42 protein-coding genes and 1 pseudogene are annotated in these 41484 nt (G+C 35.1%); 42 read left to right on the forward strand and 1 reads right to left on the reverse strand.

Going from position 1 to position 41484, the window contains the following annotated elements; all coding sequences use genetic code 11:
- Positions 1–180: 180 nt before the first annotated feature.
- From Q0X02_RS04190 to Q0X02_RS04255, 14 genes are all read left to right on the forward strand, one after another.
- Positions 181–1176 (forward strand): ABC transporter ATP-binding protein, encoded by a 996-nt coding sequence (locus tag Q0X02_RS04190; protein ID WP_297812017.1) that lies wholly within the window; start codon positions 181–183, stop codon positions 1174–1176.
- Between the two features lie 9 nt (positions 1177–1185).
- A complete protein-coding gene (locus tag Q0X02_RS04195; RefSeq protein ID WP_297812020.1) occupies positions 1186–2124 on the forward strand; it encodes an ATP-binding cassette domain-containing protein in 939 nt (312 codons plus the stop codon).
- Positions 2125–3093: an ABC transporter permease gene (locus Q0X02_RS04200; RefSeq protein ID WP_297812024.1), complete on the forward strand. Its 969-nt coding sequence runs from the start codon at positions 2125–2127 to the stop codon at positions 3091–3093.
- Positions 3094–3102: 9 nt separating this feature from the next.
- Positions 3103–4023 carry an ABC transporter permease gene (locus Q0X02_RS04205; RefSeq protein WP_297812027.1) on the forward strand — a complete coding sequence of 307 codons (921 nt, stop codon included), beginning with the start codon at positions 3103–3105 and terminating at the stop codon, positions 4021–4023.
- A gap of 13 nt (positions 4024–4036) precedes the next feature.
- Positions 4037–5878, forward strand: coding sequence for an oligopeptide ABC transporter substrate-binding protein (locus Q0X02_RS04210; RefSeq protein WP_297812030.1), 1842 nt, complete (start codon positions 4037–4039; stop codon positions 5876–5878).
- Between the two features lie 153 nt (positions 5879–6031).
- A complete protein-coding gene (locus Q0X02_RS04215; RefSeq protein WP_297812033.1) occupies positions 6032–6982 on the forward strand; it encodes an SH3 domain-containing protein in 951 nt (316 codons plus the stop codon).
- Between the two features lie 41 nt (positions 6983–7023).
- Entirely contained in the window at positions 7024–8067 is a 1044-nt protein-coding gene (locus Q0X02_RS04220) for a DNA polymerase IV (protein ID WP_297812036.1), read from the forward strand.
- Positions 8068–8135: 68 nt separating this feature from the next.
- Positions 8136–8450 (forward strand): PadR family transcriptional regulator, encoded by a 315-nt coding sequence (locus tag Q0X02_RS04225; RefSeq protein WP_297812038.1) that lies wholly within the window; start codon positions 8136–8138, stop codon positions 8448–8450.
- Positions 8450–9484: a DUF4097 family beta strand repeat-containing protein gene (locus Q0X02_RS04230; RefSeq protein WP_297812041.1), complete on the forward strand. Its 1035-nt coding sequence runs from the start codon at positions 8450–8452 to the stop codon at positions 9482–9484. The genes Q0X02_RS04225 and Q0X02_RS04230 overlap by 1 nt, the downstream gene beginning before the upstream one ends.
- A 124-nt stretch (positions 9485–9608) precedes the next feature.
- Positions 9609–10730, forward strand: a complete 1122-nt coding sequence (locus tag Q0X02_RS04235) for a class I SAM-dependent RNA methyltransferase (protein WP_297812044.1) — start codon at positions 9609–9611, stop codon at positions 10728–10730.
- A gap of 11 nt (positions 10731–10741) precedes the next feature.
- A complete protein-coding gene (locus tag Q0X02_RS04240; RefSeq protein ID WP_297812046.1) occupies positions 10742–11848 on the forward strand; it encodes a SpoIIE family protein phosphatase in 1107 nt (368 codons plus the stop codon).
- Positions 11849–11857: 9 nt separating this feature from the next.
- Positions 11858–13135 (forward strand): glucose-6-phosphate isomerase, encoded by a 1278-nt coding sequence (locus Q0X02_RS04245; RefSeq protein ID WP_297812049.1) that lies wholly within the window; start codon positions 11858–11860, stop codon positions 13133–13135.
- A 2-nt stretch (positions 13136–13137) separates the two neighbouring features.
- Positions 13138–13647: a hypothetical protein gene (locus Q0X02_RS04250; RefSeq protein WP_297812052.1), complete on the forward strand. Its 510-nt coding sequence runs from the start codon at positions 13138–13140 to the stop codon at positions 13645–13647.
- Positions 13648–13663: 16 nt separating this feature from the next.
- On the forward strand, positions 13664–15109 hold the full coding sequence (locus Q0X02_RS04255) for a helicase HerA-like domain-containing protein (RefSeq protein ID WP_297812056.1): 1446 nt from the start codon (positions 13664–13666) through the stop codon (positions 15107–15109).
- A 29-nt stretch (positions 15110–15138) separates the two neighbouring features.
- On the opposite strand, the gene Q0X02_RS04260 is transcribed toward Q0X02_RS04255, so the two are convergent.
- Complete coding sequence (locus Q0X02_RS04260; RefSeq protein ID WP_297812059.1) at positions 15139–15840, reverse strand: bifunctional 2-polyprenyl-6-hydroxyphenol methylase/3-demethylubiquinol 3-O-methyltransferase UbiG; 702 nt, start codon at positions 15838–15840, stop codon at positions 15139–15141.
- A gap of 113 nt (positions 15841–15953) precedes the next feature.
- On the opposite strand from Q0X02_RS04260, the gene Q0X02_RS04265 reads away from it, so the two are divergent.
- The 28 genes and pseudogenes from Q0X02_RS04265 to Q0X02_RS04400 all read left to right on the forward strand — a co-directional run.
- A complete protein-coding gene (locus Q0X02_RS04265) occupies positions 15954–16943 on the forward strand; it encodes a C39 family peptidase (RefSeq protein WP_297812062.1) in 990 nt (329 codons plus the stop codon).
- Positions 16944–17648: an RNA methyltransferase gene (locus tag Q0X02_RS04270; protein WP_297812065.1), complete on the forward strand. Its 705-nt coding sequence runs from the start codon at positions 16944–16946 to the stop codon at positions 17646–17648.
- Complete coding sequence (locus Q0X02_RS04275; RefSeq protein WP_297812067.1) at positions 17648–18352, forward strand: HAD family hydrolase; 705 nt, start codon at positions 17648–17650, stop codon at positions 18350–18352. The genes Q0X02_RS04270 and Q0X02_RS04275 overlap by 1 nt, the downstream gene beginning before the upstream one ends.
- Positions 18315–18944, forward strand: coding sequence for an epoxyqueuosine reductase QueH (locus Q0X02_RS04280; protein ID WP_297812070.1), 630 nt, complete (start codon positions 18315–18317; stop codon positions 18942–18944). The genes Q0X02_RS04275 and Q0X02_RS04280 overlap by 38 nt, the downstream gene beginning before the upstream one ends.
- Positions 18945–19088: 144 nt before the next feature.
- Entirely contained in the window at positions 19089–19841 is a 753-nt protein-coding gene (fdhD, locus tag Q0X02_RS04285) for a formate dehydrogenase accessory sulfurtransferase FdhD (protein ID WP_297812073.1), read from the forward strand.
- A 2-nt stretch (positions 19842–19843) separates the two neighbouring features.
- The gene (locus Q0X02_RS04290; protein WP_297812076.1) at positions 19844–20479 is read left to right on the forward strand and encodes a formate/nitrite transporter family protein; all 636 of its coding nucleotides are present in this window, start codon (positions 19844–19846) and stop codon (positions 20477–20479) included.
- A gap of 12 nt (positions 20480–20491) precedes the next feature.
- Positions 20492–21673, forward strand: a complete 1182-nt coding sequence (locus Q0X02_RS04295) for a molybdopterin molybdotransferase MoeA (protein WP_297812078.1) — start codon at positions 20492–20494, stop codon at positions 21671–21673.
- Entirely contained in the window at positions 21670–22677 is a 1008-nt protein-coding gene (gene mobB, locus Q0X02_RS04300; protein WP_297812081.1) for a molybdopterin-guanine dinucleotide biosynthesis protein B, read from the forward strand. The genes Q0X02_RS04295 and mobB overlap by 4 nt, the downstream gene beginning before the upstream one ends.
- Positions 22678–22686: 9 nt before the next feature.
- Positions 22687–23142, forward strand: coding sequence for an 8-oxo-dGTP diphosphatase (locus tag Q0X02_RS04305; RefSeq protein ID WP_297812084.1), 456 nt, complete (start codon positions 22687–22689; stop codon positions 23140–23142).
- A complete protein-coding gene (locus Q0X02_RS04310; RefSeq protein ID WP_297812087.1) occupies positions 23142–24050 on the forward strand; it encodes a DMT family transporter in 909 nt (302 codons plus the stop codon). The genes Q0X02_RS04305 and Q0X02_RS04310 overlap by 1 nt, the downstream gene beginning before the upstream one ends.
- Positions 24043–24783 carry an NAD-dependent protein deacylase gene (locus Q0X02_RS04315; RefSeq protein WP_297812090.1) on the forward strand — a complete coding sequence of 247 codons (741 nt, stop codon included), beginning with the start codon at positions 24043–24045 and terminating at the stop codon, positions 24781–24783. The genes Q0X02_RS04310 and Q0X02_RS04315 overlap by 8 nt, the downstream gene beginning before the upstream one ends.
- A complete protein-coding gene (locus Q0X02_RS04320; protein WP_297812092.1) occupies positions 24773–25171 on the forward strand; it encodes a hypothetical protein in 399 nt (132 codons plus the stop codon). The genes Q0X02_RS04315 and Q0X02_RS04320 overlap by 11 nt, the downstream gene beginning before the upstream one ends.
- Positions 25172–25263: 92 nt before the next feature.
- Positions 25264–25998: a rhodanese-like domain-containing protein gene (locus tag Q0X02_RS04325; protein ID WP_297812094.1), complete on the forward strand. Its 735-nt coding sequence runs from the start codon at positions 25264–25266 to the stop codon at positions 25996–25998.
- Between the two features lie 55 nt (positions 25999–26053).
- Complete coding sequence (locus Q0X02_RS04330) at positions 26054–27535, forward strand: TIGR04282 family arsenosugar biosynthesis glycosyltransferase (protein ID WP_297812097.1); 1482 nt, start codon at positions 26054–26056, stop codon at positions 27533–27535.
- On the forward strand, positions 27507–28169 hold the full coding sequence (locus Q0X02_RS04335) for a TIGR04283 family arsenosugar biosynthesis glycosyltransferase (protein WP_297812100.1): 663 nt from the start codon (positions 27507–27509) through the stop codon (positions 28167–28169). Before Q0X02_RS04330 ends, Q0X02_RS04335 begins: the two co-directional genes overlap by 29 nt.
- A complete protein-coding gene (locus tag Q0X02_RS04340; RefSeq protein WP_297812103.1) occupies positions 28144–29091 on the forward strand; it encodes a (Fe-S)-binding protein in 948 nt (315 codons plus the stop codon). Before Q0X02_RS04335 ends, Q0X02_RS04340 begins: the two co-directional genes overlap by 26 nt.
- Entirely contained in the window at positions 29088–30008 is a 921-nt protein-coding gene (gene arsS, locus Q0X02_RS04345) for an arsenosugar biosynthesis radical SAM (seleno)protein ArsS (protein WP_297812106.1), read from the forward strand. Before Q0X02_RS04340 ends, arsS begins: the two co-directional genes overlap by 4 nt.
- Positions 30001–30441 carry a C-GCAxxG-C-C family protein gene (locus tag Q0X02_RS04350; RefSeq protein WP_297812109.1) on the forward strand — a complete coding sequence of 147 codons (441 nt, stop codon included), beginning with the start codon at positions 30001–30003 and terminating at the stop codon, positions 30439–30441. Before arsS ends, Q0X02_RS04350 begins: the two co-directional genes overlap by 8 nt.
- Positions 30442–30552: 111 nt before the next feature.
- Positions 30553–32097 carry an NAD(P)/FAD-dependent oxidoreductase gene (locus tag Q0X02_RS04355; RefSeq protein WP_297812112.1) on the forward strand — a complete coding sequence of 515 codons (1545 nt, stop codon included), beginning with the start codon at positions 30553–30555 and terminating at the stop codon, positions 32095–32097.
- 91 nt (positions 32098–32188) lie between these two features.
- Complete coding sequence (locus Q0X02_RS04360) at positions 32189–33142, forward strand: 1-phosphofructokinase family hexose kinase (RefSeq protein WP_297812115.1); 954 nt, start codon at positions 32189–32191, stop codon at positions 33140–33142.
- A 176-nt stretch (positions 33143–33318) separates the two neighbouring features.
- Positions 33319–34770: an IMP dehydrogenase gene (guaB, locus tag Q0X02_RS04365; protein WP_297812118.1), complete on the forward strand. Its 1452-nt coding sequence runs from the start codon at positions 33319–33321 to the stop codon at positions 34768–34770.
- A gap of 9 nt (positions 34771–34779) precedes the next feature.
- Positions 34780–35253: a 5-(carboxyamino)imidazole ribonucleotide mutase gene (gene purE, locus Q0X02_RS04370; RefSeq protein ID WP_297812121.1), complete on the forward strand. Its 474-nt coding sequence runs from the start codon at positions 34780–34782 to the stop codon at positions 35251–35253.
- Positions 35253–36278, forward strand: coding sequence for a phosphoribosylformylglycinamidine cyclo-ligase (gene purM, locus Q0X02_RS04375; RefSeq protein ID WP_297812124.1), 1026 nt, complete (start codon positions 35253–35255; stop codon positions 36276–36278). Before purE ends, purM begins: the two co-directional genes overlap by 1 nt.
- Before the next feature lie 242 nt (positions 36279–36520).
- Positions 36521–38116, forward strand: coding sequence for an ABC-F family ATP-binding cassette domain-containing protein (locus Q0X02_RS04380; RefSeq protein ID WP_297812127.1), 1596 nt, complete (start codon positions 36521–36523; stop codon positions 38114–38116).
- 8 nt (positions 38117–38124) lie between these two features.
- The gene (guaA, locus tag Q0X02_RS04385) at positions 38125–39657 is read left to right on the forward strand and encodes a glutamine-hydrolyzing GMP synthase (protein WP_297812130.1); all 1533 of its coding nucleotides are present in this window, start codon (positions 38125–38127) and stop codon (positions 39655–39657) included.
- A gap of 727 nt (positions 39658–40384) precedes the next feature.
- Positions 40385–40702, forward strand: coding sequence for a hypothetical protein (locus tag Q0X02_RS04390; RefSeq protein ID WP_002841332.1), 318 nt, complete (start codon positions 40385–40387; stop codon positions 40700–40702).
- Positions 40703–41078: 376 nt separating this feature from the next.
- Positions 41079–41282, forward strand: coding sequence for a helix-turn-helix transcriptional regulator (locus tag Q0X02_RS04395; RefSeq protein ID WP_297812135.1), 204 nt, complete (start codon positions 41079–41081; stop codon positions 41280–41282).
- Positions 41283–41294: 12 nt separating this feature from the next.
- Positions 41295–41484, forward strand: a pseudogene (locus Q0X02_RS04400) (hypothetical protein); the annotation flags it as partial.

Here is a 41484-nt window from a genome sequence, read left to right on the forward strand (position 1 = left end):
CAATATAATACAGTAAAACATAATAAAAGCATATTTTATACTGAAATTTTAAATTTAATAATAAATAATAATTGACAAAACTGGTTTATCTCACTATAATGAGATAAAGTATTTTTTATTAATAATGCAAATTTTAAATAGAATTTTGCAGTATTAAAACTAAACTGAAAGGAGCATTAAATGTCTGCTAATAATAAAATATTGGAAGTAAATAATATGCACACAGCTTTTAGAATAAAAGACGATTATTATGATGCAGTCGACGGTGTTTCGTTTGAATTGTACGAAAACGAAGTGTTGGCGATGGTCGGTGAATCTGGTTGTGGAAAATCAACTCTAGCAACAACGATAATGGGCTTACATAATATGAATTATACAAAAGTTCAAGGAGAGGTTATCTACAAAGGAGAAAATATTTTAAATTACACCGAACAACAATTCAACGAGCTCAGAGGTGGAGAAATTGGAATGATATTCCAAGACCCATTGGCATCGTTGAATCCTCTTATGAGAATTGGCGAACAAATTGAAGAAGCTTTGTTGTATCATACAGACCTAGACAAAAAACAAAGACAGCAAAAAGCTGTAGAGCTTTTAAAAAAGGTTGGAATTGAAAATGCAGAGATAATTGCTAGACAATTTCCTCATCAATTATCAGGAGGTATGAGACAGAGAGTTATCATAGCAATAGCTTTGAGTTGTAAACCTCACGTTCTTATAGCAGACGAGCCTACAACAGCTCTCGATGTTACAATTCAAGCACAAATTCTAGACTTAATCAAAGAACTACAATCACAAATGAACTCAGGAATTATTTTAATTACACATGATTTGGGAGTTGTAGCTCAGACAGCGGACAGAGTTTGTGTAATGTATGCAGGTCAAATCGTTGAGATAGCACCTGTGGATGAGTTGTTCAAAAACCCACTTCATCCATATACAAGAAGTTTATTAAATTCAATTCCTCAAGCAGACACGGACACTGACCAGTTACACGTAATAGAAGGAATGGTTCCTTCTCTTAAAGACTTGCCAAGGAAAGGATGCAGATTTGCACCTCGTATTTCTTGGATTGATAAGAGTGAACATGAAGAAAATCCAGTACTACACGATGTAGGAAATGGACATATGGTTCGTTGTACTTGCTGGAAAAATTTCCATTTCAAAGACGAATAGGAGGAGTTTATGGGGTTTTTAGAAGTTAAAGATTTAAAAGTTCACTATCCAATTCGTGGGGGATTTTTTAATACAGTTCAAGGATACATCAAGGCCGTTGACGGTGTCAGTATGGATATTGAACAAGGAAAAACATACGGATTGATAGGTGAATCAGGTTCAGGGAAATCTACAATTGGTAAAGCCATTGTAGGACTTGAAAAAATAACTGCTGGACACATTCTTTACGAAGGAAAAGATGTTACAAGTAGACGTTACAGAAAAAAAATCAACTACAACAAAGATGTTCAAATGATTTTTCAAGACTCTATGAGTTCATTGGACCCTAAAAAAAGAATTTTAGATATAATTGCAGAGCCAATTAGAAATTTTGAAAAATTAACACCAAAAGAAGAAAAAGACAAGGTGCTAAAATTATTGGATATAGTTGGACTTAACGAAAGTGCGATTTACAAATATCCATTTGAATTTTCAGGTGGACAAAGACAAAGAATCGGTGTAGCAAGAGCGGTTGCTTGTAATCCAAGATTAATCGTTGCAGATGAGCCAGTTAGTGCACTTGATTTGTCAGTTCAAGCACAAGTTTTAAACTATATGAAGTTGATACAAAAAGAATTTAACCTAAGTTACATTTTTATTTCACATGATTTGGGAGTTGTAAGACATATGTGTGATTATATCTACATAATGCACAATGGTAAATTTGTTGAAACGGGAACTAGAGAAGAATTATACGCAAATCCTCAACACATTTACACTAAAAGACTTATCGCAGCTATTCCTCAAATTGAACCTGAAAAGAGAAAAGAACTTAGAGAAGCTAGACAATCTATCGAGAAACAATTCGACGAACAAAAAAACATCTACTACGATGCAAATGGTTCAGTATATGATTTAGTACAATTTAATGGTACTCATTTCGTAGCTTCAAGAAAGGAGGAAAAATAAATGATTAAGACAATAATCAGGAGATTTTTGATAATGATTCCTCAGTTGATAGTGTTAAGCTTATTTATATTTTTTGTAGCTCAAATGATGCCTGGTGACCCATTCACAGGGAAAATAACACCAAGCACTGGTAACTCAAAGGTTGAAGAAGAACTGAAAATAAAATCAGGATTTTACGATCCTTGGTATATGAAATACGAAAGATGGGTAACCAATGCAGCAAAAGGTGATTTCGGTATTTCATATACGCAAAAATTACCGGTAAAAGATGTAATCGGTCAAAGAGCTAAGAACACATTTTTCTTATCATTGTTTTCGTTGTTGATAATGTATGCAATAGCTATTCCACTAGGTATTAACGCAGGAAGATACAACGGCTCGCTATTCGATCAGGCAGTAAACTTGTACAACTTCTTGGCATTAGCAACACCGGGATTCGTGTTCTATTTGATTATGCTATTGATATTTGGATACAAGTTTGAAATATTCCCTACAAGCGGAATTATAAGCCTTGACGCAGCTGCACAAGGAGGTATGGCTGCTGTATTAAGTAAAATCTACCATATGCTACTACCAGCGATATCTTATGCGATACTTACAACTATCGGTACTATCCAATATTTGAGAAATGAAGTAGTTGATTCAAAAAGCCAAGACTACGTTAGAACTGCAAGAGCAAAAGGTGTTCCAATCAAAAAAGTTTACAGCAAGCACATTTTCAGAAACTCACTTTTGCCGATAGCTGCATTCTTCGGATTCCAAATAACAGGACTTTTAGCAGGTTCTATAATGATTGAAACTATATTTGGTTACCAAGGAATGGGTTCACTTTTCGTAGACTGCATAAATCAAAGAGACTACTCAGTAATGACAGCGCTTATAATGATTTACGGATTTTTGACACTATGTGGTTCGTTGTTGAGTGATATCATAATGAGCATAGTAGATCCAAGAATAAGAATAGATTAGGGGGTTTTTATGAAAGAGAAAAAAGTAACAGATGAACAACTTGAAGAATATAAAGACCTTGCTAAAGATAGTCCAACAGGATTTAAAGTAATAGTTAATGAATTTAAAAAAGACAAATTGGCGATTGTGTCTTTGATATTACTGGCAATTTTATGGATAGGAATATTTGTCGGAGCACTTTTTCTTGACAAGGAAAAAGTAATGACTGTAGATATAATGAACTCATACTCACCTCCAGGAGTTGCAGGTCACATTTTAGGTACAGACCAAGGTGGTAGAGACCTTCTTGGACAATTGATTATCGGTGCTAGAAACTCAATCGTAATTGGTATAGCAGTAACAGTTTTCACATCAGTAGTAGGGATTATAGTTGGACTTTTTATCGGATACTACGGTGGATGGTTGGATAACATTATAATGAGAATTATAGATTTTATTCAAATTCTACCTACGATGATGATAATCATAGTATTCGTTACAATAGTTCCAAAATATTCGATGTTCTCATTTGTGTTGATATTTACAATATTCTACTGGACAGGAATGGCGAGACTTGTCAGATCAAAAGCACTTGCAGAAAGCAAAAAAGACTATGTCAATGCTTCTAAAACAATGGGAACAAGTGATTTGAAGACAATGTTTACAGGGATTTTGCCTAACATTTCTTCAATATTGATAGTAGATATGACACTAAGTTTCGCAGGAAATATTGGAATTGAAACTGGATTGAGCTTTTTAGGCTTTGGTTTACCACCATCAGATCCATCTCTTGGAACGTTGGTATCATTAGCGAGAAAGCCAGAGGTTATTCAAGACAAATTATACGTATGGTTACCTGCATCATTATTGATATTAGTAATGATGTTGTGTATAAATTACATCGGTCAAGCACTAAGAAGGGCTTCCGATGCTAAACAAAGGAAAGGATAAGGGGGATTAAATAATGAAAAACAAATTTAAATCATTATTGGCAATGTTTTTAGTATTGGCATTTGTACTTACAGGGTGCGGCAATGCTAAAAAAGGCGATGGAAAATCATCGGATTCTGGTAAGAAGCAAGAAACTCAAGCTCAAAACAGCGGCAATAAAGGCAATATTGTCGGTGAAAAAATGGGCGGTGGAGTTGTAGTTGAAGGAGAAGGTACTCCAATTAAAGGTGGTACATTCAAAGTAGGTATTCCTACAGATTCACCATTCAAAGGTGTGTTCAACCACACATTGTATGATGACAACTACGACTGGAACATTATTGGTTCTACAATGTATTCTAACTCAAATGCAGGCGAAAGCTTAGAGTTAAGAGATTCAGGTGCAATCAAATTTGTATGGGACCAAAAAGCAAAAACTGCAACTATCAAATTATCAGACAAATTTAAATGGAATGATGGAAAACCAGTAACTGCAAAAGATATTATAATCAACTACTTGATAATTGGTAACAAAGATTATCCAGGAGTTCGTTATGATGACGATATGATTAACATCGTTGGTATGGAAGAATATCATGCAGGAAAAGCAAAAGACATTTCTGGTGTTAAAGAATTAGACAACAAAACTGTACAAGTTCAATTCAAAGAATGGAAACCAGCAATTAAATGGGGCGCAGGAATTTGGGCTGAACCTACAAACTATGAACAAGTTAAAGACATACCAGTAAAAGATTTGATTTCTTCACCAGCAGTAAGAAAGAACCCTAAATCTGCAGGACCTTTCTACATTTCAAATGTAGTTCCAGGACAATCTGTTGAGTTTAAACCAAACGAATACTTCTGGGGTGGAAAACCAAAACTTGACAAAGTTGTAATGGAAGTAGTTCCAACTTCACAAATATTAGCTTCATTGAAAGCTGGTAAATACGATTATATCGCAGGTGGAGCACCTTCAGATACATTCAAAGAAATATCAGAATTAAAAGGATACAACGTAGCAAGACTACAAGATATGGCTTACACTTACATCGGATTTAAATTAGGTAAATGGGACAAAGCAAAAGGACAAGTTGTAGTAGACCCTAACGCTAAAATGGCTGACGAAAAATTGCGTAAAGCAATGGGTTATGCAATTGATAACAATGCAGTTGGTGAAAAATTCTATCTAGGATATAGGTCACAAGCAACATCTGTTATTATTCCAATCTTCAAAGATTACTACAACAGTGAATTAAAAGGTTACAACTACGATCCAGAAAAAGCTAAAAAATTATTAGACGAAGCTGGATACAAAGATGTTAACAACGACGGTATTAGAGAAGACAAAAATGGTAAACCACTTGTAATCAAATTTGCTTCAATGGCAGGTGGAGAAATCGCTGAGCCATTAGCACAATACTACATCCAATGCTGGAAACAAGTTGGATTGAATGTTCAATTAACTGGCGGAAGATTGATTGAGTTCAACGCATTCTATGAAAAAGTTAAAAATGATGACCCTGAAATCGACATATTCCAAGGCACTTGGGGAACTGGTACTAACCCAGATCCATCAGGATTATTCAGTAAGAACGCATCATTCAACTATTACAGATACACTAATGATGATATGCAAAAAGCATTAGACAAGATAGCTGATGGTAAATCTTCTGATGAAGAAAGAGCACAAGCTTACAAAGATTTCGCAAAAGTTATGGAAGACCATGTTCCATTGATTCCAACTCTTTACAGAGAAGCTTTAATTCCAATTAACAAGAGAGTTAAGAAGTTCGATACAAGATACGTTCAAGACACTAACAAAGATGATTTCAAATGGAGCGAAATCGAACTTACAGCTGACGAACCAATGAAATAAAGTTAATAAACTTTTAATAAAAATAAATGGAGTATTTTTAAAATACTCCATTATTTTTTGTGTGAAAACATAGAAATTTACAAATTTAATATAACGTTTTCGTTTATTGACTTATTAGATTGTATTCATTAGAATATTATAGAGGTGTAATGAATGAAACAAAAAAATATTATTTTAGCAGTGATTTCAGCTGCTGTAATATTTATTATAGTATTTGCGGGATTAAATATATTTAATTCCTCAAGGGCAGAAAAATTAAATAAATTGGCAGAACAATGTATAGCAGATGGAAACTATCAAAAGGCGGTTGATTATTACAGTGAATTGTATGATAAAACAAATGATGGTTCCTACATCGACAAAAAAAGAGGTGCTGTTGAGCTTTTGTCATCGCAAAATAACTACAATTACGGCTTGAATTACTTAAACGATGCGAAGTATTTGGATGCTGCAAAAAGTTTTTTGAAAGTTGTTCAAAATGACAGCGTAAATTATCAAAAGGCACAACAAAGATTACAGGAAACGACACAAAAGGTAATTATAACTTCTGACTCATTTGCTGAAGATGAAAATTTCGAAGCTAGCTTGGGTTTGTTAAAGTCTTATGCAAAAATAATGCCGCATGAGAAACTCATCACTGAAAGTATAAAAGATATTGAACAGGCTCAGGACAAATTCAAAAACAAGAAGAAGGAAGAAGAAAAACAACAGGCCCTTACTGAGAAAAAAGAAAAAGAGGCGAGGGAAAAAGCAGAAAAGTTAGCTCAGGAATCAGCTGAAAATCTTAAACAGGAAAAAGAGGATTCTGAAAATGCTGGTACAAACCAATCGGAAGGTTCGAGTCGCAACCAAAGGTTGATAGATATGTGTATTAAATTAGTTGGAAAAACATATCTTGTTACGAGCGAATCTGCTAAACTTTATGAGCAACCCAATAAGTCAAGGGTTGTTTCCACAGTTCCCGTTGGAAGCGAAGTGTATATTTACGAGGCAAAGCCAGATTCGGGACATAGAGTTTGGTGTCATGCTATTGTAAAAAGTGCGGATTCAATGAAATCTTATGACGCTTGGATATCATCAAATAATTTGAAAATTAACGATTAAGCTCTCTATTAATGAGGGCTTTTTTATTAGGGGGATAAATTATGGATTTAAATTTTTTGCATTTTGATTTGGATGCTTTTTTTGCATCGTGCGAAATTCTCGACAATCCACAATTGAAACACATTCCGATGGTTGTAGGAGGAAGAAGTCAAAGAGGGATTATTACAACTGCAAATTACGAGGCTAGAAAATACGGGCTTCATTCTGCAATGCCTATCTTTCAGGCTAGAAAAATTGTTCCCAATCTTGTCATCGTCAAGCCGGATTTTGAAAAATATCGACAACACAGCGAAAATGTGTTCAAAGTTTTGTCGTTGTTTTCCTCAAAAATTCAAAAAATGAGTATTGATGAGGGTTGTATGGATATTTCGCACATAGATATGGGCAGAGAGTTGCTTGCGAAGATGATTCAAGACAATGTAAGGGTGAAGACGGGTTTGTCGATTTCAATAGGCATCAGCTACAATATGAGCCTTGCAAAACTTGCATCGGATTGGAACAAACCGCATGGAATTAAAATAATCACTGAAGATGATATTCCAGATATTTTAATGGACTTGGATGTCGGCAAAATTCAAGGAATTGGGAAAAAATCGGAGAAGAAATTAAATGACCTTGGTATAAAGAAAGTTTGCGATTTGTACGATTTAAAGAGGGAAAATCTAGTGAATTTGTTTGGCAAATTCGGAGAAGTCATTTACGAGAGAATACGAGGGATTGATAGTAGAAAGTTAGAGTTGTCAAGAATTAGAAAATCTATTGGTGTGGAGTACACTTTTGAACGAGATATTAAAAATTATGCTGAACTAATTAAAAAAGCAAAGCTGTTCAGTGAGGAATTGTCGATTGATTTGAAAAACAGAAATTTAAAAGCCAAGACTATAAGAATTAAGATTAAACTCAATGATTTTACAGTCATCACTAAATCGATGACACTTGACGAATACATCAAGGATTCTTCGGATATTTTGAGAATTGTAAAGTATTTGGCCTACAACACTAAAATTGATAAGCCCGTGCGATTGCTTGGAATAACTGCTGCTAATTTGAGCGGTACAAATTTTGAACAGCTGAAATTTTTGTAGTAAAAAATTTTACATAATACCTTGTAATATTTACTACTGTGTTATATAATGTAATCGGGAGGTAAGATATGAACACACAATTAAAAAAAGGAATATTGGAATTATGTGTCTTATCGGTTATATCTAAAAAAGACAGCTACGGATACGAAATTATAGATCAGATTAAAGATAAGATACCAATGAGTGAGGGAACGATTTATCCAATGCTCAGAAGATTGAAAAACGACAAATACTTGGAAGATTACACTGAGCAATCAGAATCGGGTCCATCTAGGAAATACTATAAGATAACAGAAGAAGGAAAAAAATATTTGCACTCACAACTTGAAGATTACAGAGAATTGGTTGAGAGAGTGAAGGCCTTATTGGAGGAGGATTTTTAATGAACAAAGAACAATTTATGGAACTTTTGGATTATTATTTCAGAAATGTCGATGAAACTACTTATAGTGAAATTAAAAATGATTATGAAGAACATTTCAAAATAGGATTAGAGAATGGAAAAACCGAGGAAGAAATCTCGAAAGAACTCGGAAATCCAAGAGAAATATTCAATGAATGCAAGGAAGCTGGAATTATAAGAGAAAACAACTTTTTCAGTATGTTCAATTTGGACAGCATTGGAGATTTCTTTAGTTCGAAAATTTTTGAACAATCAAAAGAAAAAGATTACGATTTGACACAACAAACATTGGAGTTTGACAATGATTTTCATAGAATTGAAGTCAAATCAAATGCGGATATCGACATCTCAACTCATGACTTAGACAAAGTATTCGTGACTTACAATACGACGGATGAATCTCAGAAATTAGATGTTGATTATATGAATCACGTGTTGAAGCTTGGAAAGGTGAAAATGGAAAAAATCTTTCAAAAGAGTTTCATCAAATCAATTTCTATCAAGATTCCAAAAGACAGCGATTTGGGATTGAATATCGCAACTGCAAGTGGAGATGTCCATGTAGATGTCATTAGCAACGATGTCACTTGCAACAGCTCTAGTGGAGATGTTTTTATATCTACGGAGTCTGACAATGTCAACGTGAACACAGCGAGTGGAAATGTTAAAGTATTTAAATGCAGAAAAAATATTTTTGTGAATACTGTAAGTGGCGATGTAGATGTGCAATCTGACTGTCCAGATTTGAACGTGCATACTGTAAGTGGCGATGTAGATGTAAAATTGGATGAAAACAAAAATATGAATTTGAAGGGTGTTTCGAGTGACTTCAAGATTGACGTCAAAGAAAAGAAAGGCTGTGCAGAGTTTAAAACTGTGAGCGGCGAAATTCAATTTGAAAATTTCTACAAGGAAGTTTCGAAAACAATCAGCAAATCTCACACTCAATCTTTCACAGAGGATGATTTTAAAATCACAGCCGCAACTGTAAGCGGAGATATTTCTTTAAATTAATATTTATTTGGCTGCAACGTGAATTTTGCGTTGCAGTATTTTTTTTGTTTTGATTTATGAACTATTAATTGATAAAAAACATTGTAAATATGATAAAATATATATAAATATGGAGGAAATAATTTTGAAAATAATTGTAACTTGTGCATTTGGGTTGGAAAGTGTAGTTAAACGACAACTTTTGGATTTGGGATTTGAAAACTTGGATGTGAATGACGGAAGAATATCATTAAATGGCGATGAAAGAGATGTCGCAAAGCTGAATATAAATCTGAGATGCGCCGACAGGGTGCTGATTGAGTTGGGGAATTTTAAGGCGTTTACTTTTGAGCAACTTTTCGATGGCGTGAGTAAAATAAATTGGTCGGATATTCTCGAAGCTGATTCCAAATTCATAGTAGAAGGTAGAAGTTATAAGTCTAAATTATTTTCTATTAAGGATTGTCAGTCGATTACAGAAAAGGCAATAATCAAGTCGCTTCAGAAAAAATACAAGATTGATTGGTTTGAAAAATCAAAAAATAGATTCAGGATAGAAGTCAGCTTGGTGAAGGATGTGTGTTCAATAACTTTGGATACATCCGGAGATGGTCTGCATAAAAGAGGCTATAGGCAATCGAGCGTTCTGGCACCGATTAGGGAGAACTTGGCGGCGGGCATTATTGATTTGTCGTACGCATCAAAAAACAGACCTTTTGTCGATTTGTTTTGTGGAAGTGGGACTTTTGCAATCGAAGCTGCGAAGAAATTCAGGAATATTGCACCTGGAATCGACAGAAAATTTGATTTTATGAATTTTAACAAAAAATTCAACGACGCATACAAATTAGAGAGAAAAAAGGCGTTGGAAATTATAGATTACGATAGTAAGATTGATATTTTTGCGAGCGACATTGACGGTTCTGCGATTGAAAAAGCCATCGAAAATGCAGAAAATGCTGGAGTTCGAGAAGATATCAGATTTGTGACGAGAGATTTTCGAAATGTCGTGTTAAAAGACAATTACTTTGTTTTGGTTTCGAACCCACCTTATGGAAAGAGGCTTGGCGAAAAGAAAGAGGCTGAGAAGATTTATGCGGATTTGGGAATTAAAATGAAAAAATTCACGACACAATCACAGTATATAATCACTGATTGTGAAGATTTCGAGAAATTTTACGGCACGAAATCGTCTAAGAATAGAAAGATGTACAATGGAAATATGAAATGCTATTTGTACCAGTATTTTGGGCCGAGACCTAAGTAGGAGGAAAATTTTTGGAGAAGAAATCTAACGATTGTGTGAGTTGTTTTGACGGCTCTGATTTTCAAGTTCTTAACTCGATGAAGGATTTGGTTCGAGTTATCGACAAGGACGGAGTCATTGTGTTTGCCAATAAAAGTATGATAGATTCTATGCCCATAAATCCAATCGGCGTGAATTGCTATTTGGATTACAGCGAGGATTTTCCAAAGTGCTTGGCAGACAGAAAATTCAGGTTGAACTGCACAATCAAAGAAAAAAGAAAAATAAAGGGAATAGATTATTCTATAACTTCTTCTCCAGTTATGAACAAAAATGGAGAAGTGGTGAGCACTGTCGAAGTTTTCAGGGATATTTCCAGAGAAGTTAAAACTCAGATTGATCTTATCAATGCCAGTAAGGACATAAAAGATGAGATTATTTTCGCAAAGCACATTCAAAACAAAACTCTCCCTAGCAAGGGTGAGCATGTTGGATTGAACTTGGATTACAGGTATATTTCTTCTAGGGATTTGTCGGGAGATATCATTGATTGCATAGACATTGACGAGAGATTTGTGGGAATTTATATCGCCGATGTTGTGGGTCATGGAATTGCTGCATCAATTCTCACGATGTTTATACGACAGACGATGAGATATTTGGTCAGTAGAATTACAGATTCAAGGCCAAAAAGAGTTCTGAAGGATTTGAACACATCGTTTAGCGAGTTGAATTTGGCAATAGACAAGTATTTTACGATTTTTTATGGGCTTTACGACAAAAAACTCAAGATTTTTTCGTATGCAAATGCTGGGCACAATGGCATTCCACTTTTGATTACCAATTCGAATATGCAGGAGTTGAAGGTGACGGGTCATCCAATCTCGCCGTTGTTCGAAGGCGTTGAGTTTAAACAACGAGATATTTTGCTTTCGAGTGGAGATGAGATAATAATGTACACTGATGGAATCACAGAAACTAGAGGCTTTAATAACGAATTTTACGGCGAAGAAAGGCTGAAGAGAGATTTAATGAAAGTTCCAAGTCAAAGAATTGATACTGTGTTGACGGAGTTGGAATCGTTCAGATTTTTGGAACAAGATGATGATATTGTTATGGTAAGTCTGAAAGTTTTGTAGGAGGATAATATGTTCAAGGTAGATTTTTCAAACACAACTAGTCAGGATGATGCTAGGAAGTTACAAAATGAAGCTATTAATGCGCTGGAAAAGTTGTTGGACAAATCTTGCGAGGGAAAAGAGTTCACAGGCTGGATTGATTTGCCCGAAAAATATGAACAAAAAGAGGTCGATAGGATAAAGTTTTGTGCAGAAAAAATCAGAGATAATTCTGATGTTCTTGTCGTGATTGGAATCGGTGGAAGCTATCTTGGCGCAAAGGCTATTGATTACTGTATGAAAGATTACTTTGAAGACGAATCTATGAAAATAATCTATGCGGGTTATCAATTGTCGTCCACATATCTGTCCGAACTTTTGGATTATTTAAAAGACAGGGATTTTTCGGTCAATGTCATCAGCAAATCCGGAACTACTACTGAACCTGCGATTGCGTTTAGATTTATCAAAGAGTTGATGGATGAAAAATACTCACAACAAGAACAAAAAAACAGGATTTTTGTAACGACTGACAAAGAAAAGGGCGCATTAAAACAATTAGCGGACACAAATGGATACGAAACATTTGTCGTTCCAGATGATATTGGTGGAAGATTTTCTGTGTTGAGTTCTGTCGGGTTGTTGCCAATAGCTGTGAAAGGAATCGACATCGGTCTTTTGCTTGAAGGGGCAAAATCGGCAAGAATCGATTTGACAAAGCTCGATTATGAGTCAAATCCAGCATTGAAATACGCTTGTTTCAGAAACAATATGTATCGAAATGGAAAGGATATCGAGATTTTAGTCAATTATGAGTTGAAATTGAAATACTTTTCAGAATGGTTCAAGCAGTTATTTGCGGAATCAGAGGGCAAAAACAGCAAGGGAATTTTCCCGATGGCGTGCAATTTCACGACTGATTTGCATTCGTTGGGACAAATGATTCAGGGTGGACAGAGAAATATTTTTGAAACGGTGATTTCCGTCGATAATCCAAAGAGAGATTTGGCGATAAAATCAACTGAAAAAAACCTTGATGGATTGAACTACCTTGCAGGAAAATCCGTGGATTATGTCAACAAAATGGCGATGCTTGGCACGTTGGAAGCTCACAAGTCAGCGGATGTCGATTGCGTTATGATAAGCATTGACGAAATCAACGAAAAAAATTTGGGATATATGATTTACTTCTTCGAGATGTCGGTAGCCATATCCGCTCTCGTTTTGGGAGTGAATCCTTTTAATCAACCAGGAGTTGAAGAATACAAGAAGCAAATGTTTAAATTATTAGAAAAGCCGGGATATTAGAAATGAAAGAGAATTTAAAGAAAATAGTTTTGTATGAGAAAAGTTACGAGGTTTCGAAAATAATATTAGTTTTATTGACGTCTGTACTATTTTTGAAATGTGCGAAGGTTGACCATGTTTTTGTCAAATCGTTTTTTATAACGGTACTTTCATTTGTACCTATAATTGGAGCGGGAGTGTATTTTGTTCCAGCAATAATTCTTAATTTATTAGAATCAAATACACTCAATTTGGCGATGTATGGGTGGCTGTTATTGGTAGTAATATGTATTGACAGAATACTCTACAGTGTTTTTTACGACCAGCCGTTTGATTACAGCCCGATATCTTATGTGATTATGGGAATGATTTTATATTTGATATTTGGGAAATACACATTGTTGGTGTTCGCACTTTCAGTGTGTGCAGTTACAGCGTACAACAACTACAACAAGTATAAGAAAACAAAAGTTTTTTACAGGAAAGCAACGTTTAATTTTATTGATTTGAAACAGATTATACAAGAGAAATAGAAATGCGGAGGAAATAGTGGAAAAGTTATTGATAGCAAAGGGGAATGAGAATATCGAGCTTCTCTCAAACAAAGTAAATCAGCACGCAATGATAGTCGGAGCGACTGGAAGTGGCAAGACTGTTACTTTGAAAGTGTTGTGCGAATATTTTTCAGAACTAGGTGTGCCTACGATTTTGTCAGATGTTAAGGGCGATTTGTCCGACTTGGCATCTGTAGGAGAGATGAATGACAACATAAAACAAAGACTTGATGAGATGAATATCACTGATTTCGAGTTCAAGAATTATCCTGTCACATTGTGGGATGTTTATGGAGAAAACGGACTGTCGCTTAGAGTTTCAGTATCGGAAATGGGGCCTATTTTGTTGTCGAAAATCTTGGAATTAAATGACACTCAGTCGGGAATACTCAACATCGCATTCAGAGTGGCAGACGAAGAAGGATTGTTGCTGTTGGACATCAAAGATTTGAGGTCTATCCTCAACTATTTGTCAGAAAATAAAGCGGTTTATTCGAAAAAATATGGCAACATAACAACTCAAACTATCAGCGCAATTATGAGAAAATTGTTGTTCATCGAAGATTTGGGTGCGGATAAATTTTTTGGCGAGCCGAGTTTGGCAATTGAAGATTTGATGAGGACAGATTCCAATTCAAAAGGTGTTATAAACATAATTCAAGCCAACAAATTGATAAACGACAAAAATATGTATTCAATGTTTTTGTTGTGGTTACTGTCGGAGATTTTCGAGTCGCTGCCAGAAGTTGGAAATCCAGAAATTCCTAAGTTGGTATTCTTTTTTGACGAAGCACATTTGCTTTTTGACAACGCAAACAAAATGATAATGGACAAGATAGAGCAAGTTGTAAGACTTATTCGCTCAAAAGGAGTTGGAATATTTTTCGTTACACAAAATCCGTTGGACATTCCCGATTCTGTGTCATCTCAACTTGGAAATAGAATCGTCCATCAGTTGAGGGCTTTTTCTCCGAAAGAATTAGAAGCGGTGAGAAAAATTTCCGAGACATTTAGAACCGATGGTAAAATCAACATTAAAGATGAAATCGTGAACTTGCGAACTGGAGAAGCGTTGATATCTTTTTTGGATGAAAATGGAGCACCGAGTTTGACGAAAAAAGGGCTTGTTCTTCCTCCACACTCGTCATTTACGCCACTTTCTCAATCTGACATTGATTACATCGTAAAAAACTCTCCGCTCTACAGCAAATACTCTCAGTCAATTGACAGAGAATCCGCTTACGAAATTCTTCAGAACAAATTGGAACGACAAATCGAACCTGAACAATCACCACAAAAATCGACAAAAAAAGAAAAATCTGAACTTGAAGATTTTGCAACCAAAAGCATTAACTCAATTTTGGGTAGTTTCACACGACAAATCGGCAGAGACATTGCTCGTGGGATTTTTGGTTCGATAAAAAAGAATATGAAGTTTTAAAACAACCTCCCTTTCACAGGGAGGTATTGTTATTTATTCGCACAGATTACAAGTGGCGTGGAAGTTTTCTTGTCGAATTTTGATTTGTCAAATCCGCCGTAGCTCTTTATGTTTTTGAATTTGTTTTTCTCCAACAAATTCACCAATTCATCAGCTGTAATTGGAAGCAAATCGACATTGTTCTCGATGGATTTTGCATTTGCACTCATAACCGTGTTGAATCTGATGTAATCGTCGTTTCTGAAATATTTTCGCACAAATTCAACTTTATCGTTTTTGATTGTTGGAAGTGAACCCAGAAAATCTCCCTCAACTTTTAAAAAAGGATAGAAGTTTATTATTTGAATTACAAGATTTCCTCCTTCTGTTAACTTGTCGTATGATTTTTTCAAAAACTCGTCAACTTGTTTTGCACTAGACAAATGCACGAGAGAATTTCCGATGCAGTAAATCAAGTCGAAATCATCTTTTAGTTGGTCAATATCGAGCATATTCATCAAAACAGCGTTGATTTTATTAGTTTTTCTGGCGATGTCAACGAATTTCTCCTCCAAATCAATGCCTACAACATCAAATCCTTTTTCCTTCATTTTCGCAGCAACTTTTCCCGTCGCACAAGCGACATCTAAGATTTTGTACTTAGCTTTTTCAACTAGAAAATTTATTTGTTTTTCATTCGGTTTAAAAATATCTTCGTAGCTTTCTGAAATTGAATTATAAAATTCACTCATTTTATCACCTCTATTTTTATTATACCCAAACAATGTTACAATTTTATAAAGTTGTCATAATTTTGTAATAATTTAATTTGTGTATGATATAATTATATAAATGAGGTGGTTTGTTGAAAATCGATAATCATGACAGATATCTAAGAGATAAACGCAGAAAATCTATTAAACGCAGAATTTTTTTCGCGACGATTGTCTTAGCTATCTTAATTTTAATGATAAAATTTAAAACACATAAAGAAGAATACATTGCAAACAAAAAAATGTTGCAAGAAATGGAAAAAAATTCTTCACGAGAAACTACAGATAAAAAACCAGAAAATAACGAGCAGAATTTGGAAAAACCTAGTGATGATGAGGAAATTTTCAGACAAATTTTGAAAAATGAAAATGTCTTTGTCAACACTTACAAGAGAAATGAACTTCTTCACAATTTGGAGATATTCGCAAAGTACAATAAAAACGCGAAATTGATAATGAAACATGCCGACGACATTCATATTTCTTTGCTGAAGCTTGCTGGAAACAACTACACTGCGGTAAATTTCGTGGCAAAAACCATTGACCCTTCAATAAAAAACGACTACAGCTACCATACAAAAGCCAATCAGTCCGATGTCCCTTTGTTTTTGCAGTGGGATAGAAGATGGGGATATGAAAAATACGGCTACGGGATTATTGGCTACACAGGCTGTGGACCAACGAGCTGTGCGATGGTGTTGTCAACTATGAAAAAAGACAATTCAATTACACCGGCGTTGATTGCAGAAGAAAGCGACAGAAACGGATTTTCGTCTTCCGATGGAACGAGCTGGGATTTCTATCCTTTCATCGCAAGCAAATACGGATTGAAAGCGGTGCAAGTGAATCCCGACTACAACACAATCAAATACAACATAAAAAAGAAAAATTTTATTTTAATTTCGGTGAGACCCGGAGATTTTACAAGAGTCGGTCACGTTATGGTTATTAGTGCAATTGACAAGGACGGTAATATAATAATAAACGACCCAAACAGCCTTATCAATTCTCAAAAAAAATGGAGCTACAAAAGATTACAACCACAAATAAAAAAAATGTGGATTTTTAGCAATGGAGTATAGATGAAAAAGTATATTAAATACAAAAAAAATCTCGAATATTCTTATACAATGGGACCTTTTCCAACAATTGAGCTTATCGAAAACAGGCTTGACCTTGTAGAAGAGGTCTTAATTTCTGAAGATTTTAATGACAAGGATAAACTTATAGATTTGTTGAATAAAAACAAAATACACTACACAATTTCCGACAAACAAATCAACAAAATTTCACTCAAAGACAAGGAGTATGTGATTGGGATTTTCAAAAAAGAAAAATCTGATTTGAAAGGTCACAATCATATTTTGTTGGACGGGATTGATAATATGGGGAATTTGGGTACAATTATGAGAAGTATGCTGGCTTTTTCGTACAGAGATTTGGCGCTTATATCCAATACGTGCGATGTCTACAACCCTAAAGTCATAAGAGCGAGTATGGGAGCTTTTTTCAAGTTGAACATAAAACAATTTAACAGTTTAGAAGATTACAAGAAAAACTATCCCGACAACAACATTTATTCTTTTGTATTGGATGAAACATCTGTCGAACTAAGCGAGGTTAAATTCAAAAAGCCGTACAGCTTAGCGTTTGGAAATGAGGGCAAGGGATTAACCGGCGAGTATTACTTGGAAAACAAAACTTTCATAAGTCAATCGAAAGATGTTGACTCGTTGAACTTGCCGATTGCCTGCTCAATTGCATTATACGAATCGAGGCTAAAATAATGAAAAAAGTGTTTGTATTTGATTTGGATGGAACATTGATTGACTCTTTGGAGATGATAAATTATTGTTTCAATCAAACATCACAAAAGTATGGATTAAAACCAGTTGAAAAAGAAAAATTCAACTATTTTTTGGGTGATGGCCCCAAGATTTTAGTCAGGAAATCTCTGGATTATTTGATAGAAAGAGATGGATTGGACAAAAATGAAGTTGATTCAAAATTCGATGAAATTTACGAAGCTTACATCGACTTTTACAATAATTTTAACGATACGAAAACAAAATTGTATCCCAACATAAGAGAAAGCTTGGAAGAATTAAAACGAAAAAATGCGTTGTTGTGTATTTGCACGAACAAGACACTTCCAGCGGCGGAAAAAATATTGAACAGATTGTTTCCGAAGGGGTTTTTTGATTATGTGTCAGCATTACAAGACGAAACAAAAAGAAAGCCCAATCCTTATTTGCTAGACAAAATTGTCGATGAACTAAAAATCAAAAAGAAAGAAATTGTTTATTTTGGAGATACAAACACCGACATTGAAACTTGCAAAAATGCAAAGGTCACAAGCGTTGGAGTTGATTGGGGATTTAGACCGAGACAAGAACTCATAGATGCAAAAGCCGATTTTGTTATTTCTGAGCAGAGAAAGATAGTGGATTTTTATGGAGAATTACCAAAAAATACTGGACAAAACAATTGAAAAATTAAACGGGGGAGAAACTCTCCTGCTTCACAGCTGTTGTGGACCTTGTTCTAGCTATGTGTTGGAGTATTTGGCACAATTTTTTAAAATAACAATTTTGTTTTACAATCCCAACATAAGTCCCAAAAATGAATTTGACAAGAGAGTTGTCGAGCAGAAAAAAGTTATCGAAAAAACAAAAGCAAAATATCCGATTGATATTATTGTCGACAAGTACAATCCGGAAGAATTTTACGAAAGAGTAGAAGAATACAAAGACTTAGGAGAAAAATCCAGACGCTGTTACGAGTGCTATGATTTGAGAATCGACAGGACATTCGAGATTGCGGATGAGATGGGATTTGATTTTGTAACGACGACTTTATCTGTCAGCCCACACAAAAACAGTCAGTGGATTAATGAAATTGGCGAGAATTTGGAAAAAGTTCACAAGACGAGATTCTTGCATTCGGATTTCAAAAAGAAAAATGGATACAAAAGGTCAATCGAATTGTCCAAGGAGTTCGACCTTTACAGACAAGATTACTGCGGATGTGTTTACAGCAAAAAAGAGGCTGAACAACGACACAAAAACCAAGAAAACAAATAAAACAAAGCCAAGTGAAATTGCCGGTGAATTTTCCGGAATATTTTCTCTTGGTTTTTTTGTGTTCAAATTTAAAAAATTCATAAAAAATTTTATTTATTTGTATCAACTAAAGTTGTTTGATATAATGAAATAAAGGAGATTTAGATGAATTTTGAAAAAAAAGTAATGGTTAAGAAATACAATGACGGTGTCATTGAAGAAGTTAAAGATGTTATTTTGAGGGAATTTTTGTTGGATATAAACATTAATTCAAAGCCAATCGTGAAGCTTTTGTGCATTGAAAAGGATTTACGAGAACTTGTTTACGGATATTTGATTACAGAAAACATTGTGCAAGCAAAAGACATTAAAAATGTGACGGTGAATTTCGAAAAAAATAGTTGCAATGTGATTTTACATAATGTAGATAATACGCCAAGTCATGCGACAACTGAAAGTGGAGATTACAAAAATATTCCGTACAATTTCAAAAACAGAGACGAAAAAGTTGTTCCAGTTGATTGGAAAGAAGAAGATTTGCTAAGAATTTCAAATTATAATTTGTCGGGCTCAAAACTTTTCAAAGAAACTGGCAACGTACATTCAGTGGTTCTTGCGAAAAATGGTGAAATAATATGCCAATGTGATGACATTGGAAGATACAACGCATTTGACAAAGCAGTGGGAACTTGCGCATTGAAGGGCGAAAATTTATCGGAGTTGATAGCTTTTACATCGGGAAGGATTCCATCGTCGATAGTTCAAAAGTGCATCAATTCAGGAATTTCTGTCATAGTTTCGAGAAGCGCCCCAACTGATGTTTCACTAGAACTTGCACAAAAATACAATTTGTCCATAATCGGCTTTTGCAAACAAAGTCGTTTAAATATTTATTTAGATTTTAGAAAGAGGGTATAGTTATGAAAAAATTAGGGGATTTTTTGTACGCTATAATGGCAGGTGCTTTCATCGCATTAGGTGGAGTTGTGTATTTGAGTCTTTCAAACAAAATTGTCGGAGCATTTATGTTTAGTTTGGGACTTTTTGCAGTTTGTACCCTAAAATACAATCTGTTCACGGGAAAAGTAGGATATCTTTTCAACAACGATGTCAAGACGTATTTGCCATGGTGTTTTATGGTGTGGGTTGGAAATTTGATTGGAAGTATAATAGTTGCAGAGTTAATTCGACTCACTAGGATTGCACCAGATTTAATAGACAAATCATCAAGATTGGTTCAAGTAAAAGCTGACGATAGTTTGATAAGTCTGTTTGTACTTGGAATTTTCTGCAATATTATGGTAGTTCACGCAGTCGACCAATATCTAAACAATCCTCACGAAATTGGAAAATACTTGGGAATTGTATTGAGTATTATGGTGTTCATCTTGTGCGGATTTGAACACTGTATTGCAGATATGTTTTACTTCCAAATGGCTAGAATGTGGAGTGGACAGACAATAATTGCACTTTTAGTTATAACTTTGGGAAATGTTTTGGGTGGAATTTTGATTCCAACAATGAGAAATATTAATACGAAATTAAAAAGCGAATAATCGGGAAAAATAATGTTGATTAATGTAAATGAAGCGAAACAAATTTTACAAAAAAATATAGAGCAAACTTTAGATGTCGAAGAAATAGCCCTCGAAGATTGTCACAATAGGGTGTTGGCTGAGGATGTTGTTGCGCAATTCAACAACCCTCCTTACCCAAAAAGTGCTATGGATGGTTACGCCGTAAGCACCAAAGACGATGACAAGTCGTCCAAGAAGAAAATCATCGGAACAAATTTTGCGGGTGATTACAATGAATTTGAATACATTAAGAACACTTGCATTAGAATTACAACCGGAGCTTACATTCCAAAATGCTACGATTCTATCGTCAAACAAGAAAACTGCAAAGTTCAAGATGGATTTATCGAGATTGACAAGCCTTACGAGAAATTCGATTATTACATTAAAGAAGGCGAAGATGTAAAAAAAGGCGATATTGTCATCAAAAAAAACACCAAACTATCTTCAATTCATTTGTCAATCTTGGCATCTAACGGCTACTCAAAAGTAAAAGTCAAACGAAAGATGAAGGTGTCATTGATATCGACAGGCTCAGAGTTGTTGTATCCAGGAGAAGATTACAAGCCTGGCAAAATCTACAGTTCGACAACTTTTGCTCTCAAATCCATTTTGGAAAACTCAGGCATAGAGGTCGTTGAACACAAAAACGTAAAAGACGATGAAAAGTCTATAACAGACGAAATCAAAAAAATATCGAAGAAATCTGACTGCATAATAACAACAGGAGGAGTCAGTGTCGGCGACAAAGATTTGATGGAAATTTGTATGAAAAACTTGGGCGAGATTTTATTTCACGGAGTGGCTATGAAGCCGGGAACTCCGGTTATGGCATCCAAGATACAAAACACGATAGTCTTGTCTTGTTCGGGAAGTCCGTTCGCCGCTTTTTGTAATTTTGAGGTTTTGTTTTGGGAGTTGTACAACAAATTTTATGCAGTGAACGTCAAACAATTTGAACAGGGAACAATTGTAAAAGGTTCGATGCAGCCGTCAAAATTGACTCGTTTTGTAAGGTGTTTTGTGAAAGATTCAAAAATCACGATTTTTGCTCGCCACAAAAACTCTATGTTGAAAGATTTGACAGATTGCAACGCACTTTTGTTGCAAAAACAAAACGAAAGTTTGAGCGAAAATCAAAAAGTAGATTATATTTATTTAGGTGAAATATGAAAGTAAGTGTTGGAATTTTGGCTGGAGGAAAGAGCAGTCGAATGGGTCAGGACAAGTTCGACTTGAATTATCATGGACACACATTTATTCAGGAATTAATCGGAAGATTTTCTGATTATGAGCTGATAATTTCATGTAACAGTCACGATTATTTTCCGGTAAAAACTGTCAAGGACAGCTTTCAAAATGCAGGGCCTTTGAGTGGGATACTTGAAATTTTGAAAAACTCAACAAATGAATATGTATTTATAACTTCTTGCGATATGATTAATGTGAATCACGATTTAGTGGAATTTGCTGCATCTATCGCAAGTTTTTCAGATGAGGCGATAATTTTTAAAGATGATGAAAGATTTTATCCGACGTGCGGAATTTTCTCGAAGAAAATTATTCCTATACTGGAAGATATGCTGGAGAAAAAAGATTATCGTGTGATGAATTTGTTGAAAAAAATCGAAACAAAATTCGTGGATTTGAAGTACACGATTTTTCAAAAAAATTTCATCAACATCAATTATCCAGAAGAACTAAAAAAAAATTCTACGCCGTTGATTTCTATTTGTGGCAAAAAAAACAGTGGCAAGACAACTTTCATAAGAAAGTTGATTCGAGAATTGAAAAAGAAAAACAAAACCTGTTCTGTTATTAAGCACGACGGTCACGATTTCAAGCTCGATTTTGACGATACGGACACTTTTTTTTACAAACAAGAAGGTGCAAATCAAAGCTTGATTTTTAACGACAAATACTTTAAATTAGATGGTAAGAGCAAGAGCGTTTTTGAACTGATAGAATTACTCGATGATGTTGATTTGATAATTCTTGAAGGGATGAAAGATTCAGATTTTATCAAATATGAGTGTACTCTTACGGATGATTTGGTGGCGAATGATATCAACAAATACGCAATCATAAGCGACAGGAAATTCAGTGGCTATGAGAATTTTGATATCGACAATCCGAGCGAGTTTGCCGATTACATCATCAAAAAATTTAAAATATAGAAGGTTTTTATGGAAAATATTTTGTGCAATATGGTTAAAATAAATCGAGGCAAAGACGTTTTGGTCCTTGATAAAGTGAAAGAATACGGCTGGGAAGGCTTGACTTTTCCAGGAGGTCACGTCGAAAAATTTGAATCTATTACTGAATCTGTGATTAGAGAAGCCAAGGAAGAAACAAATCTCGACATCAAAAATATAAAATACGTTGGAATGATTAGCTGGTATGATTTGGACAATGAAGATAGAATTGTCGGATTTTTGTACGAAACTGATGATTTTTCTGGAGAGTTGATTAGGGAAAACATAGAGGGTACGCTTGAATTTGTAGATTACGAAAAATTAAAGACGATGGATGGACAAAGCGATTCTATGGCTGAAATTTTCGATATTTACGACGGGGTGTACTCCGAAATTGTCTTGTATTATAAAAACAACAAATGTGTAAAAAAGGAGTGTTATAAGTAGTGAGAAAAGCAAAGGGAATGATGTTTGCGTTGATTTCTGCTTTGATTTTCGGCTTTACTCCGATAATGGTACGAGCTACTATGAGTAACGGAAGCAACACTATTATGACTTCTTTTCTGAGGGGATTTTTTGTAATTCCATTTTTATTTTTTTCGATGAAAAGTCGAAACATCAGCGTCAAACTAACAAAAAAAGAAATGAAACAACTTTTTCTGATGTGTTCAATTGGTGGATGCGTCACTATGACGATGTTGTACTGCTCATATCAGTATATTTCTGTTGGGCTTGCGACATCGATTCACTTTATTTTCCCGACTGTGGTGACGGTTTTTTCGGTAATTTTTTTGAATGAAAAGATGACCAAGTTCAAATTCATCTCACTTATTTGCTCCATTATCGGAGTTATACTTCTCGCAGACAATGTAGGTGGGAGCAAGAATTTTCCTCTGGGAATGACACTTGCAGTGGCATCGGGATGTACTTATTCTTTTTATTTGATATATATGGATGTTTCGGGGCTTAAAAATATGGACAGCGTTAAGGTTACATTTTACAACTGCGTAATAAATTCGACGTTGTTATTTATTTTCGGAAATATCACAGGATATTTTACCCTCGGTCTCAACAAATACGCATGGATAATAGCGTTTTTGATTTCAATCTTGGTATCCGTTTTTGGAACGTTGTTCATACAGTTGTCAATTGTATATGCAGGAGTTAGCACTTACACGATTTTTTCGACGTTGGAGCCAATAACATCTGTAATACTTGGAATTATTTTGTTTCACGAAACGACAAGACCAAAAAGATTGATAGGATGTTTTATGATATTTTTGTCAGTGGTGATTCTAGCACTTGCGACAAAATACCAGGAGAAGAAAGCGAAGGAAATGATAGAAAATGAATGAGATAGAAAAAGTTAAAAAAATCGTAGAAAAAAGCGACAGGATAGTTTTTTTTGGTGGTGCCGGAGTGTCAACGGCATCGGGGATTCCGGATTTCAGATCGGCGACTGGACTCTACAACAAGAAAAACGACAGTGATTTTTCACCGGAATATATGCTAAGCCACGAATTTTTTACAAAACATCCGGATTTGTTTCAAAATTACGTCTTGGAAAATCTGATAATAGACAACGTGAAACCGAACAAGGCACATTTGGCACTTACAAGATTAGAAAATGCTCACAAACTGCTCGGAGTTATCACGCAAAACATCGACAGTTTGGATAAAATGGCGGGCACGAAAAACATCGCAGAAATTCACGGGAATTTGAGGGATTATTATTGCGTCGACTGTGAAAAAAAATACTCCTTGGATTATTACAAACAAAACAGACCTTGCAATTGTGAAAAATGCGGCGGAGTCGTGCGTCCAGATGTTACCCTTTACGGAGAAGTGCCACCGCAAAGTGAATTTTTGAAGGCGATAAATTGGATACAAAAGGCGGACACGATGATTGTCGCTGGAAGTTCGCTCGTGGTCTATCCTGCAAGTGGGCTTATAAATTATTTTCGAGGTGACAATTTGATTTTGATAAATCTCGACAAGACAAGCTACGATAATCTGGCGAACATCGTCATTCACGATGACATCGCAAAGACTTTGGAATATGTTACGAGGGATATAAATGCGAGATAAAATTATAAATTATTTAAGAAAAGTTTACGGAGTGGATTTTTTTTCAAAGACTATGATATTTTTAGCTTTGATAATTTCACTTATCAATTTAAAATTTAAAAACAGAACTCTTGAAATAATTGCAATGTTTCTGATTGTTTATTTTGGAATTTTCAGAGTTTTTTCGACTAACAAGTACAAAAGAATGATTGAAAATCAAAAATTCGCAAAAGCAGTCAAGCCTATGACGGATTTTTTTGAAAAATACAAAATGCGAGCTGTAAATTCAAAGGACAAAAGATATATAAAATGTCCAAATTGCAAAAAAGAAATGAAAATTCCAAGGAACAAGGGCAAAATCAGGGTGACTTGTCCTCACTGTGGACACAGATTTGTGAAGAAAAGTTAACCATTTATAGAAAATTTCAATAAATAACTAGAGATTTTTGTTAGATTGATATGTTATAATCAATTAGATGAAAATTTTTAGGAGGAATATTAATGAAAAAACTTTTATTGACAATAGCTCTAGTATCAGCTATCGCTTTTACTGGTTGTTCAAATAATCAAGCAAAACCTGCTGACAACAATTCAAAGACTGAACAATCTTCACAAAAAGCAGAAATCAAACAAATGAAGGGTGCTGAACTCGAAGCAATCGAACAAGATAAGAAGAAAAAAGAAACTGTATTGGTTGTAGACGTTAGAGATAAAAAAGAATATGACGAAGGACACGTTAAATTCGCTATCAATATGCCAATCGACACTTTTGAACAAGAAGTTTCTAAACTAGACGCATTCAAAGACAAAGCAGTCATCACTGTTTGCAACAGCGGAAAGAAAAGTCAAAAAGCTGCTGAAATTCTAGTTGACAAGGGATTCAAGGATGTTACAAACGCAGAAGGCGTTAAGAAATTTGATTACAAATTGGTTAAATGGGCAAGTATTTTGCCAGCTGATATGGAAAAAGCTGTTGAAGACTCTAACAACGTTATAGTTGACGTTAGAGCAAAAAAAGATTACGACAAAGGTCATCTTAAAAATGCTATTAGTATGCCATTAGAAGAAGCTGACGCTAGATTATCAGAAATTCCACAAGACAAACCAGTTTACACTTATTGCTATTCTGGAAATAAATCTTCTGAGTTAGCTCAAAAACTAATCGACAGGGGAAACAAAGAAGTATTCAACTCTTTAGATGGAACTAAAGAACACGACTACGAATTAGTAAAATAGTTTTTAAAATTTTGGCGGCTCACAATTCGGGCCGCTTTTTTTTACAGGAGAAGAAATGAACGCAGTTATTTTGATGACTAAAATTCCACACGAAAATTCCAAGACGAGATTATCTTCGCTTTTGAATGAAAAGCAGAGAATAAAATTGAGCGAAAATCTCATTCAACAAAACTTAAGCATAATAAAAAACTACAAAATCTTTTTATCGCTCACTCCGAATGAATTGTTTTTAGATTACGAAAAAAATTCTCCGTATGAGTGCATAAGGCAAATAGGAGATGAAATCGGCTCTAGGATGAGCAATTCTATCAAAGATGTTTTGGCTCTTGGATATTCAAAGGTCATTTTGATTGGTTCTGATATCTACGATTTTGACGAAAAGATTTTCGATGATGCTTTCCAAAAACTCGACAATGTGGATGTTGTTTTCAGCCCCACAGAAGACGGAGGATACAGTTTGATAGGGATGAAAAAACCACACGATTTTCTTTTTAAAGACAAAAAATACTCCACTACAAATGTAGAAAATGAGTTGGAAAGCTCTATTTTAGAAAACAATTTGAGCTTTTTTAAACTCAGATTAACTCGCGACATCGATACGGACATTGATTTTGTGAAGTTTATCAGTAAAACGGACGATGTGAGATTAATCGGTAGAGGAGAATACAATTCAAATTATTTGATACATAACGATTATTTGATAAGAATTGCAAGGGGCTCACAGATGCACTTGGACAATCAAATAGAATACGAGTACAATGCGCTAAAATTTCTCGAAAAATCAAAAGTCACACCGAAAGTCTACGATTTCAAAACTGACGAGTTGACGGGAGTGGATTACTTAACTGAGGAGTACTTAATTGGAAGGGATTTGAACTATGAAACGGATTTAAAAACTGCGGCGTATTTGTTGTCACAAATTCACAAGCTAAATGTGAAAAAAGAGGATTTCGTTGTGGCACAAAGCCCGTTTGCTATGATGTATGATGAGTTTGTAGAGATGTTCTCCCACTATCGAAAATGGAGACACAAGGATGAATCCACAGAAGAAAAAATTTCAGATATGCTCAAATACATCAAAAATCTGGGACTCGATTCTTCACTTCAAAATCCATGTCTTATCAACACTGAACTCAACAACAAAAATTTCATCATAGGAGAAAAATCGTACGTGATTGATTGGGAAAAACCTATTGTCGGAGAAAGAGAACAGGATTTGGCACATTTTTTGGCGCCGACGACGACTTTTTGGAAGACGGATGTGATTTTGGACAAAAACACAATGGACGATTTCTTAGATGAATACGACAACTTATCAAAAATAAAAGTAGATAGGGAAAAATTCGTAAAATATTTGCTGTTTACGTGTCTCAGAGGAATAACTTGGTGTTCAATGGCGTACACTCAGTATGTCGATGAGAAAAAAGATGAGGGTTTTACTTTTGAGAAGATAAAATCGTACTTGTCAGATGATTTTTTGAATATGATAGAGGAGTTTATAAAATCCGATGATTTCAGTAATAGTGCCGGTGTATAATGAATCAAAAAATATCGACAAATTCATAGACAAGCTGGATGTTTTTGACAGTGAGTTTGAAATTGTGTTTTCTGTAAGCGGAGATGATGACACTTTTGATAAGATAAAAAAAAGGGGATTTAATCCTATCAGGAGCACAAAAGGACGTGGCAATCAAATCATAAACGCAATTGAACACTCAAACGGAGATTTGCTGTTGATTCTTCACTGCGATTCTTTTTTCAAACAAAATCCAAAAGAGCAGATAAAATCTATTTTGAAGAAATACAAAATGGGTTGTTTCAGAATTGAATTTGTTCCGAGAAAGTTGATTATGAAAATTGTGGCGTTCAATTCCAACAACAGAGTGAAACTCAGAAACATTGCATTTGGTGACCAAGGGATGTTTTTCACTAGGGAGTTTTATTATGAGATGAACGGGCTTAAGAACATTGATTTGATGGAAGATTATGATTTTTCAATTAGGGTGAAGGAAAAAGGATACAAAATTTTCCAGTCAAATATGAAAATATACTCCTCATCGAGAAGGTTCGAAAAAAACGGATACTTTAGAACTATGTGGATGATGCAAAAGTGTCAGTATATGTATCGCAAGGGGGTAGATGTAGATGATATCAAACGAAAATACAAATGATTACTTACAAGAAGTCCAAGAAAAATGTATTAAATGTGGCAGATGCACGAGAAATTGTCCTTTTTTGACAAAGTACAAAATCAACTTAAAAGATTTCACACAGAGAAATGATTTGGCTTTTTCGTGTTTTTTGTGCGGCAAGTGCAAGGCGGTTTGCCCTGTTGATTTGGATGGAGCTAAGATTTCACTTATTTTGAGAAGACAAACTCCGAAATTCAAATCAATTAAAAAACAAAAAGAAAATTATTTCTTCAAAAACAAATCCAAACGCAAATCGAAAGACTTGTTGTATTTGGGTTGCAACTTTCCGGCGTTTTATCCACAAACCGCTAAGTACTTGATGGAAGTTTTTCAACAAGAAGGATTCGATTACTCGATTGACTGTTGCAATCTTCCGAGCGATTTTACTGGATTTGAAAACACCTATATGGAAAGATTTGAAAATGAACTCAGGGAAAAAGAAGTCGAAAGAATCGTGTGCGTATGTCCAAACTGTTTTCACAAATTTTACAAGAAGTTGTCCGTTGAGGTCATAACAATATTCAAATGGCTAGAAGAAAAAGATATGATACACGATATTGACGAGGAAGTGAACGTGTTTTTCCCATGTTCTGACAGATACAACCACGTTATTTTCGATGAAATCAAAAGACATATCAAGGGGTTTAATGACAAATTTACAAGTACAAACTGCTGCGGTGCGGGAGGAATCGCCGGTAAGAGCGAAAAAGAAATCGCAAATCAGATGAAAAATTCTATAAAGAATGAAAAAATCTACACTTACTGCGCAACGTGCTCTTCAAATTTCATTGCAAACAATGAAGTTCATCATTTTGTAAGTAAAATGGTTGGCTTGGATGAAAAATGTGACACAAACTTTTTCAAAAATGCTTTAAAAGGAAAATTTAGGGGGAGAAAATGAAATTCGAAGACAGAATCGAAGAAGAATTTAAAATGACAGGTGACATAACGACGTTGCAACTGAACATCACTCAAAAATGCAATTTGCGTTGCACTCACTGCCACGTTATGAAAAACAGTGAAAATTTGGAAATGTCCAAGGAAACAATGCTGGATTGTTTGAAATTCTTGGACAATCACAAGATGAAAACAGTTGACATCACAGGAGGAGAGCCGACAACTCATCCTTTAATCGTGTGGTTCATTGAAGAATGTTTGATGAGAGTAGATGATTTAATAATAAGAACTAATGCTACAGATATTGAAAAAAACGAAGAGCTTATGAATTTATTCAAAAATGAAAACATCAAAATAGTCGTATCACTTCCTTGCTACACACAAGAAAATGTTGATAGTCAAAGAGGACAAGGAGTGTTCACAAAAGTCATCGCAAATTTGAAAAGATTAAATGAATTTGGATACGCAACGACAAAAGAATTGGATTTGGTGTACAATCCACTGGGTGATTTTTTGCCACCGGAACAATCCAATCTTCAAGTAGATTACGAGCGTGAACTCGACAAGTTGGGTGTCAAATTTAATAATTTGTTCACAATTACAAATATGCCGATAGGATTTTTCAAGGATTTCTTGAACAAAAGCGGAGAGTTCGACGAATATATGAATTTATTAGAGGACAATTTTAACGAAGAAACAGTTGCGAATTTAATGTGCCGATTCCAAATCTCTGTCGACAGTGTGGGAAATTTGTACGATTGTGATTTCAACCAAGCTGAGAGAACTCCTATGAATAAATTCCAAAACATAAAAGAGTTAATCAATCAAAAAGAATTGACAAGAGAGATTGTCTTCAAACAATACTGCTACGGTTGCACTGCTGGAAGCGGTTCAAGCTGTGGGGGTGCGTTGGATGAGTAGATTGACTAACGAGCAAATTTGGGGACAATTTTGCGACGGAATAGACTGTGCACAAGTTGTTGTGAGATATTTTGCTGATTATTTGAACATCGACAAAGAACTCATCACAAAATTCGCATCGCCATTTACAGGCGGTATGTACAAGGGAATGGCTTGTGGTGCTGTGACTGGTGCATACATTGTTTTGGGAGTTAAATATGGACACTCAAAGCCCAATGAAGGTGACAAAAAAGTCGCTCTAGTCAAAAAAATGTTTGAATTTGATTCGAAATTTAAACAAAAGCAATCGTCAATTGTCTGCGAGGATATTTTGGGAGATAACATAGCGGAAAATCTCGAAAAAATTGAAAAAGAAAACACGATGCAAAAAAAATGCCCACAAGCTGTGAATGATGCAATCGACATACTAGAAGAGATGTTCGCACAAGAATAATACATGAGCTGTCTACTAAGTAGGCAGCTTTTTTTTAAAACTCATTTTGCCTGACAATATTTCTATGTAAATAATGATATAATACAATTAGCAAACGAAAGAGAGAATATTATGATTATTATTAGAAATATAAAATTAAAAAACGACGATGAAAGTGAATTGAAATCTAAAATAGCGAAAATGATTGGCAAGAAAGATTTCGATTACGAAATATATCGCAAATCGATTGATGCCAGAAAGGGAATTGTATTCAATTATCAAGTGATTGTGGATGCTGATTTGTCTGACAAAAAGATGAAATCAATCCAAAATTGCGAAAAATATTTTGAAGAAGATTTTACATTAACGAATGTCGACAATGCAAAAAGCGTCACAGTCGTTGGAAGCGGACCTGCGGGGTTATTCTGTGCGTATTTGTTGGCAAAAAATGGCTCAAAAGTAAAAGTCATTGAAAGAGGAAGTGAAGTATCGAAGAGAGTTTGTGATATAGACGAGTTTTTGAAAAAAGGAAAGCTCAACACAGACAGCAACGTGCAGTTTGGAGAAGGAGGAGCCGGGACTTTTTCAGATGGAAAACTAACAGCGAGAAGCAAAGACAAGAGAGTTCGTGAAGTGTTGCAGACATTTGTAGAGTACGGCGCACCACGAGAAATAATGTACGATTCAAAGCCCCACATAGGGACTGATGAGTTGCAGAAGGTCATCGTGAATATGAGAAATGACCTGATAAAAATGGGATGTGAATTTGAGTTCGACACGAGAATAGACGATTTGACGATAGAAAATCAAAAGTGTATCGGGGTAAAATCACAAGACAAAAAATATGAATCAGATTGTTATGTGCTCGCATTGGGCAACAGCTCCAGAGACACTTTAAGAATGCTCAAAGACAAGATAAAATTGACGAACAAACCATTTGCCGTTGGATTTAGAATAGAGCATCCACAAAAAATGATAGACTCAGTTCAGTACAAATGTGACAGAAATCTTCCGGCGGCAACTTATCAACTTTCGTATTCAGAAGAAAACAAACGTGGAGTATACACTTTTTGTATGTGCCCAGGGGGATACGTCATAAACGCATCGAGCGAAGAAAATATGTTGTGCGTAAACGGAATGAGTTATCACAAAAGAGACGCAGACAATGCCAACAGTGCTATCGTGTGTGGAATCGATGAGAACACTTACGGATATGAACTGCTCGATGGATTGAAATTTCAAGAGGAAATTGAGATGAAAGCATTTCAATTGGGCGGTTCAAACTACAACGCACCAGTTCAATTGGTGAAAGATTTTATTGACGGCACAAAATCCGAAAAGCTCGGTGAGGTAGTTCCGACAGTAAAACCGGGATACGTTCTCAGCGATTTGAACGGAATTTACCCTGAAAGTGTGACAAATTACATCAAGACGGCGATTAAAATGATGGACAAAAAGCTTCACGGATTTTCGATGGACGATGCAGTTCTCACGGGAGTGGAAACGAGAACGTCAAGTGCCGTGAGAATGGACAGAGATGAACTACTTAGGAGCGAAAACGTGGATAATCTCTTCGTAATTGGAGAAGGAAGTGGATATTCTGGAGGAATTGTTTCCAGTGCGATAGATGGATTGAAGGCAGCAGAAGTTATATTAACATCAAAATTGTCTAAATAATTCAAAAAATAAAATATTGGGTATATTAATTAAAAAGATTTATCATTTAGATAAAGCTACAGAGAAAAATTGGTTTTTATGAGGAGAAAAAATGATACTTTGTGTGACAACGAATCCGGCAATTGATGTGATTTATAAGGTGGGAAAGCTGGATATTAATGGAGTAAACAGAGCCTTAGATGTTTACAAAACACCAGGAGGTAAAGGGATAAATGTGTCGAAAGTTTTGCAATTGCTCCAAGCTGATGTTATGGTGACAGGATTTATCGGAGGAAGTAACGGCGATTATGTAATAGATAAACTCGATGAATTGAACATCAAGCACGACTTTATTTTTACAAATGTCGACACGAGAAATAGCATAAGAGTTGTTCATTCAGACGAGCAAATGGAAATTCACGAATCTACAAATAAAATTGATTCGAGATTCGAAGGTACTTTTATGTCACTCATCAAAGAGATAGGAAAAGACTATGACATATCCGTAATAAGCGGAAGCTTGATGAACGGTTTGTCTGATAGTTTCGTGGAAGATACGATGGAAATTTTGCAAAAAAATTCGAAAGTCATCTTGGATATAAACGGAGCTGTCACAAAAAAAGTGTTGGAAAATAATTACAGACCATACGCAATCAAACCAAATTACTACGAATTTAAAGAAATTATAGGATTTGACGAGAACATTTCATCCAAAGATTTTATCGAAAAAGATTCAGCGTACTTAAAAAAATTGTTCGACAATGAACTGCTAGGGAAAATAGAAATAGTTTTAGTAACTCATGGAAAATACGGTGCCATTTTGAAATACAAAAATAATTTGTACAGAATTAGAGTTCCAGAAAATAAAATCCAACGTACAGTTGGAAGTGGCGATGCGACAGTTGCGGGATTGGCAAAATTCTTGGATGAGGGATTAGATGTTAAAGAAACTATAATAAAAGCCGTTTCGCTAGGAGTTTTGAACGCAAAGGTTTATGAAGTTGAAAAAATCAACACAGAAAAAATCAACGAAATTTCAGAGCAAATCCAAATAGAATTATTGTAAAAAATTGTGCCAATTTTTTGGCACAGTTTTTTTGTTGATTTAGAAATTGTTTATCTGATATAATATAAGATAAATCGTGAATGTAAATTTGCTTGACTTGCATTTGTTTGTATGGTAAATTTATTGAAACATTTAAAATTTTTTGTAGAAATTTTTTATTTTATGAGGAGGGTTTTATGCAATTTATCGGTGAAGGATTAACATTTGATGACGTACTACTAGTACCAGGTCCATCAGAGATTTTACCTAATGAGACTATTTTAAAAACAAGATTGACAAAAACTATTGAATTGAACATTCCTATGATGTCAGCAGGAATGGACACTGTAACTGAGTCAAAAATGGCCATTGCTATGGCGAGACAAGGCGGGATCGGAATTATTCACAAGAACATGACTATCGAAGAGCAAGCGCGAGAAGTAGATAGAGTTAAACGTTCTGAAAATGGAATAATTACTGATCCTTTTTACTTATCTGCAGATGACAAAATCATCGATGCTTTGAAATTGATGAGTCACTACAGAATTAGCGGTGTACCTATTGTTAATAAAGATATGACTTTAGTCGGCATCTTAACTAACAGAGACGTTAGATTCGTAAAAGATGAACAACTTCCAATTGGAGATGTTATGACTAAGGACAATTTAATAACAGGTCACGAAAACATATCTATGGACGAAGCTTTGGAAAAAATGATGAATGCAAAGATAGAAAAGCTTCCAATAGTTGATGAAAATTTCAAATTAAAAGGTCTTATCACTACAAAAGATGTTGAAAAATCCATTCAATATCCAAATTCAGCTAGAGATTCCCAAGGAAGACTATTAGTTGGAGCTGCAGTTGGTATCACAAACGATATGATTGAAAGATGCCAAGCCCTTGTAGATGCAAAAGTTGACGTAGTCACTATCGACACAGCTCATGGTCATTCAAAAGGAGTGTTGAACGCTGTAGCTAAATTGAAAAAAGCATTCCCAGATTTACAATTAATCGCCGGTAACGTAGCTACTGCTGATGCTACAAGAGATTTGATAAAAGCAGGAGCTGATTGCGTCAAAGTTGGTATAGGTCCTGGTTCTATATGTACGACAAGAGTTGTAACTGGTATCGGAGTTCCTCAAATGACAGCTATAATTGAATGTGCAAAAGAAGCTGACAAATACGACATTCCAATCATAGCAGATGGTGGTATCAAATATTCAGGAGACATCACTAAAGCATTGGCAGCAGGTGCATCTGTAATAATGGCAGGTAGTTTGTTCGCCGGTACAGAAGAAAGCCCTGGAGAATTGGTTGTATTAGAAGGAAGGCAATACAAAGAATACAGAGGGATGGGTTCACTTGGCGCAATGAAGGCAGGAAGTGGCGACAGATATTTCCAAAACAACACTAAAAAATACGTTCCAGAAGGAGTAGAAGGTAGAGTTGCATTCAAAGGCTCTGTAGCAGAAGTTATCTATCAATTAGTCGGTGGACTTCGTTCAGGTATGGGATATGTTGGCAGCAAAAACTTGGTTGAATTGAAAGAAAAATCAAAATTCGTGAAGATTTCTCCAGCAACACTTGTAGAAAACCATCCACATGATATTACAATAACTAGAGAATCTCCAAACTACACAAAAAGATAGGAGCGACAAATGGATATTAGATTGATAATGGGAAGCAGCTCGGACATAGAAGTGGCAAAAAAAGTTACAAAAATGTTGAAAAAATTTGAACTTTCTTATGAAGTGTCAGTGATTTCAGCACACAGAGCACTAGAAGTATTGGAAGAGACTGTAAGAAAAGATGATTGCAAAGTTTACATCACAATCGCAGGAAAAGCTGCTCATTTGGGAGGAGTGACTGCAGGATTGACAACAAAACCTGTAATAGGAATCCCTGTAAAAGGCTCTGCACTAGCAGGAATGGATGCTTTGTATTCAATCGTTCAGATGCCAAAAGGAGTTCCCGTTGCAACAGTGGCAATCGACGGCGGAGAAAACGCAGCTATCTTAGCTGCACAGATGATTGCAATTTCTGACGAAAAATTGTCTTCTAAATTGAAAGCATACAAAGAAGAAATGAAACAAGCCGTGATTGATTCCGACAAGGAGCTAGAAGAAATATAATGGGATTAACATACAAAGATTCTGGTGTAGACAAGGAAAAAGGCTACGAAGAAGTACAAATCATCAAAGAAATCGTGAAAAAAACTCACGGCAAAGAAGTGTTGACGGGAATCGGAGGATTTGCAGGATTATTTAAGCCGGAAATTTCTGGGATGAAAGAACCTGTTTTGGTGAGCGGAACTGATGGCGTTGGTACGAAAATAAAATTGGCGATGGAACTCGACAAGCACGATACAGTTGGAATTGATTTGGTTGCAATGTGCGTGAATGATATTTTGTGCCAAGGTGCAAAGCCTCTTTTCTTCTTGGATTACATCGCAACGGGAAGTTTGAAGCCGGAAAAAATGGCTGCTCTCGTTTCTGGCGTTGCAGAAGGATGTAGCCAATCTGAAAGCGCATTAATTGGCGGAGAAACAGCAGAAATGCCAGGATTATACCAAGAAAACGACTATGATTTGGCGGGATTTGCAGTGGGAATCGTCGATAAGGATAAAATAATCGACGGAAGTGGAATTAAAGAAGGAGATGTTGCAATTTCTCTATCATCAAGCGGAGTTCATAGCAATGGTTTCTCGCTTGTAAGAGCAGCTTTGGATATGGCGAATGTAAAATTGTCCGACAAATTTGAAGACACAACAGTTGGTGAAAGACTTTTAGTTCCAACTAGAATTTATCAAAAAGAAATCTCAGCTTTATTAGAGGAAGTTGAAATCAAAGGAATTGCACACATTACTGGTGGCGGATTGTATGAAAATGTTCCAAGAATGTTGCCGGAAAATATAGGAATCGAATTTGAAATAAAAGAAGACGAGATTGATTCTATATTCAAAAAGATTCAACATTGGGGAAATGTCGACACGAAAGAAATGTTTTCGACATTTAATATGGGAATTGGAATGGTGATTGTCGTGGATGAAAAAGATGTTGACAAAGCCCTTCAAATTTTACAAAAAATAGACCCGAAAGCTAAAAAATGTGGAGTGTGTAAGCAAACAGAAACAAAAGTTGCAATTAATTTGGACTAATTTTTGGGAAAATGAAAATTTCTAAATAAGAATATACTTTTGAATTTCGGCTCAGAAAATTTAAAAACCTAAGTCAAAATACTTTTACCAAAAGGATTGTCCAACATATAAATTTATAAAATCAACAACCATTTATTTTTCGAAATTAAATGGTTGTTTTTGGATTTGAACAAGCCTCAACTTAAAATTGAGACGGAAAGTCGTGATTTATGATATAATTAGTGAGTATTGGAGGGATTTAGATGTTAACAGTTAACAATTTAAGTGTCATATTCCCCGATAAAAAATTATTTGAGGATGTTAACCTAATTTTTAATCCAGGTAACTGTTACGGAGTTATCGGTGCAAATGGTGCTGGTAAATCTACATTCCTTAAAATTTTATCCGGAGAAAAAGAGCCTACAAAAGGCAATGTCACGATAGATAAGAATACTAGATTGTCTAAGCTAAACCAAGACCACTACGCTTTTGAAGAAAACAGCGTTATGGATACGGTTTTGATGGGAAATAAGAAACTATTCGAAATTCAAAAAGAAAAAGAAGCCATTTATATGAAACCCGATTTCAGCGATGAAGACGGGATGAGAGCCGCTGAGTTGGAGGCAGAGTTCCAAGAGCTTGGAGGATACGAAGCAGAAGCGGAAAGTTCTTCTCTTCTTCAAGGATTGGGAATTACAACCCAACAACATTATTTGCTGATGAAAGATTTGAAAGAATCTGACAAGGTAAAAGTATTGTTGGCACAAGCTTTGTTCGGAAATCCAGGGATATTGCTGTTGGACGAACCTACGAATGGTTTGGATTTGAAGGCTACGTTGTGGTTGGAAGATTTCTTGATGGATTTCCCAGGAATTGTAATCATAGTGTCGCACGACAGGTATTTCTTGAATGAAGTGTGCACTCATATGGTCGACGTGGACTACGGGAAGATTAATATGTTCGTCGGTAACTACGATTTCTGGTACGAGTCAAGTCAACTTGCACTTAGAATGCAAAAAGAGCAAAACAAGAAAAAAGAAGACAAGATAAAAGAACTACAAGAATTTATCCAAAGATTTTCCGCCAACAAATCAAAGTCCAAGCAAGCTACAAGTAGGAAGAAACTTCTCGACAAAATCACGTTGGATGACATCAAGCCATCTAGTAGACGTTACCCATTCGTGGGGTTTGAACTTTCGAGAGAAGTCGGCAATGAAATTCTAAATGTGGACAACTTGACTGTCGAACAAAATGGCAGCAAGCTAATCGACAATTTGTCTTTCAGAGTTAACAAAGGAGACAAGATTGGATTTATCGGAAATGAAATCGCCATCACGAAATTTTTCGAGATAATCAATGACAATGACGACGATTATACAGGAGAATTTAAGTGGGGACAAACTATCACCCACACTTATTTTCCTAAAGATAACACTAAATATTTCCAAGATTGTGATTTGACATTAATTGATTGGCTGAGACAATTCAGCGAAGAAAAATCGGAAATTCACATCAGAGGATTCTTGGGCAAAATGTTGTTCTCGGGAGATGAAGCGTTGAAAAAATCCAACGTCCTAAGCGGTGGCGAAAAAGTCAGAATGATGTTTTCAAAAATGATGGTGACACCGGCGAATGTTTTGGTGTTCGATCAACCGACTAATCACTTGGACTTGGAAAGCATCGAAGCTGTCAACAACGGGCTTATAGCATTCAAATCAAACATTTTATTCACATCTCTTGACCATCAATTTGTGTCATCAGTTGCGAATAGAATCATTGAAATATTTGATGACGGAACATATCGTGACGTATCTATGAATTACGAAGATTATATAGAAAAATATTTGACTAATAAATAGGGGTAGAAATGAAACATCAATTAGTTATTGTAGTAGATTTTGGAGGACAGTACAACCAGCTAATCGCACGTCGTGTCAGAGATTTGAACGTGTATTGCGAAGTTGTGCCATACAAAAAAGCCTTGGCTGAAATAAAAGAAAAACAACCAATCGGGATAATCTTCACAGGCGGGCCGAACAGTGTTTACGAAGAAAATTCTCCACAAATCGAAAAAGAAATTTTTGAATTAAACATTCCAGTATTGGGAATGTGCTACGGAATGCAACTTATCTCAAAAGACTTTGGCGGAGTTGTAGAAAAAGCAAAAAATCGTGAATTTGGAAAGACAAACGCTAAAATCACTAACACAAGTCCTATATTAAAGAACATGAGTGACGAAAGCATCGTGTGGATGAGCCACACGGATTTCGTATCGCAAAAACCACAAGGATTTGAAATAATTCAGGTCACAGACTCCTGCCCAGTTGCAGCCATCGCAAACGAAGACAAAAAGATTTATGCAGTACAATATCACCCAGAAGTTAACCACACAGTTGAAGGTAAAATCCTCATCAGAAACTTCCTCTATGAAATCTGTAAAGCGGATGGAGATTGGACGATGGAAAACTTCCTAGGTGAACAAATCGAAAAAATAAGAAAAACAGTCGGCGACAAAAAAGTTTTGTTGGCATTATCAGGTGGGGTAGATAGCTCTGTTTGTGCGTCACTTTTATCCAGAGCAATCGGCAAAAACTTGACTTGCGTATTCGTTGACCACGGATTAATGAGAAAAAATGAAGGCGACGAAGTTGAAGCAGCATTCAAAAATGACGAATTAAACTTCGTAAGAGTAAATGCAAAAGACAGATTCTTGAACAAATTAAAAGGCGTATCCGACCCAGAACAAAAGAGAAAAATCATCGGAGAAGAATTCATCAGAGTATTTGAAGATGAAGCAAAAAAAATCGGCTCAGTTGATTTCCTAGCACAAGGGACAATCTATCCAGATGTAATAGAATCCGGCAAAGGCGACGCATCAGTGATAAAATCTCACCACAACGTTGGTGGACTTCCAGATGTAGTTGATTTCAAAGATTTGATCGAGCCACTACGAGATTTGTTCAAAGACGAAGTAAGAAGATTGGGATTAGAATTAGAAATGCCAGAATATTTGGTATATCGTCAACCATTCCCAGGACCAGGACTTGGAATCAGAGTTATGGGAGAAATCACAGAAGAAAAATTGGAAGTGTTGCGCGAAGCAGATTTCATCTTCAGAGACGAAATCGCAAAAGCGGGAATCGACAAAGACATCAACCAGTATTTTGCAGTCATCACAGACAACAGAACAGTCGGAGTAATGGGAGATTTCAGAACTTACGATTACACATTGGCACTTCGTGCAGTCACAACAACAGACTTTATGACAGCCGATTGGGCAAGAATCCCATACGAAGTCTTGGATAAAGTATCAGTGCGAATCGTCAACGAAGTCGACCACATCAATAGAATAGTCTACGATATAACAAGCAAACCACCAGCAACAATTGAATGGGAATAAATTTTTGGTAAAAATGGCGAACTAGGCTTGTTTCGAAAGCACCTCATTGCGGCGTACTTGTTGTACGCCTCATTACGGCACTTCCTGTACTTCGCCTATTTCATCCATTTTTCCTCGAAAATTATTTTGAATCTTGATAAAGGAAATAAAAAGATGCGAGCGAATAGCGTGCATTTGTTAAAAATAATAAATTGAATAATAGTTCCAAGTGGTTTACATTTGGACAAAAAATTAGACCGTAGTTTTTAGACTGCGGTCTTTTTTTGGTACATTAAAAAATTTACCTCTAGTAAATTATATAAAGAGGATTGAAAGTCTATTGTGGTGAATATTTTAATGGCTATTGTAAGAAAATTCAGTAAAATGATTTGACAGAAAAATAATATCATGGTACTATAAATGTAACAATGGTACTATAAATGTAACCATACATAGTTGTAAGAGGATAAGAGTGTTATGTCATACTTTAATTTTCAAAGGTATAAAAATGGAGATACGTTGATCCTATATTTAGTAACTAATGAATATTAAAACAAAATTATTTTCTGTTTTTTGTGTTATGGTAATAATCAGAAGAATGATTAGTTAGGATATCTAAAGATAGGCTAAATGTTTCAGGCTTGTAGCATTTCTACTGAAGTAGATAATTTTTGATAACCTATAGTTATTTAAAAGAAAAATTTATTCGTTTTTAAAAAGTAGATTTTATTTTTAGGAGGTGTAGATTGTGTTAAATAAAATAAGAAATTTCAAAAAGATGAATTTGATAACTAAAATATCATATATTTTGCTAATAACATTGTTTGTAATAATTCCATTTACAGGTTTGGTGTTAGAGTCTTTGAATATTAATATTATAAGTTTAAATATGATATTTGCACTATATATTCTAACTATAGTAGCTTCCTTGATGGCAAAACAGTGGAAATTGATAGTTGTAGCAACGATTGGAAGCATGATAATTTGGGCGATTACATTAGGCCTATCAGAAGTATTGTGGTATTACTTGAAAGAGTTTTTTGGAATTGATATTTCATATAGATAAAGAATTATTTATCTAAGGTGAAAATTTCGATGTTTTGTAACTTACAAAGGTAAAAAAATAGATACACCTTTATCCTATATTTAGTAGTTGAGGTTTAGATTTTATAAATTAGGAAAGAAAATATGAATATAAAAAATTTGACTATATTTTGATAATTGCATCTATAATAACCATATTCGTAGGATATAATGACTTTAAAAAGCATATACCCATGTATGTAGCGATTATGTGTGTTTGTTTGTGCAATATTATCGTTAGTTTATTTCTTCAACATTAAAAAAAGCATGTAAATATGAATATAAGAAGACTGTATCGTATATATTAAAGTCATTGTTATGTGATTAATTTGCATTATAGCATATATGGAAGTGATTACATGGAAGTAGTAATTGAAAATAGAATTGCAGAATTTCGAAAGGAGCTTGGACTATCGCAACATAGGCTCGCTAAAACTGTTGGTATGAAAAGAAGGTCAATAATGGCTTATGAAAATAATACGATAAGTCCAACTCTTGAAACAGCCTATAAAATTTGCAAGGTATTAAATAAAGATATTAAAGAAGTATTTATTTTTAAGTAAGGAGGTAATAATATGGGACTTTTATTTAATGATAACAATGAGATAAATGAAAAGATTAAAAATGAATTTGGAAATTTAGACAATCATTTAATAGCATTTAAGCATAATGGTATAAAGAAGGGATTGGCTAAATTATTAATAATAGGGGGGGTATATTATACCTGTCTCTTATACACATCTGACGCTGCCGACGAAACCTTAT

Origin of the sequence: uncultured Finegoldia sp., from assembly GCF_947252345.1 — a bacterium.
GTDB lineage: Bacteria > Bacillota > Clostridia > Tissierellales > Peptoniphilaceae > Finegoldia.

What these genes read in the sequence shown, in the direction of transcription:
- Q0X02_RS04200 (WP_297812024.1), top strand. Translation starts at nt 2,125, where the DNA reads ATGATTAAGACAATAATCAGGAGATTTTTGATAATGATTCCTCAGTTG.
- Q0X02_RS04325 (WP_297812094.1), top strand. Translation starts at nt 25,264, where the DNA reads ATGAAAAAACTTTTATTGACAATAGCTCTAGTATCAGCTATCGCTTTT.
- Q0X02_RS04340 (WP_297812103.1), top strand. Translation starts at nt 28,144, where the DNA reads ATGATATCAAACGAAAATACAAATGATTACTTACAAGAAGTCCAAGAA.
- Q0X02_RS04350 (WP_297812109.1), top strand. Translation starts at nt 30,001, where the DNA reads ATGAGTAGATTGACTAACGAGCAAATTTGGGGACAATTTTGCGACGGA.
- Q0X02_RS04245 (WP_297812049.1), top strand. Translation starts at nt 11,858, where the DNA reads ATGTTCAAGGTAGATTTTTCAAACACAACTAGTCAGGATGATGCTAGG.
- Q0X02_RS04190 (WP_297812017.1), top strand. Translation starts at nt 181, where the DNA reads ATGTCTGCTAATAATAAAATATTGGAAGTAAATAATATGCACACAGCT.
- purE (WP_297812121.1), top strand. Translation starts at nt 34,780, where the DNA reads ATGGATATTAGATTGATAATGGGAAGCAGCTCGGACATAGAAGTGGCA.
- Q0X02_RS04395 (WP_297812135.1), top strand. Translation starts at nt 41,079, where the DNA reads ATGGAAGTAGTAATTGAAAATAGAATTGCAGAATTTCGAAAGGAGCTT.
- Q0X02_RS04355 (WP_297812112.1), top strand. Translation starts at nt 30,553, where the DNA reads ATGATTATTATTAGAAATATAAAATTAAAAAACGACGATGAAAGTGAA.
- Q0X02_RS04380 (WP_297812127.1), top strand. Translation starts at nt 36,521, where the DNA reads ATGTTAACAGTTAACAATTTAAGTGTCATATTCCCCGATAAAAAATTA.
- Q0X02_RS04320 (WP_297812092.1), top strand. Translation starts at nt 24,773, where the DNA reads ATGCGAGATAAAATTATAAATTATTTAAGAAAAGTTTACGGAGTGGAT.
- Q0X02_RS04260 (WP_297812059.1), bottom strand. Translation starts at nt 15,840, where the DNA reads ATGAGTGAATTTTATAATTCAATTTCAGAAAGCTACGAAGATATTTTT.
- Q0X02_RS04250 (WP_297812052.1), top strand. Translation starts at nt 13,138, where the DNA reads ATGAAAGAGAATTTAAAGAAAATAGTTTTGTATGAGAAAAGTTACGAG.
- Q0X02_RS04335 (WP_297812100.1), top strand. Translation starts at nt 27,507, where the DNA reads ATGATTTCAGTAATAGTGCCGGTGTATAATGAATCAAAAAATATCGAC.
- Q0X02_RS04280 (WP_297812070.1), top strand. Translation starts at nt 18,315, where the DNA reads ATGGAGAATTACCAAAAAATACTGGACAAAACAATTGAAAAATTAAAC.
- Q0X02_RS04275 (WP_297812067.1), top strand. Translation starts at nt 17,648, where the DNA reads ATGAAAAAAGTGTTTGTATTTGATTTGGATGGAACATTGATTGACTCT.
- guaB (WP_297812118.1), top strand. Translation starts at nt 33,319, where the DNA reads ATGCAATTTATCGGTGAAGGATTAACATTTGATGACGTACTACTAGTA.
- Q0X02_RS04215 (WP_297812033.1), top strand. Translation starts at nt 6,032, where the DNA reads ATGAAACAAAAAAATATTATTTTAGCAGTGATTTCAGCTGCTGTAATA.
- Q0X02_RS04225 (WP_297812038.1), top strand. Translation starts at nt 8,136, where the DNA reads ATGAACACACAATTAAAAAAAGGAATATTGGAATTATGTGTCTTATCG.
- Q0X02_RS04360 (WP_297812115.1), top strand. Translation starts at nt 32,189, where the DNA reads ATGATACTTTGTGTGACAACGAATCCGGCAATTGATGTGATTTATAAG.
- Q0X02_RS04315 (WP_297812090.1), top strand. Translation starts at nt 24,043, where the DNA reads ATGAATGAGATAGAAAAAGTTAAAAAAATCGTAGAAAAAAGCGACAGG.
- Q0X02_RS04305 (WP_297812084.1), top strand. Translation starts at nt 22,687, where the DNA reads ATGGAAAATATTTTGTGCAATATGGTTAAAATAAATCGAGGCAAAGAC.
- Q0X02_RS04205 (WP_297812027.1), top strand. Translation starts at nt 3,103, where the DNA reads ATGAAAGAGAAAAAAGTAACAGATGAACAACTTGAAGAATATAAAGAC.
- Q0X02_RS04270 (WP_297812065.1), top strand. Translation starts at nt 16,944, where the DNA reads ATGAAAAAGTATATTAAATACAAAAAAAATCTCGAATATTCTTATACA.
- Q0X02_RS04220 (WP_297812036.1), top strand. Translation starts at nt 7,024, where the DNA reads ATGGATTTAAATTTTTTGCATTTTGATTTGGATGCTTTTTTTGCATCG.
- Q0X02_RS04230 (WP_297812041.1), top strand. Translation starts at nt 8,450, where the DNA reads ATGAACAAAGAACAATTTATGGAACTTTTGGATTATTATTTCAGAAAT.
- purM (WP_297812124.1), top strand. Translation starts at nt 35,253, where the DNA reads ATGGGATTAACATACAAAGATTCTGGTGTAGACAAGGAAAAAGGCTAC.
- fdhD (WP_297812073.1), top strand. Translation starts at nt 19,089, where the DNA reads ATGAATTTTGAAAAAAAAGTAATGGTTAAGAAATACAATGACGGTGTC.
- Q0X02_RS04210 (WP_297812030.1), top strand. Translation starts at nt 4,037, where the DNA reads ATGAAAAACAAATTTAAATCATTATTGGCAATGTTTTTAGTATTGGCA.
- arsS (WP_297812106.1), top strand. Translation starts at nt 29,088, where the DNA reads ATGAAATTCGAAGACAGAATCGAAGAAGAATTTAAAATGACAGGTGAC.
- Q0X02_RS04330 (WP_297812097.1), top strand. Translation starts at nt 26,054, where the DNA reads ATGAACGCAGTTATTTTGATGACTAAAATTCCACACGAAAATTCCAAG.
- guaA (WP_297812130.1), top strand. Translation starts at nt 38,125, where the DNA reads ATGAAACATCAATTAGTTATTGTAGTAGATTTTGGAGGACAGTACAAC.
- Q0X02_RS04195 (WP_297812020.1), top strand. Translation starts at nt 1,186, where the DNA reads ATGGGGTTTTTAGAAGTTAAAGATTTAAAAGTTCACTATCCAATTCGT.
- Q0X02_RS04290 (WP_297812076.1), top strand. Translation starts at nt 19,844, where the DNA reads ATGAAAAAATTAGGGGATTTTTTGTACGCTATAATGGCAGGTGCTTTC.
- Q0X02_RS04295 (WP_297812078.1), top strand. Translation starts at nt 20,492, where the DNA reads ATGTTGATTAATGTAAATGAAGCGAAACAAATTTTACAAAAAAATATA.
- mobB (WP_297812081.1), top strand. Translation starts at nt 21,670, where the DNA reads ATGAAAGTAAGTGTTGGAATTTTGGCTGGAGGAAAGAGCAGTCGAATG.